The following is a 55,961-nucleotide window of genomic DNA, read 5'->3' as shown; positions in this document are numbered from 1 at the left end:
AACAGCTCGAGATAGGCTTTGACTGCCGCTGACGGTTCGGCCATGCGCGCGTGATAACCGAGTATCGTGCCGCTCTGTTCCAGTTGCCGAATACGCTCGCCCACCGCCGAACGCGACAGGCTTATTTCACGGGCGATCTGGCTCACGCTTATGCGGGCATCGGCACGCAACAGGGCAATGATCTGTTGATCGAATTTATCCACAGGTGTTCTCACGCAAAAAAATCAGAGTGGCGGGCAAATACGTCATTTTGCCGTAAAGTGCCGCCACTTTGCCGGAGCTGCTGCAACGGCTGGCGAATTAATATGGCTATTAGTTAAAGCCGTTACAGGCTGTTTATTTTCAATAAGTTGCCATTACTCAGAGCATACATCATGAGCCGCCTCAACCAAGAACTCAGCCTGCTGCAAGGCATCGGCCTGTTAAGCACTTCATTGCTCGGCACCGGCGTTTTTGTGGTGCCCGCACTGGCCGCCACGGCTGCCGGCCCGGCTTCGTTGTGGGCGTGGATGATCTTGATGGTTCTGGTGTTGCCGGTGGCGTTCACCTTTGCCCAACTTGGCCGGCACTATCCGCATGCCGGTGGTGCGCCGCACCTGATTGGCCGGGGCTTTGGCCCGCGCATGGAACGGGTGAGCGCCTTGTTGTTTCTGGCGGTTCTGCCCGTCGGTTTGCCGGCGGCCCTGAATATTGCCAGCGGTTTCTGGATGGCATTGTTCGACCTCAACAGTTATCAACTGCTGATGGTGCAAATCGCCACGCTGGCGGCCATGTTGATACTCGGTCAGCGGCCAGCCAAAGCTTCGGGAATGATTCAGGGCGCAATTGCCATCGCGATTATTGCAACGGTCGCACTTATCTGGTGGCTGGGCGACTTGCCGCACGACAGCCAGCCGCTATTGCCGACCCAAACTCAATGGCAGTTGCTACCGGCAGCGCTCGGGGTGATGTTCTGGTGTTTCGTCGGTATCGAGGCATTCACCCACATGGGCGAGGAATTCAAGAACCCGCAGCGCGACTTCCCGATTGCCCTGCTCCTCGGTGTGCTGCTCGCCGGCTTCGTGTATTGGGCCTGCTCGGTGGCCGTGCTGAGTTTCGGCACTTATGGCGATGTAAATAGCGACGCCACTTCATTGCCGCGCATGCTGCATATTGTGCTGGGGCCGAAGGCGGCGTGGTTGAGCGCGATGATCGGCTATCTGGCCTGCTTCGCCTCGATCAATATTTACGTGCAAGGCTTTGCCCGTCTGATCTGGAGCCTGGCCGAAGAAAACAAGCTGCCAAGAGCGCTGGCCGAACGTAACGCTCAGGGCATGCCGGCGCGGGCGCTGTTGTTGGTAGTTGTTTGCTGCGCCATCTGTGCAACGCTGGCGTGGAGTTGGTCGCTGTCTATAGATCAGCTGATCCGCTACGCCAATGGCAACTTCATTCTGATTTATCTGCTGAGCATGGCCGCCGGCTGGATACTGCTTAAAGGCGTATGGCGCTGGCTGGCAGGATTCAGTACCTTGCTGTGCGCCTGCGTGCTGGTGTTTCTCGGCCAGGACGCGATCTACGCGCTGGCACTGCTGGGCGTGTTGATGCTTGTCGACATTGCCAACAGCTGGCGCCTGAAGAAAAACAATCCCACCCTGAAAGAGAAGACTTCATGAGCCGCATCGTTCGTGCCGATTTAAGCCTGCCCGCCCATGCAGACGCCTTGATATTCCTGCTCAATGAATATGCCAAGGATGATATGGGCGGCAAGCAGGAACTGGATGAGGCGGTTAAGCAAAATCTTGCCATCACCTTGGCCAAGCGGCCGGGCACTCATGTGGTCATGGCGTTTGTCGAGGATGCGCCAGCGGCGCTGTTGATCAGCTTCGAAGGCTTCTCGACCTTTGCCTGCAAGCCACTGCTGAACATTCATGATGTGGTTGTGCTGCAGCAGTTTCGCGGTCGCGGCCTCTCGAAACAGCTCTTGGCCGAAGCCGAGAAAATTGCTGTTGAACAGGGCTGCTGCAAGTTGACGCTGGAAGTATTGCAAGGCAATCACATTGCCCAGGCCGCCTACACCGCATTCGGTTTCAGCGGGTATGAGCTGAGCCCGGAAACCGGCAAGGCAATGAGCTGGCAGAAAGCTATTTAGGCAAGACGTGAAGGCTGTCGCTGCGCGGACATATCGCAGCAGCAGCCTCGCCCTCAATGTTTGCGCATGGCCTTGTCAGTGGGCGATGCGCTTATCCGTAAACATGTAATCCTTGAGCTCTTTATTGAGCACTTTATCGCGCCGGCGAATCCACTCAAGCACCATGGCGGCATGCTCTTTTTCTTCGTCGCGGTTGTGGATAAGTATCGCCTTCAACTCCTCATCCTTGCAGGCATCGACCCGCTGGTTGTACCAGTCGACCGCTTCCAGTTCTTCCATCAGCGAAACAATCGCCCGGTGCATATCACGGGTTTCATCACTCAGCTCTTCAATTGGCTCGTGATAGCCTTCATTCGACATACAGTGACCTCCGGAGTCGTTGAACCGCACACCTGCGGATTCCATTACAAATACTAGGCGAATTTGAGTGTAGCCAAGCTTGAATGCTTATCTAGCCCGCAAAGTTAGAGTTCCGGCACAGTGCCAAGTTCTGTGCGCTGCCGGCAAATGGCAAATTAGCCATACCGCTTGCCGCCACTAGACTCTATTCTTAAAGACGGACCCGAGAAAAGGATGCCCCATGCGCCGTGTACTAACCGATCTTAAAATCATGCTGCTGGCCAACCTCTGGATCGTGCCGGTACTCGCAGCATTGATTGGCGCCGTGTTTTATTTTGTCGCCCCGCCGCCGTCGATGTACGCCACCATGGCCACAGGCGCCGAAGGCGGTGCGTACCGCGTGTTTGGCGAAAAGCTCAAAGTCGAGTTGGCCAAAGAAGGCTTCGACCTGAAACTACAGCCCACCACCGGCTCGCGCGAAAACCTCGAAAAACTGCTGGAGGATGATCCGCAGGTGCAAATCGGTCTGGTGCAGAGCGGCATGGAGCAGTTGCTCAAGCCGCAGCAGCAGAACAAGTTGCTCAGCCTTGGCGCGGTGTATCACGAGCCACTCTGGCTGTTTTACCGCAATGAAGTCAGCCTCGATAAAATCACCGACCTGCAACATATGCGTGTGGCCCTGGGCAGCGTCAACAGCGGCACAATGGCGGTGGCGTCAGCAATTTTGAGCGCCAACGATATTCTGCCGGACAGCTACCCAAGCGAATGGCAAACCATTGGCGGCAGCAAGGCGGCCAATGCGCTGCTGACCGGCGAGGTAGACGCCGCCTTCTTTGTCGGCCCGGCCGAAAGCCCGAGAATTCAACAAATCGCCTCCAACCCCGATATCACTCTGGCCAACTTTCGCCGCGTGGATGCCTACGAGGCGCGCTTGCCATTTCTGAGCGGGATCAAAGTTGGTGAAGGCCTGCTCAATCTGGCGCAGAATGCCCCGGCTCAGAACACCATGACCTTGTCGCCAATGGCCACGCTGGTGATCAACGAAGACTTCAATCCGGGCCTCGCCGCGTTGTTTCTGCAAGCGGCCACCACGGTGATGAAGAACGGCACCCTGCTCGACAAAGCCGGTGAACTTCCCAGCGCCGACCCACACACGTTCAAGCTCTCCAGCGACGCCGAGCACTTCTACAAGAACGGCCTGCCGCTGCTGCAACGCTACTTGCCGTTTCGCATTGCCTCGCTCGCCGACCGTTACATCATTTTGCTGATTCCGTTGCTGGTGGTGCTGTTTCCGTTGTTCAAAGCTGTCGGCCCGCTGTACCGCTGGCGGATTCGGGCACGTATTTATCGCTGGTACAAATACCTGCGCGAGATCGACCGCCAACTGCACGAAGGCAGCCTGCCCGAGCATCTCGACGCCGAGATCAAACGTCTGGACGCGTTGCAGGACGAGCTGGCGCGGGTGGAAGTGCCGCTGTCTTATTCCAACGAGCTGTATGACCTGCACGTGCACCTGCGCTACGTGATCGAACGCCTGAAAACCCTGCAAAAGCGCCGCGCCAAGAACAGCGAAGCCAGCGCTTAATCAGGTAAACTAGCGACCATTCTCAGCGGCGCACTCATCGCGCCGCTGTTCCCTGTTGTAGATTTTCACGAGAGTTCTCATGCCGATCCGTCACTGTATCGTCCACTTGATCGACAAGAAGCCAGACGGCAGCCCAGCCGTATTGCACGCCCGCGATACTGAACTGGAAGCCTCGCAAGCCATCGAAAACATGCTTGCCGACCTCAACGAGAGCTACAACGCCAAGCAAGGCAAGGCGTGGGGTTTCTTTCATGATGAGTCCGGCGCTTACCCTTTCAGTGGCTGGCTGAAACTCTATATGGACGGCGGCAGCGACTTCACCGCGTTCAGTCGCCAGGCAGTTGAACACCTGCAAAAGTTGATGGAAGAGTCCAACTTGTCGGTCGGTGGCCACGTGTTGTTTGCCCACTACCAGCAAGGCATGACCGATTATCTGGCCATCGCCCTGCTCCATCACAGCGAAGGCGTAGCCGTCAGCGACAGCCTGGATGTGACGCCAGCCAAGCATCTGGACCTCGGCCAATTGCACCTTGCCGCACGGGTCAATATCTCGGAGTGGCGCAACAACTCCAGCTCCAAGCAGTACATCTCATTCATCAAGGGCAAGAACGGCAAGAAGGTGTCGGAATACTTCCGCGACTTTATCGGTTGTCAGGAAGGCGTTGACTCGCCGAGCGAAACCCGTACTCTGCTCAAGGCATTCAGCGACTTCGTCGAAAGCGAAGACCTGCCCGAAGAGCAGGCCCGCAGCAAGACCGACACGCTGGTCGATTACGCCACCAGCCAGGCCAAAATTGGCGAGCCGATGACGCTTGAGGCGTTGTCTGGACTGATCGACGAGGAACGCCCCAAAGCGTTTTACGACCATATCCGCAATAAGGATTACGGCCTCTCCCCAGAGATTCCGGCAGATAAGCGCACCCTCAATCAGTTCCGCCGTTTCACCGGTCGCGCCGAAGGCTTGTCGATCAGCTTTGAAGCGCACCTGCTGGGTTCCAAGGTCGAGTACGACGAGGCGCAGGACATCCTGACCATCCGCAACCTGCCGACCCAGCTCACCGATCAGCTGAAGCGCCGCAAAGACTGATCAGACGGCTAAAACTGCGCACATATAAACCCTGAGTCCGGTTGGCTGGCCTCGGGGTTTTGTATTTCAGAGATTAGCGATGGGCAGCGCCATCGCCTGAATGCCGGCAACCCAACTGAGCGGCAAAGGCTCACCTGAAATCGCCTGTTTAGAAATGCAAAACCCGATTCCAACTGACTGAAATCGGGTTCTTGGGAATGCAGGCAAAAAGCCCGCTATCGCCATGCAACTAACAACGTATCACGCCGGTTTGATCTGAAAACCAAAGCGCGGGAAGTGCACGTTTACCGAACCGGCGCGTGGGTCTTCGCGGCGCAGGATCAGCTCTTCGCTGCCGCTGAACAGCAATTCGCCGGCCACTGGATCCACGCCGTAATCAGTGGCGGCAATAGTGACCTGCTGACCAGCCTTGAAGCCGTTCGGGTCGCTGAAAGACTCTTCCGGCAAGGCCGCTGCGTTGGCTTCACGGGCAACGCCGATGGCTTCTTCGCCGCTCATTTCGCTCATTGCGCCGTGGCCGAAACCGAGTACCCGATCAAGCCACGCCACCACGTCCGGATAGGCATCAACCAGTGGCGAGGTGACGGGCGTGGCGCGCAGGAACCACAGCGCATGCGCCATCGAGAAATCAGCAACGCTAGGCTCGCCAAACAGGTAATCACCCGACTGGGCGGCCAACTGTGCTTGCAGGCGCTGCATGATGGTCGGCCATTGGTGCTTGGCTTGCTCAACACTCAGGCGTTGCGCCGAGCCGCCGGTGAACAGCGCGGTGCGGTCTTTGACAAATGCCTGCAAGAACTCAGGCGGCACCTGGGCAAACCGCACGGCAATCGACTCGGGCTGAAACACCAGACTCACGGCATGCTGAAACACTACGGTGTCTACCCATTGGGCGAAACTTGCGACCGCAAACTCCGCTTCAGCCGGGTGCAGCGTCGGTGTGGCTTTTTCTGCATCCAGACGACGGGCGATCAGCGCGGTATCGCAATAGATGTCGGCGCCGACTTGCAGCACCGGGGTTTTGCGGTAGCCACCGGTCAGGGCCAACAGGTCGTCTTTAGGCATGATTGGCGGGATCATTACCGAACGCCATGAAAGCTGTTTGAAGCCGAGCATCAAACGGGTTTTTTCGGCGAACGGTGAGTTCGGGTAGTGGTGCAAAATCAATTCGTGCATGACCAACTCCGCAAGGCTGAATCCAAACCTTGAGCTTACGCGGCACGCTGCCATCGGCCTAGTCGTTTAGGCTGATGGCGTCTCATCAGTCGTGACTATGGCCAAAGCGTCCTCAACCAGCGCCTCTTTGGCGGCCTTGCTCAAGCGCTTGATTGCCCGCTCGCGCCGCAACGCATCGCCTTTGCTCGGGCAAAGCTCGGTATACACCAAGGCAACGGCCGGGCTTGAGCAAAAGAAACGCGCGCCTTTGCCGCTCTGGTGTTTGATGAAACGCCGCTGCGGGTCATCGCTGATGCCGCAGTAGAGCGCACCATTGGCGGCGCGCACCAAGTACACGAACCAGTCTTTGATGACCGCTGCGGCGGGTTGCTGGATGTCGGTCACTTCTGCCAAATCACTTAGCCCTGCGCGCAGCCTGAAATTGCCCAAGGCCTTTGGCCGCCTGAGCGCGGATGGCCTTCTGCACTGGCGGCAGCCAGCCGATCAGCAGACCTTTGAAACCCAGCGCCTGACGCGCCCAGCCCCAGAGATTGAAGTGATCGTGATGCTCAGCGATCTTGCCCTGCTTGAACACAAAGCGCGCCTCAACGTGATTGACCACGGTGTTGCCGGTTTGGCTGAACAGATAACGGGCGGTCCAGGTGGCGCGGCCTTGCTGATCATCTGCCTGAACATCGGCGAAGGTCACGCTGAAGTTCTGCGCGCGCGACGTCAGCATGCGCCACATATCGGCCGCATTTTCACCGCGCAGATCGGTAAATACCGGGTCGCTGAACTGCACATCGGCGCTGTAACAGCTGGCCATCGTCTCAGCATCCAGCGCTGCAAACGCCCGATAAAAGCGCGTGATCAATTCGGCGTTGGGATGCATGTCGCTGCCAGGCGCGCAAGTCGGTGTCATAGTGTGGAGCGCTCGCAAAAAGAGTCGACGCGGGTAGCGTCCGATATGGCACGAGTTTACGCGAACCCCGCCGATTTGCGGCCACAAAAAAGGGAGTCTTGCGACTCCCTTGTAGTTACAACTGCCAGTGGATCAATGCAGGATCTGGCTGAGGAACAGTTGCGTGCGCTCGTTTTTCGGATTGGTGAAGAAGGTGTCCGGCTCGGCTTCTTCGACAATCTCGCCACGGTCCATGAAGATCACCCGGTTGGCAACGGTGCGCGCAAAACCCATCTCGTGCGTTACGCAGAGCATGGTCATGCCGTCTTCTGCCAGGCCGATCATGGTGTCGAGTACTTCCTTGACCATTTCCGGATCGAGTGCCGAAGTCGGCTCATCGAACAGCATGATTTTCGGCTTCATGCACAGCGCACGGGCAATCGCCACACGCTGCTGCTGACCACCGGAAAGCTGGCCGGGAAACTTGTCGGCCTGCTCCGGAATTCGCACGCGCTCCAGATAATGCATGGCCACTTCCTGCGCTTCACGCTTGGGCATCTTGCGCACCCACATCGGCGCCAGCATGCAGTTCTGCAGCACGGTGAGGTGCGGGAACAGGTTGAAGTGCTGGAACACCATGCCGACTTCACGGCGTACTGCTTCGATCTGCTTGAGGTCGTGAGTCAGCTCGGTGCCGTCCACCACGATGCGGCCCTGCTGGTGTTCTTCCAGTCGGTTGATGCAACGAATAGTCGTCGATTTACCTGAGCCGGAAGGGCCGCACAAAACGATACGCTCACCGGCCTTGACGTCCAGATTGATGTCTTTGAGCACGTGGAACTGGCCGTACCATTTGTGTACGCCCTGCATCAGGATCATGCCTTCTGCAGCCTCAGGCTTTTTAATTGCTTCACTCATGGGTTAGCTCCTAACGCTTATGGCCAGTGTCCAGCTTGCGCTCCAGATGCATGGAGTAGCGGGACATACCAAAACAGAAAATCCAGTAGACCAATGCAGCAAACACGTAACCCTCGGTGGACATACCTAGCCAGGCGGGGTCGGTGGTTGCTTGCTTAATGCTGTTAAGCAGATCGAACAGGCCGATGATAATCACCAGACTGGTGTCTTTGAACAGCGCGATGAATGTATTGACGATTCCCGGAATCACCATTTTCAGTGCTTGCGGCAGAATCACCAGGCCCATTGAGCGCCAGTAACCAAGGCCCATTGCAGCAGCGGCTTCGTACTGACCTTTGGGAATGGCTTGCAGGCCACCGCGCACTACTTCGGCGATATAGGCCGACTGGAACATGATGACGCCGATCAGCGCACGCATCAGTTTGTCGAAGCTCATGCCTTCCGGCAGGAACAGCGGCAACATGACCGATGACATGAACAGCACGGTAATCAGTGGGACGCCACGCCAGAACTCGATGAACGTCACGCAGATAACCCGGATGGCGGGCATTTCAGAACGCCGTCCGAGCGCCAGCATGATGCCCAGCGGCAAGGCACCGGCAATACCGACCGCTGCAATTACCAGCGTCAGCATCAGGCCGCCCCAACGGGTTGTCGGCACCACGCTCAGGCCCAGTGCACCACCGTGCAGCAGCCAGTAGGCCAGCAGCGGATAGATGATCAGGAAAGCGATGCCGTACAAGGCTTTGCGTGGCATTTGCGGCACGAATAATGGCGCTGCGCCGATGATTGCCGCCCAGAGCGTCAGGTCGACACGCCAGCGCAATTCACTCGGGTAGAAGCCATACATGAACTGGCCAAAACGCTGCTGAATAAACACCCAGCAGGCGCCCTGCCCCGTGCAGTCTGCGCGGGTAGTGCCGACCCAGTCGGCATCGAAGAATGCCCAATTGAGCAGCGGCGGAACGATCAGCCAGACCAGATAAATAGCCAACAGGGTCAACAGGGTGTTGAACACGCCCGAGAACAGGTTGCTACGCATCCAGCCGATTACACCCACGCTCATGCGCGGTGGTGGCAGATCCGGTTTAAACGTATGGGTTTGCATGGGCTGCTCCTTACCGCTCGATCAGCGCAATGCGCTTGTTGTACCAGTTCATCAACAACGAGATGCTCAGGCTGATCGCCAGGTACACGCTCATGGTGATGGCAATAACTTCAATCGCCTGTCCGGTCTGGTTAAGCACCGTGCCGGCAAACAGCGAAACCATATCGGGATAACCGATACCGGCTGCCAGCGAGGAGTTTTTGGCGAGGTTGAGGTACTGGCTGGTGAGTGGCGGAATGATCACCCGCAACGACTGCGGAATAACCACCAGACGCAAGGTCTTGCCGGGCGTGAGACCCAGCGAGCGCGCGGCTTCGGTCTGGCCATGGCTGACGGCCTGAATACCCGAACGCACGATCTCGGCGATGAACGCTGCTGTGTAGATACTCAGCGCCAGCGTCAGCGAGATCAGTTCCGGGATCATCACCCAGCCGCCACGGAAGTTGAAGCCCTTGAGTTCCGGGATTTCCCAGGTAAATGGGTTACCGGCCAGCAGAATGGTCAGCCCGGGGATCGCCACCAACAACACCACCGAGGTGATGAATGTCGGAAACGGCTGCCCTGTGGCCTCAAAACGCTTACGCCCCCAACGCGCCATCAGGATCACGCCGATGATGGTAATCACCAACGCCGCCAAAAACGGCACGAAACCATCCGTTGCCGAAGGTGAAGGCAGGTACAGCCCGCGATTGTTGAGGAAGAATGTTCCACCTACGTCAAGGCTCTGGCGCGGGCTTGGCATGGCCAGCATGACCGCGAAATACCAGAAGAAAATCTGCAACAGCGGGGGAATATTACGAAACGTCTCGATGTAGATCGTGGCGAGTTTCTGCACCAGCCAGTTGGGTGACAACCGGGCAACACCGAGAATAAAACCGAGAATGGTTGCCAGCACAATACCGATCCCGGAGACCAGTAAGGTGTTGAGCAAGCCGATGACAAATACCCTTCCGTAGGAATCTCGTTCGGTGTACTCAATCAGGTGTTGAGCAATACCAAAGCCGGCACTGTTATTGAGAAAGCCGAAACCGGAAGTAATACCGCGTTTGTCCAGGTTGGTCTGGGTATTGTCGAACAGATACCAGCCCAGCGCGACGACCGCGATAACCGCCAGAATTTGAAATAGCCACGCGCGTACCTTGGGATCGGTCCAGACCGAGCCACGGGTACGAGAGGCATTTGCATTTGTTTGCATATGAGCCCTCAGTGAATCCTGCGCCGACTCACACCGACGCAGAATCCAGTAGATCAGAACAACGGTGGCACCTCAGGACGAGGTGCCAGCCTGGATGATCAGCGCACCGGCGGTGCGTATTGGAGACCACCTTTGTTCCAAAGGGCATTGAGGCCACGTTCGATTTTCAGCTCGCTGCCTGAACCGACGTTACGCTCAAAACTTTCACCGTAGTTACCCACTTGCTTGACGATTTTAACCGCCCAGTCTTTAGGCAACTTGAGGTCTTTACCGAACTCACCTTCAGCGCCCAGCAAGCGAGCGATGTCAGGGTTCTTGGTCGACTTGGCCATTTCTTCGACGTTCTTCGAAGTGATGCCCAGCTCTTCAGCGTTGACCATGGCGAACAGCGACCAACGTACGATGTCAAACCACTCCTCGTCACCTTGACGAACTACAGGGCCCAGAGGCTCCTTGGAGATGACTTCAGGCAGAACTACGTACTCTTCAGGAGCGGCCAGCTTGATGCGCTGTGCGTAGAGTTGCGATTGGTCGGAGGTCAGAACGTCGCAGCGGCCGGCTTCAACCGACTTGGCGCTTTCATCAGAAGTATCGTAAGTGATTGGGGTGTACTTCAGGCCATTGGCACGGAAGTAGTCCGAAAGGTTCAGCTCAGTGGTTGTACCCGCCTGAATACAAACGGTTGCACCGTCGAGTTCTTTGGCGCTGGAAACACCGAGTTTCTTGTTAACCAGGAAACCCTGACCGTCGTAGTAGTTCACGCCGGCGAAGTTCAGGCCCAGACCCGAATCACGCGAGCTGGTCCAGGTGGTGTTACGCGAAAGCATGTCAACTTCGCCAGACTGCAGCGCGGTGAAGCGCTCTTTGGCGGTCAATGGGCTGTACTTAACTTTGCTGGCATCGCCAAATACAGCGGCTGCCACAGCACGGCACACATCAACGTCCAGGCCCAGGTAGTTACCCTTGGCATCGGCGTAGGAGAAGCCAGGCAACCCGTCGCTGATACCGCACTGCACGAAGCCTTTCTTCTGTACTGCATCAAGGGTAGCGCCCGCATGTGCGAAGCTGCTTACGCCCAAAACGGCTGCAGTTGTCAGAATTGCCAGGGTGGATTTCACCATCTTCATTAAAACCTCCAGTTGCTTTTGTTGTGTTTGGAGTCTCGGCCCTATCACCGTACCCTTATGGGGCAGGAAAATCACGCAGGCAGCAACGTGATCAACCGGGAGTCGGACCTCAGCTTGAGTTTAGTTGCCGATGCCCTCATCAGCCAAAACTTCAAGCTCCGTCCATTGGTCGAATGGACGAGAGACGGATAGCCTTTTGCCCAACATCAAACGATTTATCGCTTGTGCTCGGCGAACCGTTGGAAACCCCATCAATCAGCTTCCCGTCTGTTCCGATCCCAGTAGCATTACAGCCTTGGCACTACCGGGATGCGTTACCAGTCCAGATAGTTATAGCAAGGCCCGTACCAGCGCTGTGCCTGTTGCACAATACGGGTAGGTCAAGCGTAATACTTGCATGCGTGCGACATATTTTTTATAGATTTGACATGCCTCGCAAAACAATATGCACCATTAAAGCACCGCCGCACCAAATTGGAGCCACATATGCACGACCCATTGATACTTCACCCAGCCAACGACGCTGACGCCTGCGTTATTTGGCTGCACGGTTTGGGGGCAGACAAGTACGACTTCTTGCCCGTTGCTGAAGCACTGCAAGGCCAACTGCCCAGCACCCGGTTTGTCTTGCCGCAAGCGCCGACTCAGGCGGTGACCGTGAATGGCGGTTGGGCCATGCCCAGTTGGTACGACATTCTGGCAATGAGCCCTTCGCGGGCGATCAATCACGAGCAACTCGAAGCGTCTGCACAGATGCTAATCGGCCTGATTGAGGCCCAGCGTGACAGCGGAATCAATCCGGCGCGGATCTTTCTGGCGGGCTTTTCCCAGGGCGGTGCGGTGGTTCTGCACACCGCATTTTTACGCTGGGCCGGCCCCTTGGGTGGCGTGTTGGCGTTGTCCACATACGGCCCAACACTGGCGGGCGATCTGAGCATTACGCCGGACAAGAAAAATCTGGCCACCTGCTGCCTGCATGGCGTACAGGACGACGTCGTGCTGCCCGCCATGGGCCGCGCAGCTTACGACTGGCTGACCGAGCGCGGGGTACAAGCGACCTGGCAGGAATACCCGATGAGCCACGAAGTGATCCCGGCGGAGATAGCCGATATCGGCCGCTGGTTGAGCACCCAATTGAGTGCTTAAGTAACCGCTCGTCGTAAAAGTGATACCAAATAGCCACTAATGGATTTCAACGCGCTCTTGCCCCGCAGAGTGCGTTGAAAATTCCCCCACCACCGCGCTAGACGCGTTCTCCCCCGCCGCTACCGACGCTGGCGTTAATTGCTCTGTGATGACCTGTGAAGCAGCGCACACTCGCTAAAATACCGCTCAGCGAGCCGCAGGTTTGCCGTGGTTGTCAGATCAATTCGCTCGGCTAGGATTGCTCAAAGCCAATCAAGGCAGACATCCGGCGGTCGAGGTTACAGGTCGATGCTGGCGATCCCACCCAATCGTATTTGAAACCATGAAAACGGCGAACTGGCAGGCAAGCCTGCAAACCCTCCAGCAGTTGCAGTTGTTCAGCAGTATCGCCAGCCACAGCCTTTCGGCAGTGTTGGATGAGTTTCACGCCTACGATCTCAACAAAGGTGAAGTATTGCTGTCGCCCGCCAAGAGCAATCCCTATTTATACGTGGTGCTGGAGGGCAAGCTTGATGTGCATATCGACTCGGTGGACAACCTGCCGGTGTGCACGCTGAATGTCGGCGACTGTGCGGGCGAGGTCAGCTTTATTGATAGCGCCTGCCCGAGCGCTTATGTGGTCAGTAAAAAAACCAGCCGCGTGCTGCGCCTGCATCGAGACGCGGTGCTGGTTCTTTGCCAACAATCACCGGCGTTGATGCAGAACCTGCTCCAGCAACTCGCCAAACGCCTGCGCGAGGGCAACCGCCGCCTTGTCGACAGTGAACTGCACGCCAACATCGACAGCCTCACGGGCGCCTTTAACCGACGCTGGCTTAACCGCAATTTCCAGCGCGAAATCACCCGCTGCGCCTTCGACAAAAAACCGCTCAGTTTGCTGATGCTGGATGTCGACTATTTCAAGGAATACAACGATCAGCACGGCCACCTGGCCGGCGACTACGCCCTGTGTTTGCTATCACATACGTTGCGCAACCAATTACGCACGCGTGATTGCCTGGTGCGTTATGGCGGCGAGGAATTTGTAATCCTGCTTCCAGAGCTGGAGCTGCAGGATGCCAGCGTGATTGGTGAGCGCTTGCGCGAAAGCCTTGAACGAATTCCGGCCTTTTACTCGCCGGTTGGCATGCTGCCTGGCATTACAGTATCAATCGGGATGACGCTCGGCGCTGCGGACGACACAGTGCAAAGCATGCTGGCGCGGGCAGACAGTGCGCTCTACCGCGCGAAACAAGCGGGGCGTAATTGCATCAGTGCCTGAAACCGCAGCCTCAGCAAGCCATGAAAAGCGCCGTTTTATCGCCCGGCAGCACCCGTTGAGCCAGCACATAACACCCGAAAAGCAAACTTGCAAGCTGGAACACTTCGCCGCGCAAGCTTCTTGCTTTACACTGCTACGGTTCATTACTTAACCAATTGACGAGATGACCGTGCTCAAAGCACTTAAAAAGATGTTCGGCAAAGCCGAGGGCCAGTCCAACAGCCCAGCCAGTCAGCCTGCACAATCTGTAGCGCCCCAGACTGAAGAAAAATCTCAGCGCAGCACGTTCGACTCATCCTCTGCTGCTGCCAATGCGCCTGCACCTGTTGCCCAGGCCAAAACTGCTGCACGCAAAGACGCAGCCAAATCCGCAAAACCACGCCGCCAGCGCGCGCCCAAGCCGGTTGATAACTGGAAGCTTGAAGACTTCGTGGTCGAGCCTGCCGAAGGCAAGACCCGCTTTCATGACTTCAAACTTGCTCCCGAGCTGATGCACGCGATCCATGACCTTGGCTTCCCGTATTGCACACCGATTCAGGCTGAAGTGCTGGGTTTTACCCTCAATGGGCAGGATGCAATCGGTCGCGCGCAAACCGGTACCGGTAAAACCGCCGCCTTCCTGATTTCGATCATCACCCAGTTGCTGCAAACGCCGCCGCCGAAAGACCGCTACATGGGCGAGCCACGCGCACTGATCATCGCGCCGACGCGTGAGTTGGTGGTGCAGATCGCCAAAGACGCCGCCGACCTGACCAAATACGCCAACCTCAATGTCATGAGTTTTGTGGGTGGCATGGACTTCGACAAACAGCTGAAGCTGCTGGAATCGCGTTTCTGCGACATTCTGGTCGCGACCCCGGGCCGCTTGCTCGACTTCAACCAGCGCGGCGAAGTGCATCTCGACATGGTTGAGGTAATGGTGCTCGATGAAGCCGACCGCATGCTCGACATGGGCTTCATTCCGCAGGTCCGCCAGATTATCCGCCAGACCCCGATGAAGTCCGAGCGCCAGACACTGCTGTTCTCTGCGACGTTCACCGATGACGTAATGAACCTCGCCAAACAATGGACGACCAACCCGGCCATCGTTGAAATCGAGCCGGAAAACGTCGCCAGCGACACCGTGGAGCAACACGTTTACGCCGTCGCCGGCAGCGACAAGTACAAGCTGCTGTACAACCTTATCGCCCAGAACGACTGGATTCGCGTGATGGTCTTTGCCAACCGCAAAGACGAAGTGCGCCGTATCGAGGAACGCCTGACCCGCGACGGCATCAGCGCCGCGCAAATGTCCGGCGACGTGCCGCAGCACAAACGCATCAAGGTTCTCGAGGGCTTTCGCGAAGGCAGAATTCGCGTACTGGTTGCAACCGACGTAGCCGGTCGCGGTATCCACGTCGATGCCATCAGCCACGTGATCAACTTCACCCTGCCAGAAGATCCGGACGACTACGTACACCGCATTGGCCGTACGGGCCGCGCAGGCACCAATGGCACCTCGATCAGCTTTGCCGGTGAGGACGACGCCTACGCCCTGCCGCCAATCGAAGAGTTGCTGGGCCGCAAAATCGCCTGCGAAATGCCGCCTGAAGAACTGCTCAAGCCGGTACCGCGCAAGCACTGATTGCGCAGTAACAACCAAGGCGAAACCTCAAGGTTTCGCCTTTTTTTATGCCTGTTAATTGCCCACAGCGCAAACTAGGCCCCAGCTTGCCATCGCTATTCGCTGAGTTCGCTCAGGCGCTAAGGCAATAAACAGTGGCCACCTCTCCGTTACGCAATAAAGCTATAAATTGCCCTGCCGCTGCAACCAAGCGCATCTATGCTTGGAGAACGTAACTGCATCGATTCCTTTCCTGTGAGACTTATTGAATGCTCGACTTTCTCCTTAACGCATTGCGTTCTGCTCCCGAGACGGCAGTTTTCCTGACGATTGCTCTGGGGGTGTTGTTGGGCCGGATTCATATCGGCAGCTTCCACCTCGGCTCGGTCGCCGGCGCTCTGCTGGTGGGTTTGCTGGTGGGCCAGATAGGCCTCGAAGTTCCGCATGTTCTTAAGTCAGTGTTTTTCGTCATGTTCATCTACGCCGTGGGTTTCAAGAGCGGCCCGGAATTCTTTGGCAGCTTGAACAGCGGCACCCTGAAGCTGGTGATTCTCTCGGTGGTGCTCTGCGCAACCGCATTGGCGATGATTTTGCTGATGTTCTACGTGTACAAATTCGATGCTGGCTTTACCGCAGGTCTGGGCGCTGGCGCCCTGACGGACACGGCGATCATGGGTACGGCGAGCAGCGCGATTAACCAGCTCGGGCTTGATCCGGCCGAGGTGGCCAAACTCAACAGCCACATGGCCGTTGCCTACGCGATTACCTACCTGTTCGGCACCATCGGCCTGATTGTGTTTGTCGGCAGTGTGGCGCCCAAACTACTCGGGGTAGACCTCAAGGCCTCTGCTCGCGAACTGGAACTGGAGCTGGGCATCGCCAAGGATGAAGACGCCATCACCATTCCCTACACGCGCATTGTGGTGCGCGCGCATCAGGTGTTGGCGGGCGGCAATGCAGACGGCAAGAGTATTGCCGATATCGAAAAGCTGCACACTGCGCTCAGCGTCGAGCGGGTGGTTCGCGATGGCAAGATCATCGAACGTGACAGCCGCTTCGTGCTTAAAGGCGGCGACATTGTCGGCGTTTACAGCTTGCGCGAAGCGGTAAGTTCGCTCACCGAATGGGTTGGCCCCGAGGTTGATCATGAAGAGTCGATGTCGTTCCCGACACGTTCGGTCGATATCATTCTGACCTCCGCCGAATTCGCCGGTAAAACCCTGCATGAAATTCGCTCGAAGCTGACGGCGGCTGATCGTCTGGGCTGCTTTTTGAATGACATCACGCGTCAGGGTTATCCCCTGCCGCAACTGCCCAACACGCAGATTCGTCGCGGTGATGTGATCTCGATTACCGGCCGCACCAGCAGTGTAGAGGCTCTGGCCAAACGCTTGGGGCGCATCCGCGAGAGCAATTACAAGAGTGACATCGCCGTGCACGCACTGGGCATGGTGATCGGTTCGCTGCTGGGCATGCTGTCTGCGCACGTCGGCATGATTCCGGTCGAGCTGGGCGTTGGCGGCGGCGTGCTGGTCACTGCATTGGCAATTGGCTGGTATAACTCGCGCCACCCTGAAATCGGCGCGCTACCGCCCGCTGCGCAGTGGGCCTTCTCCGAGTTTGGCCTCACCGCTTTCGGCGCTGTAGTTGGCCTGCTGGCTGGCCCGCAAGCCATTACCGCCATGCAGGAACATGGCGTTTCGCTGTTGTTGTCCGGTGTTGTGGTAACGCTGGTTCCGCCGATTGTAGCCCTGTACTTCGGCCGTTACATATTGCGCCTGCACCCAATGATTCTGTTTGGCGCACTGGCTGGCGCGCAAACCGAAGCGGCGTCGATGAACAAGATCATCGACGCATCCGGCAGCAATACGCCGGTAATCGGTTTCACCGTGTGTTACGCCATTTCCAACGTGCTGCTGGCCGTGTGCGGGCCAATCATCATCTTTATCGCGGCAGGCTGAATCGCCCTAACCGCTAAAAACAAAAACGCCCGATGCAGCCAAGCATCGGGCGTTTTTTATTGCATGAGCGTCACACCGGCTAAACGGCTGGTAATTCGACCACGGCTATCTTGCGCACGGCAGGCGTGGGCGGTTCCGAGACTGATATGCCCCAGTCGCCATGCTCATACCAGTCATCCCCGAGCATCTCCGCCGGGTGCATGGTGCGATCAGAGCCGTTGCCACAATCGAGTGACTGACTTGAGCAATAGCGGTCACATCCCCAGCAAATTCGCTCAGGATGCTTGGGATGCAAGGGGAAAGACTTGGCCATGTGCCAATACCTGAAAGGGTCATTGAAATTCAGTTTAATCCGATCCTGGCACTTAACCCTTGATGCAGATCAACCGCAGTTAATCGCCAACACAGACCGAAATTGCGCTGCCGATGCCCTGGATACATAGGCTATATTGATGCGCAGGATTGCCACATTGTTGCGGGCCAGGCTTGGTAATGCTGAGCCGTTCAGGCCACATTTTTTAAGGATTGAAGACTTTGCGGCGCAATACACTGCAGCACCCGACACGGCTGGTACCGCTGACTTTTCTCGCCGCAATCGCGCTGGGCACACTGGTATTGATGCTGCCGGTCTCGCATACCGACAACCTCAGCGTGCCGCTGCTCACGGCCTTGTTCACAGCCGTTTCGGCGGTTTGTGTGACCGGGCTGAGCGTGGTGGATACCGCTGTTTATTGGTCTGGCTTTGGTCAGGCCGTGATCCTGATTCTGTTCCAGATTGGCGGCTTGGGCATCATGACCGGCGCTACATTGCTGGGCATGCTGGTGAGCAACCGCATGCAACTCAGCCAGCGCCTGATCGCGCAAAGTGAAATCCGCTCACTGGGCCTTGGCGATGTAGTCGATGTGCTGAAGATGATCCTGATCGTCACCGTCAGCGTCGAGTTGGTGGTCGCCGTGATACTCACCATAGACCTGCACTTCAGTTACAACGAACCCTGGCTTACCGCGCTGTGGAATGGGGTTTTCCACTCCGTTTCGGCATTCAACAACGCAGGTTTCTCGACCTATTCAGACAGCCTCATGCGCTTCGAGTCCAGCCCCGTTGTGGTGCTGAGCATTACCTCCTCGCTGCTGATTGGCGGCCTGGGTTTTCCGGTATTGCTGGAAATATTCCGTCAGGGCAGCCAAACCAAAACATGGTCGATCCATACGCGCATCACCCTGATCGGCACAGCTATCCTTTTGATCGGCGGCACCGTGGCGATTCTGGCCTATGAATGGAGCAACCCGAACACTCTTGGCCCGCTGAGTTGGTGGGACAAATTTCTCGGCGCGTTCTTCCACTCGGCAACCGCGCGTACTGCAGGCTTCAACACCCTGGACATTGGCGAAATGCACGCCGTGACGCTGGTGGTCAATTATGTGCTGATGTTCATTGGCGGCGGCAGCGCAGGCACGGCGGGCGGGATCAAGGTCACCACTTTCTTCTTGCTGCTGTTCGTGGTCTGGGCCGAGATTCGCGGCAACGCGGACACCACTGCATTCAATCGCCGCATTGCTTATGAAACCCAGCGTCAGGCGCTGGCGATTGTGCTGCTGAGCGCCGCAGTGGTGTCAGTTGCGACGATCATTTTGCTCAGCGTCACATCTTTCCAATTGCAGGACGTGTTGTTTGAAACCATTTCGGCCTTCGCTACGGTCGGTATGACCACCGGCATCACCCCAGACTTGCCGCCCTCTGGCCAGCTGGTGATTATCGTGCTGATGTTCATCGGCCGCGTTGGCACCATCACCGTGGCGGCAGCGCTGGCGTTGCGCTCAAGCACCACACCTTACCGCTACCCGGAGGAACGTCCCCTTGTTGGATAAACTGTTCTCGACCAAACACAGCGACAGCTTTGCCGTCATCGGCCTCGGCCGTTTTGGTTCCGCCGTAGCTGAATCCCTGATTGCCCTCGGCCATGATGTGCTGGGTATCGATCAGGATGAAGAGCACGTGCAGCGTTGGTCCGACCGGCTGACGCATGTGGTGCAAACCGACAGTACTAATATCGACGCTCTGCGCCAACTCGGGCTGGGTGACTTTCAGCATGTGGTGGTCGGGATTGGCAGCGATCTTGAAGCCAGCGTGCTGACGGTTCTGGCGCTGCATGAGCTGGGCGTCAAAGACATCTGGGCCAAGGCCATGAGCAATCGCCACGGGCACATTCTTGAGCGTACTGGCGCCGATCATGTGGTTTACCCGGAAGCGGCAATGGGCTCACGCGTGGCGCATTTGGTGACCGGCAAGATGTTCGAATTCATCGAGTTCGACGACGGTTTTGCCCTGGCCACCACTGGCGCGCCGCCGGAGACGATTGGCAAGACGCTGGCCGAGTCCGACATTCGCGCCAAGTACGACGTGACAGTCATCGGCATCAAGCGCCCACGCAGTGATTTCGTCTACGCCGTGCCTGAAACCGTGGTCAATCAGGGCGATCAACTGGTGATAGCTGGCGCAACGCCGCTGCTTGAGCACTTTGCCGGCCTGACCTGAATCAGACTAGAGCGCCAGGAGCAGCTTGCAGGAAAGAGCTAACGGTTTGAGCCGCCGCGCTGACTTTATGAGTCGATCCAACGCGCGGCATCACACAGGCTCTCACCGGATTGCAGTAGAGCGCAGGCTCAGCACTCAGGTGATTCGGCGTTCAGCTTTGCTTCCAGCGCTCGACGGCGTCCTGATCGCTGCAACGCCCTTCGACCCAGCGCGGGCCTTCGCTGGTGTCTTCTTTCTTCCAGAACGGCGCGCGGGTTTTCAGGTAATCCATGATGAACGCGCAGGCATCAAAAGCGGCCTGACGGTGGGCGCTGGTGGTGCCGACAAAAACAATGGGCTCGCCCGGTTCCAGACGACCAATGCGGTGGATAATTTCGATGTTGATCAGCGGCCAGCGCTGACTGGCTTCATCGGCAATTTTGCCCAGCGACTTTTCAGTCATGCCGGGAAAGTGTTCAAGGAACATCCCTGCCACCTCACGGCCTTCATTGAAGTCACGCACGTAACCAACAAAGCTCACCACCGCACCGATGCCGACGTTGCTGGCGTGCAGGGCATTGAGTTCCACGCCCGGGTCAAATGTCGCCTGCTGAACTCGAATCGCCATGTTCAACCTCCGGTTACGGTCGGGAAGAACGCAACCTCGTCGCCCTCCTCCAGTGGCTCGTCCAGGCTGCACAATTCCTGATTGCGTGCGCACATCAGATTCTGCTCGCCAAGCACGTCCCATACGCCGCCACGGGCCAGCAAGAACAGGCGCAATTGATCAACCGTGGTGAACTCACCGCTGTCTCGCAACTGTTCGCCATCCAAACCGAGGGCCTCACGGTAGCGTGCAAAATACTGCACCCGAATCATGCCGAAGCTCCTTCATCGTCTGCCTTGAAATGGCCGCTCTTGCCGCCAAGTTTCTCCAGCAACCGCACATTCTCGATGGTCATGCCACGATCAACTGCCTTGCACATGTCGTAGATGGTCAGCGCGGCAACACTGGCAGCGGTCAGTGCTTCCATCTCGACGCCGGTCTGCCCGGTGAGCTTGCAGCGCGCCTGAATGCGCACGGTGTCGGCGCCTTCGGCCGTCAGCTCCACCTTGACGCTGGTGAGCATCAACGGGTGGCATAGCGGAATCAGATCAGAGGTTTTCTTGGCCGCCTGAATACCCGCAATCCGGGCGACAGCGAATACATCACCTTTGGGATGGTCGCCTTCAACGATCATCTGCAGGGTTTGCGGGCGCATACGCACACGCGCTTCGGCAACGGCTTCGCGCACGGTTTGCGACTTGTCGCTGACATCAACCATGTTGGCGCGGCCTTGGGAGTCGAGATGGGTTAGCACGGTCTTGCTCCATACGGGTGTAGCCCGATTGTAAACCCGCGAGTCAGGTTTAAGCATCCTCCTCTGCACGCAAACAGCCCGACATTGCGTCGGGCTGATGGTTAATGCAGATGAAACAACGGGGTTCAGCGTTACATATTGCCTTCGGCGTATTCCGCCAACAGCGAACGCGGCACGCCTTGCAAGGTGATGTGCACGCCGTGGGAGAAGTCTTTGAAGCGCTCCGTGAGGTAAGTCAGGCCCGAGCTCGGGGCGGACAGGTATGGGGTATCAATCTGCGCCAGGTTACCCAGGCAGATTACCTTGGAACCCGCACCGGCACGCGTGATGATGGTTTTCATCTGGTGCGGCGTAAGGTTCTGGCATTCGTCGATCAGAATCAGGCTTTGCTGGAAGCTGCGCCCGCGAATGTAGTTGAGTGATTTGAACTGCAGCGGGACTTTTTGCAGGATGTAGTCGACGCTGCCGTGGGTGTTCTCATCGTCCATGTGCAGGGCTTCGAGGTTGTCGGTGATGGCGCCCAGCCAAGGCTCCATTTTCTCGGCCTCGGTGCCAGGCAGAAAGCCGATTTCCTGATCCAGCCCCTGCACGCTACGGGTGGCGATAATGCGCCGGTAGCGCTTGCTGACCATGGTCTGCTCAATTGCCGCCGCCAGCGCCAGGATGGTTTTACCGGAACCGGCTGCACCGGTCAGGTTGACCAGATGAATATCCGGATCAAGCAGCGCGTAAAGCGCCAGCGCCTGATGAATATCACGCGGACGCAGGCCCCATGCTTCCTGATGCATCAGCGGTTCCTGATGCAGGTCAAGAATCAGCATCTCGCCGTCTTCGACACCCTTGATCCAGCCGACGAAGCCTTGCTCATCAACAATGAATTCATTGATATGCACAAACGGCAAACTGTCGGTGAGCTGCACACGGTGCCAGGTACGACCGTGATCCTGACGCGTCTCAACCTTGCTCACGCCATCCCAGAACGAGCCTTCCACGCTGTGATAACCCTTGGGCAGCAGCGAGATGTCGTCAACCAGTTGGTCGGTGTGATAGTCCTCGGATTCAAGGCCGCAGCCGCGAGCCTTGAGGCGCATGTTGATGTCTTTGGTGACCAGCACCACATTGAAGCCGGGCCGACGCGTTTTCAGCTCGACCAGCTGGTTGATGATTTTGTTGTCGTTGAGGTCTTCCGGCAGCCAGGTAACCGGCGTCGCGCTCTTGCTCATGAGAATCGACAGGAAACCGCAGGCGCCACTCTTTTCGCGTTCGATCGGAACGCCGTGTTCTATCTGTTCAGGTGAAGCACTACCGAGAATTTTGTCGATCAAACGAATCGCCTGACGGCACTCGGCCGCCACACCCTGCTTGCCAGTTTTAAGCTTGTCCAACTCCTCCAGAACAGTCATGGGAATTGCAACGTGGTGCTCTTCAAAATTGAGCAGCGCGTTGGGGTCGTGAATCAGCACATTGGTGTCGAGAGCGTAGAGGGTTGGAGCGGTGGGCTTGATGCGTCCGTGGTCATCCATACTCGTTCACCTTCTGGTAGAAGCCAAGCAACGGCGCTGGGTTTGCGCTGCGTTGCACAGGGCCGCCAAACTTCTCAGGGGGCGGCTGAGAAGACTGCAAGCAAGGTGAGGGCCAAAAGTCGCCACCTGTCTGCAGGGTTCGGCGTCCCTTTCTTGATACTCCAAAAAACATGACAGTTAAACGACATTTCACTTTTTTTAAGTTTATTTGTCGACTCGACGAATAGCGCTTGGCGATACGCTGCAGCATGGGTAAAGTCGATAGTCCACCCTCTGCAAAAACAGCTCAAAAATCATCATTTTTACGCTGTTCGTTGCGCCAGTTCACAGCTTCTCAATTTCGCCGATCTTCTCCCGTCACGCTTCACAGCGGTTGACCTCCAACGTCACGTGCACCAACTCCTTGATCCCCGCCAACTGAGCCTTGTAGTCATCGGCTGAAGCCTCGCCATGGGTCACCACGCTGATGATGCAGGCGTACTGCGCACGGCCGACTCGCCACAGGTGCAAATCGCTGATCTGGGTGTCCGGTTGTTGCGCCACTATGGTGCGAATTCGCGCCACAACAGGGCTGTCCATCTCACGATCGAGCAGCACTTTGGCGGTTTCAATCAGCAAGCCCTTGGCCCAGATGGCGATGATCACTGAGCCGATAACGCCCATCAGCGGATCGAGCCAGTTCCAGCCAAACAACAAGCCGCCAGCCAGCGCCGCAATCGCCGCAATGGAGGTCAGCGCGTCGGCCAGCACGTGAATAAATGCGGCATGCCGATTGAGATCACGCCCACGCTCGCCGTGATCGTGATCGTGATCGTGATCGTGATCGTGATGAGCATGACTGTGACCATGGCCGTGGTCATGCACATGGTCCTGATCGCGCAGCATCCAGGCCGACACCAGGTTCACCAAAAGGCCGATCACCGCCACCAGCAAGGCCATATCGAAGGCAATCTGCTGCGGATGCCAGAGCCGCAACAGTGACTCAAATGCCAGCATGGCCACCACTACAACCAGCAACACCGCACTGGCAAACCCCGCGAGGACCTCAACCTTGAACGTGCCGAAGGCGAAGCGCGGGTCGTGGGCGTATTTGCGCGCCAGAAAATAAGCCAGCGCCGTCATGCCCAGCGCCACCATGTGCGACGCCATGTGCCATCCGTCGGCCAACAGCGCCATGGAGTTGTACAGGTAACCCGCGACAATCTCCACCAGCATGGTGATGCCTGTGAGCGCTGCAACACGCCACGCCTGTTGCTCTGCATGGGTTTCCAGCGGGCGGTAGTTATGGTCGGGTTCCCAGCGCGCGTGATCACAGTCGTTCATAGCTACTCGCTTCGATGATTGAGGCCGCAAAAACTCGGCGCTTCGAGACCGATAAGATTAAACCATCGGCGTTATAGGTGGAGCCCAACCCCCGACTCGGCCTAAAATCGCGGCCAAGACAGATTAGGAGCAGATTTTATGTTGTTGGTGATTTCCCCGGCTAAAACCCTCGATTACGAGACGCCTTCGGTAACCAAGCGTTTTACCCTGCCAGAGCACCTCGACCATGCTCAAGACCTGATCACCCAACTGCGCGACTTCTCGCCCCAGCAGATCGCCGAGTTGATGCACCTCTCCGACAAGCTCGCGGGTCTCAATGCCGCACGCTTCGGCAGCTGGACGCCAAATTTCACCACTGAAAACGCTAAGCAAGCCTTGCTCGCGTTCAAGGGTGATGTTTACACCGGCCTCAATGCCGAAGATTTTGCCGAAGCAGATTTCGACTTCGCACAACAGCACCTGCGCATGCTTTCCGGCCTGTATGGCGTGCTGCGTCCGCTCGACCTGATGCAGCCCTATCGCCTGGAAATGGGCACCAAACTGGCCAATCCGCGCGGCAAGGATCTTTACGCATTCTGGGGCGAGCGTATCAGCGGTTGGTTGAATCAAGCGCTGGCCGAGCAAGGCGATGACGTGTTGCTCAATCTGGCTTCCAATGAGTACTTCGGCGCGGTGAAGCGTAAGGCGCTGAATGCCCGCATCATCAATACCGAATTCCGCGATTTGAAAAATGATCAGTACAAGATCATCAGTTTCTACGCCAAAAAAGCCCGTGGCCTGATGGCGCGCTACGTGATCAAGGAGCGGCTTCGCGACCCGCAGGGCCTCAAGGATTTCAATTATCAGGGCTACGCTTATTCGTCAGAGCGTTCAACGCCGGACAATCTGGTGTTCCTGCGCGATCAGGCGCCCGAGTAAACGTCAGACAATGCTACGGCGCCGCAAAAGCGCCGTTAGCCTCACGCCTTGTGTAGTAGGATAAATACACGCTCTCTCACAAGGCGAAAGACCATGCTTTACGGCTCGATTCTGGTGCTCAGCTGGTTAATCCTGCTGATCCGCTACCCCAGCAAAGCGTTGCCCATCACGTTGATAGCCCTGGTCGGTCTGGGCATCGTTGCCGGCGTTGTGGTCTGGCAAGAAAGCCGCGAAAACCGCCACCTGGCCAATCTCGAATTGCGCCTCAGCTATGATCCTCAGCGCTGCCCTGCCGATCGGCCGCTGGCTATAGAACTGACCAACTCAAGCAGCGCCGTGCTCACCGAACTGCAATGGCAAGTGGCGGCTTATCGTCCAGGCGACAGCGTCGATCTGGCTCAGGGCCTGTACGAAGCGCCGCGCTACAGCGGGCCAGGCGACTTGCAGCCCGGCGCCAGCTGGCAACACTGCATGCCACTGCCGAGCTTGCGCAGTGGCTATCGGCCCAGCAGCCTCGAGTTCAGGGCGCAACGTGTTCAAGGCAGTTTCGTGCAGTAAGGCCGCGAACATCTTCGAACAAGCAGGCAATCAAGGTTTATCCAGCCATTTGCAAACGGTACGCTGGGCACAGGGAAGCTGAACTGGCATATTCAACACCTGCCATAACAACGATAAGGATGCCGCATGACCCAGCCAGTAGCCCTGATAACCGGATGTTCCAGTGGTATTGGTCGTGCTTTGGCGGATGCCTATGGCAACGCCGGCTATAGCGTCTGGGCAACGGCTCGCAAAGCGGCGGATCTGGAGGCTCTATGCGCAGCCGGATTCAACGCCGTCGAACTGGATGTGAATGACGCCAACGCCATCGCCCAATTAGCGGCGCGCCTCGAGACGCAGGCGGGCGGCCTCGATGTATTGATCAACAACGCCGGCTACGGCGCCATGGGCCCGCTGCTCGATGGCGGCGCAGAGGCCATGCGCCGGCAGTTTGAAACCAACGTATTCTCGCTGATCGAAATCACCCGCGCGCTGTTCCCGCTGCTGCGCCAACGCAAAGGCCTGGTGATCAATATCGGCAGCGTTTCTGGCGTGTTGGTAACCCCGTTTGCAGGAACCTACTGCGCCTCGAAAGCGGCAGTGCACGCGCTGTCCGACGCCCTGCGTCTTGAGCTTGCGCCCTTCTCGATTAACGTCATGGAAGTGCAGCCGGGGGCGATTGCTTCAAGCTTCGGCGCCAATGCCAGCCGCGAGGCTGAACAACTGATCAGCGAAGGCTCGCCGTGGTGGCCGCTGCGCGAGGGGATTCGCGCCCGCGCCAACGCCTCACAAGACAATCCGACACCGGCCACAGACGTAGCCCGGGATATTCTGGCTGCCAGCCAACGCGCCAATCCGCCACGTTTGCTGCGCCTCGGCAATGGCAGCCGGGCTCTGCCGCTGCTGGCCGCGCTGTTACCCAAGAACCTGCTGGAGCATGCTTTGAAGAAACGCTTCGGTCTCAATAGGCAATTATCATGAAGACTTCTATCGAGCGCGTACCCTCGATGATCCACTACGCCGTGGGCGGTGTGATCGCGGCATTCGGCTTCAACCTGATGGCGCGCCTGTTGCTCAAGCTCGGCGGTTTTCCGGCCACGCTGGTGGCGGCGTTCCTGACCGGTTTGCTGCTGCTCATCGCGTTTCGCTGGATGCATCGCCGGCCGATGAACTGGAAAGAGCGCCTGCGTTTGGTGCTGTGCTACGCGGGGATTTTAGGCGGCCTGTATATCGGCCTGTTCGCCATGATGATGCTCAAGGAGTCACCGGGCCTTGGCGGTCAGGTACTGTTCGTCGCGCATTACCTGATCTACCCGATTGCGCTGATCATCTGCATCTCGCCGCACTGGTCACGTCTGTTTCGCCGCAAGAAGACCACACCGGCTAAATAGCCATCGACTTGGGCGATCAATTCGCTGATCGCCCAACCGACTTAGCGCTACTGCTGTCCGCCAGCGGCTTGCAATGCTGGCGCTACGCGCGGTTTGCGGAACACCAGAATATTACCGAGCATGACCAGCACCAGCCCGCATAGCGCCGGCGCTGTCCATTGGTAGCCCTCGACGAACACCGAAATATTCAACGCGACCACGGGGAACAGCACCGTGCAATACGCGGCGCGTTCAGGGCCCATGCGCCCGACCAATGTCAGGTAAGCGGTAAAGCCGATCACCGAACCGGGAATCGCCAGATACAGCAGTGTGCCGATATAGCGGGTGTTCCACTCGAAAGCGAACGGCGTACCGCTCACCACGCAAATGGCCACCAAAAACAGCGCGCCGTAGAACATGCCCCACGCATTGGTGGTCATCGGCCGCAAGCCAGCTTTCTGCTGCAAACTTGAGAGCATGTTGCCCGCCGAAAAACACAGCGTGCCAATCACTGCCAGGCCAATCCCCAACAGTGTTTCGCGGCTGGCTTCGTGGCCGGATAGTTCGGGCCAGAACAGCAACGCCAACCCGCTCAAACCCAGCGCACCTCCGAGCAGCACGTTACTGGCAATCTTCTGCTTGAAGAACACCCGCGCATTCAGCGCATTCCACAGCGTGGCGGTGGAGAAAATCACGGACACCAGCCCACTGGGAATCCATTGGCTGGCGGTGTAGAAACACATGAAATTAATGCAGAACAAGCACAAACCCTGTGCAGCGCACACCAGATGGGCGCGGCCATGCATTTTTTGCAGGCGTCGGCTTAACAGTAAAATCGCAAACAACACGGCGGCAGCCAAGCCAAAGCGATAGGCGATGGAGGCAGGGATAGCCACCACGCCCAGTTGCAGTTTCAGGGCGATCCAGGTTGTGCCCCAAATCAGCACAGTCATCAGGTACAGCGAAATATTCATTACCCAGCTCCCATTCAATGCGCCAATTCTGCGCTGAGAGCGGTGGCTGCGCTTGCACAAACTTGCGCACTTGTGAGCGGATCACCCGGCCTGGCAATTAGCAAAATCTTGCGCTTTTTAGCCGCTGGGGGCTGGCAGACCCGCATTGGCGGCGTAGCATAGTGGCGATTGGGCACCCCGAATAACCGGCCAGCACACCATTGGCGCCGCCGTTTCGGGCAGCCTCCCAGGAAAGCGTATGCCACCCATAGAACAACTCCACGTATTTCAGAGCATGAACAGCTCGCCCAATGCCCGTCTGCATCACACTGCAGAGTTGGGTGACGGGCTGTCGGCTGCGATCTGGAGTAACCATCACGACACCCGCAGCTATCTTGCGCCGAGCCATCACACGCTGTCGTGCTATCTGGCCGGTGGCACTGGCACTTTCCGCGCCGAGCGGCCGGACCAAAAAGGCGCGCCGGGCAAGCTTTGTGTGATGCCCGCTGAACACCAATCGTCCTGGGTAATCAACGGCGAGATTCAACTGGCGCACCTGTACATCAGCCAGGAGCAATTCGCCCTTGCTGCCGTGCGCACGCTCGACCGCGAACCGCGCGAGCTGCAATTGCGTGAATCCACCTTTGTCGATGATCCGGATCAGGCCGAACGCTTTCGCCAACTGACCCAACTCAACTGGGATGAGCCAGCCGAGCGATTGCTCACCAGCAGCCTCGCCCACAGCATGCTCAGCCATGCATTGCTGTCACAAGTCGGCCGCCGTGAAGGCCTGCAATTACGCGGCGGTCTGGCACCTGCGCACCGCAAGCGTCTGCGCGACTATATCCAGGCCAATCTGGATCAACCGCTGACGCTGGGCCATCTGGCGGGATTGTGCGCGCTTTCCGAGTACCACTTTGCGCGCATGTTCAACTTGAGCTTTGGCTTACCGCCGCATCGTTATGTGCTCAACCAACGCCTGCAACATGCGCAATTCCTGCTGCGCAGCAGCGCTCTGGAGTTTGCTGAAATAGCCCTGGCGTGTGGCTTTTCCAGTGCCAGTCATTTCAGCAATCGCTTTCGTCAGGCATTCAATGCCACGCCGAGCCAATACCGCCAAAGCGTCGCCGGCAACTCGCTGGCGCGTTAATTACCTGCAAATAACAGGCATCGGCACCGATTGCAGCGATTTCGTCTGCTGATCGCCGCAAGCCTTCCCAGCTGTGTCAAAATCGTCTGCTTTCCTCTTGTTTAAGTGTTGGCATGTCGACAGTGAATGCTGACTAGGGTTAACAGCACGATGAGCCAGAATGCGCCGTCCCTGGATACTGCCGGACTGTTGGAGGAGCGTCTTGAAGGCGTCTCCCCTCGCGCGGTGCTGTCGCTTGGCAGCCACGTGCGCGTGCACTTCGATGCGCGCAAGGCCCGTATGCAGGAACAGACCCAGCACCGTGCTGCGCTGGCATTCGACTATCAGGGCCATCTGGCCTTCGGCAAAGCCCCTAAAGACCTGATCGTAAAACGCCCTGGTGAAATCCCGCTGCGCATAATCCGCAACCCGCAAGCGGAAGCGGCGATGCGCCAACACCTGCTCGACTGCGGTTTGAAAATATCGCTGCGCCAGAGCGAAGCGCTGGGCGACCATCCCGGCGAACACTTCGAGCTGGGCAATGAAGGCGCCTGGCTGACATTCACAAAACAGCATCTGCCCGAACTGCGTGAGGCCGGCTGGCTGATCGAAATGGACGACGACTTCTACTTCAACCTCAGCGAGATTGAAGATTGGTACGCCGACATCGAGCAGGCACCCGAACATGACTGGTTCGATCTGGAGTTGGGCATCGAGGTTGAAGGCCAGCGCATCAGCTTGCTGCCAATTCTGCTGCAGGCAATTCGCAAGAATCCCAACCTGCTCAATGGCGAAGCACTGGCCCTGCGCCGCGACGATGAAATGCTGCTGGTGACCCTGCCCCAGAACAAGCAACGCGTGGCGCTGCCCTTTTCACGGCTGAAGCCGCTGCTGGCGACGCTCGGTGAATTGTTCTTTCGCGAACCGGGCGAAACCAGCCAATCCTTGCGCCTGCCGCGAGCCGACGCCGCGCGCCTGATTGCACTCGAACAAGGCCCGGCAATTCACTGGCAAGGCGGCGAGCAACTGCGCGGCTTTGCCCAGCGCTTGCAGGCCTACAGCGACAAAACCGTAAGCCCGCCCGAAGGCTTGCAAGCGCAACTGCGGCCCTATCAGGTACATGGCTTGGCCTGGATGCAGGCGCTTGCCGAATTAGAGGTAGGCGGAGTGTTGGCCGATGACATGGGCCTGGGCAAGACCGTGCAGACGCTGGCGCATATCCTCTGCGAAAAGCAGGCCGGGCGTTTGCAGCAGCCCGCGCTGATCATCATGCCGACCAGCCTGATTCCCAACTGGCAGGACGAAGCTGAGCGCTTCACTCCGCAACTGAAAGTGCTGGCCTTGCATGGCATCAAGCGGCGCAATCAGTTCAAGCACATCGGCGAGTACGACATTATTCTGAGCACCTATGCCCTGCTCCCGCGCGACCTCAAAATGCTCGGCGCGCACAGCTATCATCTGGTGATTCTGGATGAAGCGCAGAACATCAAGAACCCGCGCAGCAAGGCCGCTCAAGCCGCCTCCCAACTGAAAACCGCACGCCGTCTGTGCCTGACCGGCACGCCGCTGGAAAATCACCTTGGCGAGCTTTGGTCGCTGTTCAACTTTCTGATGCCGGGCTGGCTGGGCGACAGCAAAAGCTTCAATCACGACTACCGCACGCCAATTGAAAAGAACGCCAACAGCCAGCGTTTGGCGCATTTGCACGGACGAATCAAACCGTTCGTGCTGCGCCGCAAGAAAGAACAAGTCGCCACCGAGTTGCCCGCCAAAACCGAAATCACCCAGTGGGTCGACCTGACGCCGACTCAGCGCGATCGCTACGAAACCCTGCGTCTGGTGATGGATAAAAAGGTCCGCGATGAAATCGCCCGGCTGGGTCTGGCGCGCAGCCAGATAGTCATTCTCGAAGCGCTGCTGCGCTTGCGTCAGGCCTGTTGCGATCTGCGTTTGCTGGGCGATGAGTCCAGCACGTTGAAAGCCTCGGACTCAGGCAAGCTGACCTCATTGCTGAACATGCTTGAGGAGCTGACGCAGGAAGGTCGCCGCGTGCTGCTGTTCTCGCAATTCACCTCAATGCTCGACCTGATCGCCTCTGAGCTGAAGGAACGCGGCATCAGCTACGGCAAACTGACCGGCGCCACCCAAGACCGACGCTCGCCGGTGCATGACTTTCAGGCTGGTGAGTTCTCGGTGTTTCTGATCAGCCTCAAGGCCGGTGGCGTTGGCCTCAACCTGACGGCCGCCGATACCGTTATCCACTTCGACCCGTGGTGGAATCCGGCAGCCGAAGCACAGGCCAGCGACCGCGCCTACCGGATCGGCCAAGAAAAGCCGGTGTTCGTCTACAAGATGATCAGCCGTGGCACCGTCGAAGAGAAAATCCAGTTGTTGCAGCACACCAAGGCCAATCTGGCCCGTGGCGTACTTGAAGGCGGCAGCCTGGAGCAGTGGCAGATCAGCGAAGAGGATCTGGCGGCATTGTTCGCCCCACTCGACAAATAAGCGCTGTTAGCCGCTGGCAGCACTCGGCGACTGAGTGCTGCCAAACAGCCGATGATTAATGGCTCTCGGCTTTATCCTTGACCACATCACCGGTGGCGTCGATCGGCTTGCTCGACGGGTAGCGGTAAGACGCATAGCGCACTGCAAGCACCGACAAGGCCAGCAGGAATATGCCACCGCAGGCATAAACCAAACCCACGTCCGGCGCCTTGTGATGCGATACATCGCCAATCAGATAACGCGTCAGCGCGGTGATCGCCACATACAGCAGAAAGCGAATTGGCAAGTGATTGGTCTTGAAGTAAATCCCGACCATCGCCCCCAGTTCCAGATAGATAAACAACAGCAGCACGCCATCGACACTGGCGTGGCCTTTTTCGAGCATCTCCATAAAGGCAATGATCGACGCCCACGCCGTGACGCCACCGATGGCAAACAGCCCGATGTAGTGGAACCCTTCGACCAGCAGATTACCGATCGAATTTGCGCCTTTGTGCATTTGCTGCCTGGTGTTATCCACCCATTTCATAGCCACTTCCTTAACGTTTAACCGACCCGCGTGCAGGCCAAAATACAGCTCAGGACACCCGCAACTTCGGGGCGAACCGGTGATTATGGGGCGCGAAAATATTGCTGAATTATTGCGCGCATAATGCCGTGAAAGCATTACATTTACTACGCAGCGCGGCCCCTGACGACACAATAATTAGCCGCGTTGAGCACGACCATCCGGGGAATTCGTGCTTCACTGAAATGCCAGTAATCGGCAGCCACACTCAACATTTCGCTCTGACATCAAGTTTGGCCCGATTAGCACCGATAAGTAATCAACGCTCACGGTTTTGTGCAGCACGGCATGATTGCTGCTGTTCAAAACCGCTGGAATTCTTTAAGCTACAAGTACTGTATATATAAACAGCTAAAGAGTCTGCAAAACACACCGCGCCAGCCGCGGGCTTTTGCAGAACTCCTGAATGTAATTAATCAGCGTGAAGGTAGAGGTGATGAATGGCCGTCGAAGTGGTGTACCGCAGCAGTCGAGATCTGGAGCGTTTATTCATGGATAAAGCAGAAGCTGACCGTCATGACAAAATGCTTGAACTGGCAGAGCTGCTGACAGACGTGCTGCAAAAGGCCGTTCCGACCCTGAATGAACAACAGGGCGAAGAACTGGGCATTTTCATGGCCAAGAATCGCGATATTTTCGCCAAAGCCTTCAAGAACCAACCGGATGCCCTCAACGATCTGGACAAGGAACCGCAAGCCGCCGAGTAAGCTTCACCACGCTGATTATCCCGTGGTTGCAGTCATGCGCCATGGGGTAGCGTGGGCGGTTATGCGGCCATCGCCAGCACCTGCCCAAGTGACTCGACGATAAGGCTGGCACCCGCCAGTACCAGCAAAGCAAACACCAGCCAGCGAACCGTGCGCAGTGACAGGCGCGGCGGGTAGCGCCGCATAAGTACACTTACCAGCAGCACCAGCGGTAGTGCCTCAAGGCTCAGCCAGATCACTTGCATGTGCAACTGCCCTTGGGCAATCACCAAGCCCAGACGCGTTGCCGAGTTGGCCGCAAACACGGTGATCAGCGTGTTGCGGATGACCTCATAAGCCAGTGGCTGGCGATAGAGGTGATACACCAGCGGCGGCCCGCCACTCGAGAACAGCCCGTTAAGCAGCCCGCATAGAGCGCCTGAAACCCAGAAAGCGGGTTGCCCGGAAAGACGTTCACGGGGCTTGCTCTGCACCACCAACAGCAAACTGGCGATGATAATTACGCAGCCCAGCAAGAGCCGCAGCCAGGCCATTTGCGCCTCATCCAGCGCACCCAAGCCCCACATACCCACACTCACACCCAACAAACTGCTCAGCAGAACCGGCATCAGGACGCTGCGATCAAGTGCAGGTTTAGGGCCGCCCAGTGTCGCCAGCGCATTGGCAACGGTTAGAAAACTGATGACCACGGCCACATCGGCGAGTGAAATAATATTGAGGGTGGCAACCATCCCCAGCAGGATCAAGCCGAAGGCAAACCCTGTGAGGTTCTGTGCCAGCGTGGCAAGTAACACACAGCCCAGAAACATCAGGTGCACTTGCACACTCATGGCTTCACGCCCACTTTCAACCTCACCCCATCCAATGAACAGCCAACAGTATCAGAGTCGCCAGGAACACGGTCTCACTGACCAGCAATGTAGCCGGGCGCCAGCCTACCTCAAGCAACGACTTCAGCGATGTCTTCATGCCCAGCGCAGCAATTGCAGTGACCAGGCACCAGCTTGAAACACTCACAGCGAACTCACGGATGGCCGGTGTTGCCACGCCACTGCTGTTGATGGCCACAAATATCACGAAAAAGATGATGAATAACGGCAGCGGTAAAGCCGCTCGCGGGCCATCGCTGCGTTTGCGCAACATCAGCGACAGGCTGAACACAATCGGCACCAGCATGGCCACACGCAGCAGCTTGACCACCGTTGCGGTATCGCCCGTTTCATCCGACATGCTGTAGCCAGCCCCAACGACTTGCGCAACATCGTGAATCGTCGCGCCAAGGAAAACCCCGGCCTGCCGTGCATCGAGTCCGAGCCACTGCGCGATGGGCGGATAAATGATCATGGCAATGGTGCTCAGCGCCGTCACGCTGATCACTGTGAAGATGATGTTGCGCTCGCTGTTTTTGTCCTGCGGCAACACCGCCGAAATCGCCAGCGCAGCGGAAGCCCCGCAAATGCCCACGCTGCCGCCACTCAAAATACCGAAGTCACGCGACTGCCCGAGCATACGGGCCAATACCACGCCAAAGGTCATGGTCAAAAACACCCCACCGACTACCACTGCCAGCAAGGTGCCGCCCAGCGACATGATCTGCTCCAGGGTTATACGCATCCCCAGCAGCGCAACGCCTATGCGCAAGATCGTGCTGGAGGTGAAACGGATTCCGGCAACAGCGCGGCCCTCCTCCGAAAGAAACCCCAGCGCCATGCCCAACAGCAACGCCATCAGCATCACAGGTGCACCGTAATGCTCGGACAGGAACGAGGCACTGACACCGACTACTGCCGAAATAATCAGGCCGGGCATAACCACTTTGCACTTCTGTACCCGCCGTACCAGCCACGAATCGGTATTGCCGGGTTGCGACTCTGCCGGGACCGCAACCGGTGGAATCGTGTGGTGTTGTTTTATTGTCATGGTTGGCACCTACACCTTTGTTTCATCACGTGCCACCGATGCTAGTGAAACCCGGGCCGACTCATTAGGGCCACTGAGCCGCCTTGTTAGGGGCCAATCCGACTGGCCCCATAGCCCCTCGCAGCTGGCGCTAAGTGAATCCGTACAAGCCGCATATTCTGTGCGTTGGCGAGTTTCACACTGGCCCCACTAAAGCACGCGGAGCGGTTCACAGCAGGAGGGAAAAATGGCCCTGAGCAACCTTGAGTTGACGCGCATGAGTGAGTGCCTGCGCAACCATTGGCAACGCGCCAATCCGCGCTTCGCAACCGGCAACGATCCGCGTAGCAGTGACAACATGCTGCTATTGCTGCTTTATGGAAGCCTGCATAAAGCAGCCGGTTATGGTTGGCAAAATGCCGGGCGCACCCTCATCGACAAAACCTACTTGCGAATCCTCACGCAGTGCACGCAACTGGATATGCAGGGCTTAAGCGCCGATGAACTTGCCGCTCGGCTCGATGGTTTTATTCGCCGGGAAATCGCCCCGCGCTGGGCAACACTGAGCCAAAGCGCTGCCGAGAAAGGACCTGAACTGGCGCAGCAGCTAATTGTGAGCGCCAGTGATGCCTTGTTTGATGGCAGCGATGAGTGCCGTGCGACCAGCCAGATTCTCTTCTATCTATGCCCGAGACTGCCGATACTGCCCAATCATCCGCAACCCGTGGCACAGGCCGACCTATTGCGCGAGCTGCCGATATTCGCACGCCCACAAAGTTTTGCCGGTGATGCGCAACAGCAAGTACTTATTCGTCAGTTGATAGAAAGCAGTGACTGGTGGCCGCGGCGGGTATTAAGCGCTTGGCATCTGCATGCACAAACAGCCCCAATGCCCGCCTGAGTTCTGCGATTAAGCGCCGGGTTGCAGCAATCGCGCTCGATCCTCAGCGCTGTACTGAACCGCACCCAACGCAATTCTGCCGTCCAGCGCCTGACGGATCTGCTCGGTTTCCGCCTCGCTGAACGCCCCACACAACTCGATCAATTGCACGTGATGCGTCAGCAGTTCGAGCGCCACCATCACCGCCTGCTCAACATCGGCCACCCCGCACAGGGTCGCCGAGAAAGCGTCCGACTCAAGCTTGCCGTTATGGGTCATGAAATCCATGCCCGGGGCCTTGAAAATGAATGCGTAACGTTGCACTGCCATAGCAACTCTCCGTTGAAGTGTGACTAAACCGCCAGCGCCCGCTCAGGCGTTTGCGCACAGTAATCAATAAAAATGGATGACAGCGCGCATGAGGCAAGTCGCGCCTCCAGAGGATCAGCGCGCGATGTCAGAATAATCGGCACCTTGGCGCCCAGCACCAGGCCTGCGGCCGTGGCGCTCATGAAATAAACCATCTGTTTGAACAGAAAGTTACCCGATTCAAGATTTGGCACCAGCAGAATATCGGCGTTGCCACAGACTTGCCCGGCAATGCCCTTGATCTTCGCGGCCTCGGCCGATATTGCATTATCAAAGCCCAACGGGCCCTCAATCCGCGCGCCGCTGATCGCGCCGATAGCCGCCAATTTGGTCAACTCTGCGGCATCCTGACTCGACGGCATGCTGCTGCTCACCTCTTCAGTTCCGGAGAGGATTGCCATCCGCGGCGACTCATACCCCAGCGCATGCATCAGCTGGATTGCATTGCGGGCGATGTGCACCTTGTCGATGATTGAAGGCTGCACGTTAATCACCGCATCGGTAATCGACAGAGCCTTGTCACTGCCCGGTAAAGTCATGTGGAAAACATGACTGAGACGGCTGGCGGTGCGCAGTCCTGCATCGCGTTTAAGCACCGCACGCAACAAAGTGTCGGTGTGCAGATGACCTTTCATCAACGCACTCGCTTCACCCTTGCCGGCCAGTGCGCAACTGATCGCGGCACTCTCGGCCTCATCCGCCGCGGCTATCAGCCGTATGCCATTAAGATCCCAATCGAGTTGCTCGGCCAATCCACGCATCTGCTGGATATCACCCACCAGAACCGGATCGATCAAGCCCTCATCAAAGGCTTGCTTGGCGCTGCCCAACGTCAGCAGATTGACCGGGTTGACCACCGCGGTTACCACCTGGGGCAAAGCCTTGGCCCGATTGAGCAAAAAAGCCGGGCACTCGCGTGCTGTCGTGCTCAACATCATTCACCTCCCATTTGCTCGTTGGCGATACTGCAACGGCGCCCAAAGGCGCCGCTGCAGGGTGCTTGTACAGGCCGCCAGGGCTTATACGTAATCCTTGTATTTCTCAAGGAAACGCACCGGCTTGGACAACGCATCACGGCGGAACGGGTCACCGAGTTCGCGGGTACACATGATTTCAATAACCGTGGTTTTGCCTGCCTTCTGTGCCTCACAAGCAGCCTTCAACGCCGGCCCGATATCTTCCAGACGATCAACCGTGACACCCTCTGCGCCCATTGAGCGGGCGATGCCGGCAAAGCTCTGGTTCTCCAGATCGCCAGCAACAAAACGACGGTTGTAGAAGTCGACCTGGTTCTTCTTCTCCGCGCCCCACTGACGGTTATGGAAGACGATAGAAGTCACCGGAATGTTCTCGCGAACACAGGTCATGATTTCCATCATCGACATGCCCCACGCGCCGTCACCGGCGTAGGAGATAGCGGTACGATGCGGTGCGGCAACCTTGGCGCCGATAATGGTTGGCAGCGCGTAACCACAGTTACCGAAGCTCATTGCAGCAAAGAACGAACGTGGCTGCTCAAAGCGCAGGTAGCTGTTGGATACCGAGTTGATGTTGCCGATATCGGTCGAGACCATGGCATCCGCCGGCATGGCTTTTTCCAGCTCACGCAGGACCTGACGCGGGTGCAGATAGTTGCCGTCTTCGCCGTTCTGCTCGTTGATCATGTCGAGCGAATATTCATCCTTCTCGTGAACCCAGGCAGTCAGTTCGGCTTCCCAGTTCGCCTTCTCCATGGCGATTTCTTCTGCGCGTGCACCTTTGTTCTCAAGGCACAGCACATCCAGATTCTGCAGGCGGCCCAGCAGGTTTACCGCAGCAGCCTTGGCATCCCCGCAGATCCCTACCGAGATCTTCTTGACCAGACCGAGCATCTTCGGATCGCAATCGATCTGAATCACCTTGGCCTGCTTCGGCCAGTAATCCATGCCGTGCTGCGGCAGCGTACCGAATGGTCCAAGGCGTGTGCCCAGAGCCAGTACCACGTCTGCACGGGACAGCAACTTCATGCCGGCTTTCGAGCCTTGATAACCCAGCGGGCCGCACCACAGTTGATGGCTGGCCGGGAATGAGTCGTTGTGCAGGTAGCTGTTCACCACCGGCGCGCCCAGGTATTCGGCCAGCGCCTTGCACTCTTCAACGGCATCGCCCATGACCACACCGCCACCGGAAATGATCACCGGATTTTTCGCCGATGCGAGCAGCGCAGCCGCTTCTGCGAGGCTGTTTTCACCGCCCGCGCTGCGCTCAATGCGAATTGGCGTTGGGATATCAACGTTAATGTCGCCGTAGAAGAAGTCGCGCGGAATGTTCAGCTGAGTCGGGCCGTTTTCCTGCATGGCGCGGTCAAAGCAACGCGCTGTCAGTTCAGCCATGCGCGCCGGGTTGGCAACGTGGCCTTGGTACTTGGTGATGGTTTCAAAGAACGGCAGCTGTTGAGCTTCCTGAAAGCCGCCAAGCCCCTGACTCATTGAACCGGTTTCCGGAGTGATGACCACAACCGGGCTGTGCGCCCAGTAGGCAGCGGCAATAGCGGTGACAAAGTTGGTGATACCCGGGCCGTTCTGGGCGATGCACACACCGTGGCGGCCACTCACTCGCGAATAACCGTCGGCCATATGGCCGGCGCCTTGCTCGTGCACAACCGGGATAAAACGGATGCCGGCTGGGGCAAAAATATCCATTGCGTCCATGAACGCCGAACCCATGATGCCGAAAATATCGGTTACGCCATTGGCGACCATGGTTTCAACTAAAGCCTCGCTAGGTGTCATGCGTGCCATATCGACTTTCCTCTCAGAACTTAGGTGTACGACGGCCAAGCCGCCGGTTGATCGGGGCTTAGCCGCAGAGCGGCATCGGCGCACAGGGATAGCCGAGAGCCTCGGCAGGTTCAGGGCAGCCACGCTGCCCTGCTTGAATACTCAGGTGCTCCAACACCCAACCCGAAACGGCAGCTGGACCACCAACTGGCACCACGAAGGCACCTTGGGCGGTGTGACTGGACGTAGTCGAACAGACTTTCTGCATGTCGATCTCTCCCGTTGTTTTTGTGATGGAGCACCGGCAACCCAGTAAGAACCTGCGCTGTCGAGCCTATGCAGTTCCAACTGGACTGGACCTAGAGTAGGAGCCTGAGAGACGCAGCCGATAGAACCAGTTGCGGGCCAGTTGTTGCGCCAGTGGCCGTACGACTTTTTAACGCGCGCAGGAAATCACCCCGCAGGCATTAGCCTGCGGTGTAGGCAAGATGGCCCACTGCTGTGGGCCCGGAAGAGGGCTTTAGCTCAGTTGCTCAATCAGCTCGGCGAGGATTTTGATACCTGGTCGGATTCGCTCAGCGGCAATCGAGGAATAGCCAAGCCGGAAATAATTCAGCGGCGGGCGTTCACCATAGAAATGAATATCACCTGGCTCTATTAACACGCCCTGTTTGGCAGCCTGTTTCTGCAGCTCGCGGGCGTCCAATCCATCAGGGCCTTTGACCCAATAGCAGGAGCCACCAAAGCTCGGCTCGCGCGACGAATCCGGCAAATACTCACGTAATGCATCGCCCATTTGCTGATGACGATCCTGATAAGCGCGCATCAGGCTCATGATCAACGCATCGTGATAACCACGCTCAAGGAACAACGCCACCGAGCGTTGATTGTTTGCCGCTGGATGGCGCACCATCAGCCGGCGCAACGCACGCGCCTGACGAATAAGCGGCTCCGGGCCCACCAGATAACCGACGCGCAAGCCTGGAGCGAGGGTTTTTGAAAGGCTGCCGACATACAAAACCCGATCGTTCTTATCCAGACTCTTGAGCGCCGGAATCGGATTGGCCTTGAAGTTGGTTTCGCTTTCGTAATCATCCTCGATGATTAAAAAGTCATGTTCGTTGGCCCGGCGCAACAACTCATAACGCCGGTCCAGCGGCATGGTCACCGTGCTCGGGCATTGATGGCTGGGCGTGGTGTAAACCAGGTCGCAATCATTGAGCTGTTCACTGAGTACCAAACCCTGCGCATCCACAGCCAGTGGCTGCAGCCGCGACGGGTTGAGCATGGCGATATTGCGAATATCCATGTAGCCGGGGTCTTCGACGCCCATCAGGCTATCGGGGCGCAACAATAAACGCGCCAGCATATACAACGCGTGCTGCGCGCCGACGGTGACCAGAATTTGCTCGGGCGAGGCCCAAACGCCACGACGCGGCAGCAAGCGCGTGCGAATTTGCTCCATCAGCAGCGGATCATCGTCATCGAAACGGTCCGATGCCCAATCACGAATGGCCGGAATACTAACGGCATCGCGACAACACTCCCGCCAGTTGGCAGTCGGGAACAGTACCGGGTCAAACTGCCCGTAGATGAATGGATACTGGTACTTCTGCCAGTCGCGCGGCTTGCTCATGTTGCGCTGTTCGGTCGGCTTTACCACCAGCCGCGTGGACCAGTCTGGCGCACCATCAAATGTCGACTCGACCGGCACCCTCGCCGGCTCGACTTTGCGCGCCAGAATATCCGGGTTGACGTAATAACCGCTGCGTTCACGGGCGACCAGATAACCGTCATCAAGCAAATGCTCGTACGCCAGCACCACGGTATTGCGGGCGATATTCAACTGCTTGGCGAGTTTACGGCTGGAAGGCAGGGGGCTATCGAGCGGAATATTGCCGTTAAGAATGACCTGGGCAATTTGTTCACGTAACTGCTGCTGCAAGCCGGTCGGCTTGTCTGCGGACAAATGAAATAGATGAAACATATCGCGGCCTCAGCTGTAAGAACTGCACATGCTGGAACCCACATCGTCAGCCCAGCAACTCCACTTTGCCCATGCACCTCGGTGCGATGACTGCGCCGCAGACTAGCACCAACCGCCACTCAAGACTATTGGTCAGCCACCTCGGCATCAGCCGCATTTATGGACAAAACGCCAAAGCCGGGAGACCCGTTCACACAGGTCATCCCGGCTGATTAAACGCCTTTACTGAAGTTAAGCGCCGCCGCCCACTCGGGCCAGCGCGTTGTCCACGGCGGTGATGATCTGATCCAGTTCAGCCTGGCTCGCAATCAGCGCCGGGCTGAAGCACAGGGTGTTATTGAACTGTTCAAAGCTGCGATTGGTACGCCCGATAATGACGCCCTGGCGCATGCAATCTGCGGCGACGGCAATGGCCACGCTCTCTGCCACCGGCTCTTTGGTTTGCCGGTCCTTGACCAGTTCCAAGCCACAGAACAGCCCCTTGCCACGCACATCACCAATCAGCGGGTGCTTGTCTTGCAGCTCACGCAAACGGGCCATGAAGTACTCACCCATTTGCGTGACATTCTCGAGCAAACCCTCCTCTTCGATGATCTGCATGTTGGCCAGCGCCGCTGCCGGGCCGGCAGTGCAGCCGCCGAAAGTGCTGATATCACGGAAGTAGCCCATGCGGTCGTCAGCTTCGCCCTTGAACGACTCGAAAACCTCTTCGGTGGTCACGGTGCAAGAGATCGCTGCATAGCCACTGGCAACCCCTTTGGCCATGGTGACGATATCCGGCTTGATGCCGTAGTGCTGATAACCGAACCACTTGCCGGTGCGTCCGAGGCCACACACCACTTCATCAATGTGCAGAAGAATGTCGTATTTCTTGCAAATGGCCTGAATGGTTTCCCAGTAGCCAGCCGGCGGAGTAATCACCCCGCCACCCGCCGTAATGGGCTCAAGTACCACCGCGCCAACTGTGTCCGGGCCCTCGGCCAAGATCACTTTTTCCATTTCCAGTGCCGCGCGAACGCCGTAATCCGAGACATCACCGAACTGTGAGCGGTATTCGCAGCAATGCGGGAACTCGACGAACCCTGGAGTGAACGGGCCGTACTGGCTCTTGCGCTCAAACTGACCGGTCGAGCTCAACGCGGTGATGGTGGTCCCGTGATAATCACGCTCACGGAAGAGAATCTTGTGCTTCTTGCCGCCGTACTTCTTATGGGCAATCTGGCGAACAATTTTGTAGGCCTTCTCGTTGGCCTCAGAGCCTGAGTTCGAGTAATACACGCGGCTCATGCCGGGCATTTTCTCGATCAGTTTTTTGGCGAACAAGGCACCCGGAATGTTACCGGCCGAGCCTGCAAAGTAATTGAGCTTAACCAGTTGATCGCGCACCGCATCGGCAATCTTTTCACGGCCATAGCCAACGTTGACAGTCCACACGCCGCCCGACACTGCATCCAGGTATTCATTGCCATTGATGTCCCACACGCGCATGCCTTTGCCTTCAACAATGATCATCGGATCATTCTGTTCAAGCGGCTTGTGTTGGGTAATGTGGTGCCATACGTGACTGCGGTCACTGGCCAGCACTTCAGCTGCATCAATTTCATTCGTCATGGTGTTCATGCCAACCTCCAGCGTGGGACTTTGTAATTGTCGGCGGCCGGGGTGGAGATTCATGCGGCCGCGGTTATCCAGCGTCAGGCTGCGTTCTGTAAATGCAGGCTCAGCCTCTGGTGATGAAACTAGGAGCATGGCGCCAGCGCACATAGAACCAGTTTTTACCCAACTGAGGTGCCAGCGCCGCACAGGGGCGTTTCGCCGAGCCGTACTGGACCAATATGGCTGGCACCATTGGCCCTTCTGAGGCGCACAGAATCAATCAACCATGCAGACAAAGCGAACCACCACGGTGCGATACACGCATGATTGAAATCATCCTTAACGGCACCGCGCAGCAAGTGCCCGAAAACCTGAGCCTGCTCGAACTGCTGGAGTTGAACGGTCTGGTTGAACGACGTCTGGCTGTTGAACACAACCTGCAGGTTATTGCGCGCAGTGAGCTGGCCACACGGCGCCTGCAAAGCGGCGATCGCCTCGAAATAGTCCACGCCATCGGCGGCGGCTGATTCGGGCTTTGCGATAGCCGCAAGTAAGGATTTAATTCTGTTGATCAGGAGTGTTTATGACCCACGCAGCCGCAATAGCGGACCCGCTGATAATTGCCGGCCAGGCCTTTCAGTCGCGCTTACTGGTTGGTACTGGCCACTATGCAGACTTGGCTGAGACACAAGCCGCCGTGAATGCCAGCGGCGCGCAGATCGTCACCTTTGCTGTGCGCCGCAGCAACCTTGGCCAGAATGCTCAGGAACCGAATCTGCTCGATGCCATTGCGCCCGAAAAATTCACGCTCCTGCCCAACACCGCAGGCTGCTACACCGCCAAGGATGCCGTACGCACCTGCTTGCTGGCCCGCGAACTGCTTGATGGCCATGACTTGGTCAAACTCGAAGTTCTCGGTGATGAGCAAACACTCTACCCCGATATCGGCGAAACCCTGATTGCTGCGCGCCAACTGGTTGAGCTGGGTTTCAAGGTGATGGTTTACACCAGTGATGACCCGTTGGTAGCGCGGCGCCTGGAAGAACTGGGCTGCGTGGCAGTGATGCCATTGGGTGCGCCAATCGGCTCGGGACTGGGTATTCGCAACCCCTACAACATTCGCCTGATTGTCGAAAACGCCCATGTGCCGGTAATCGTTGACGCCGGCGTAGGCACGGCATCCGACGCGGCAATTGCCATGGAACTGGGCTGCGATGGCGTCCTGATGAATACCGCAATTGCCCGCGCACGCGAACCGATTCGCATGGCCTCGGCCATGCGTCAGGCCGTTAGCGCCGGACGAGAAGCGTATCAGGCCGGACGCATGCCGCGTCGTTTGAGCGCTGATGCATCGTCCCCGCTAAGCGGCTTGTTTATCTGAAGCCTGGGCACCGGCGCCCCCGCTGTTTCAGGCGCCGGTTGTTTGCGAGACAAACATCAAGGCCAGTTGCGCTGCTGCCGCCTGCATGTCTTCAATTCCATCAATCAAGTCATTCAGGCTCTTGCGCGCAGTCGGCGCATGACACGCCAGTGCGGCCACACAACGCCCCTGCGCATCGCGAATAGGCACAGCCACGGCGACCATCCCCGTCACAAATTCCTCACTGTCGATACCCACGCCCCGGCTGCGAATACGCTCAAGCTCGGCTTGCAGCAAACCCGTGTCGGTGATGGTGCGCGAGGTCTGCGCCAGCAATGGAATGCAGGTCAATAGTTGCTCACGATCTGCAACCGGCATTTCAGCCAGAAACAGCTTGCCGCTCGCCGTACAGTGCAGCGGAACATGCGTGCCAGGCTCGACATGCAGGCGCAGCGGTTCTGTGGTCTCGACCCGATCGATATAGATCACTTGCGAGCCATCCAGCGCAGTCAGATTGCAGGTTTCCCCCAGTTTGCGAACCAGCGATTCAAGAATCAGCCGATGGCGCTGCATAACCACACCATTGCGCAACAGGTGCAAACCAAGCTGCCCCGAACGCGGGCCGAGCAAATAGGACTTTTCGTCCTCTTCGCGCAGCAAGAACCCCAGCCGCTCCATCGCCTGCACCATCCTTAGCAATGTGGCCTTGGGCGTATCCAGACGATGACTCAGTTGCGCCAGCGACAAGGGTGAGTCGGACTGAGCGATGGCGTCGAGCAGCAACAAAGCCCGCAAGCTGCGATCTGGCGTAGCAGCGTCCAGCGCCTCATCTGCTTTTGATACGTTTCGTTCCATTTGCCATACCGCCTGTTAGTTGTGGCATGAAAATAACTCCATGATTATAAACAAAATATCTTACAGGCCAGTAAATACAAGGCCGTGGACTCAATCACAAGTCATTTCTGGCCCAACAACAATGAACCGTTTTGTTCTAATTTGATCTCGAAGTTCGGTTTCGCACTAATAAAAACAAAGAGGATTTCGAATGTCGCTCATCTATGACTTCGTCGTAGTGGGTGCTGGATCTGCTGGCTGTGTGCTGGCTAACCGGCTCAGCGAGAACGGGCGCTACAGCGTCTGCTTGCTCGAAGCCGGCCCACCGGATCGGTATCCGTGGATCCACATCCCTATCGGCTATGCCAAAACCATGTTCCACCCTGTCTATAACTGGGGGTTCTACACCGACCCCGATCCTGGCATGAACAACCGCCGCATCTATTGGCCGCGAGGCAAGGTGTGGGGTGGATGCAGCTCCATTAACGGGCTCATCTACATTCGCGGTCAACAGGCCGACTACGATGCCTGGGCCGACGCGGGCAACGAAGGCTGGGCCTGGAAGGATGTACTGCCGTATTTTCGTCGCAGCGAAAATAACGACCTCGGCCCCGGCCCTACCCGCGGCACAGACGGGCCACTCAGCGCCTCCAGCATCAAGGCCCGCCACCCACTCACAGAAGGTTTCATCAACGCAGCCGTTGAGCTGGGCGTTCCGCGCAGCAGGGATTTCAACAGTGGCGATCAGGAAGGTGTTGGCTACTACCAGCTGACCACCCGCAATGGCTTGCGTTGCAGCACCGCTGTCGCCTACCTGAAACCTGCACAAAAACGCAGCAACCTGACCATCATCTCGCAGGCTAAAGCCCAGCGCGTGCTGTTTGAAGGGACACGGGCCAATGCGGTGGTGTATGAGCAAAACGGCCAGCAATTCACGGTAAAAGCCAAACGCGAGGTCGTCCTCAGCGCCGGCGCCCTGCAATCGCCACAACTGCTGCAACTCTCCGGCGTTGGCCCGAGCGAGCTTTTACAGAAGTTCTCGATCCCGCTGGTAAAAGACCTCCCTGGCGTGGGTGAGAATCTGCAGGACCATCTGCAAATTCGCATGATGTACGAATGCACCCGCCCGATTACCACCAACGACGAACTGCGTTCGCCGTGGCGCAAACTGCGCATGGGCCTGCAATGGCTGTTTACCCGCAGCGGTCCGCTGGCAATCGGCATTAACCAGGGTGGCTTGTTTACCAAGGTTATTGAGCAAAGCAAGACGCCGGATATTCAGTACCATTTCGGCACGCTCAGCGCCGATTCGGCTGGCGGCAAAGTGCATCCGTTCTCAGGCTTCACCATGTCGGTGTGCCAGTTGCGGCCGGAGAGTCGCGGGTACGTGCGCATTGTCTCGGCCGATCCCAATCAGCCGCCGTCGATGCAGCCCAACTACCTGTCGACCGAGCTTGATCGCCAGATCGTAATTGCTGGGGTTCGTTACACCCGCAAACTGGCGGCCACCGGCCCGCTCAAGGACTTGATCAAACGCGAGCACCTGCCCGGCATTGAAGCGCAGAGTGACGAGCAAATCCTCGAGTTCTGCCGGCAATACGGCGCGACCATCTTCCACCCGTCCGGCACCTGCAAAATGGGTTCAGACCCATTGGCGGTGGTCGACTCACGTTTACGTGTTCACGGCCTCCAGGGCTTGCGCGTGGTCGACTGCTCGATCATGCCGACGCTGGTTTCCGGCAACACCAACGTGCCGGTGGTGATGATTGCCGAGAAGGCCTCGACGATGATTCTCGAAGATGCGCTCAAGCCGTCGCTGGCCACGGTCAACGTCAACCCGACAAAAACCTCAGAGTTGTGTGCCCACGCCTCTTGAGTCACTGCAGCAATAGAGCCGCCGTGGCGCGCGAGCTGTGCGCAAGCGGCTTGATTGCCGAGCCAAACACAAAGGAATACTGACATGTCCACGCCAAATCCCGTGCGCAAAGTCGTAATCGCAAGTGTCATAGGCGCCACTATCGAGTGGTACGATTTTTTCCTTTACGGCGTCGTCGCCGGCATCGTTTTCAACCAGCTCTACTTCCCCAGTGATGATCCACTGATTTCAACCATGCTGGCTTACGGCACCTTCGCTGTCGGCTTTTTGAGCCGGCCGATTGGCGGGGTTATCTTCGGCCACTTTGGCGACAAGATCGGTCGAAAAAGTATGTTGGTCATGACCATGATGATCATGGGCGTGGCGACCTTCTTGATTGGCCTGGTGCCCAGTTATGACAGTATCGGCATCTGGGCGCCTTTGCTCCTGCTGCTGCTGCGTGTTTTCCAGGGCATTGGCTTGGGCGGTGAGTGGGGAGGCGCGGTGCTAATGGCCTTCGAATATGCGCCGAAGCATAAGCGCGGATTCTATGCCAGCCTGCCGCAAATCGGCCTTGCCATCGGCCTTTGTCTGGCCTCGGGCGTTGTCGGTGCGCTGTCGTACTTCCTCACCGAGACACAGTTTCTCGAGTGGGGCTGGCGGATCGCCTTCCTGCTCAGCGCCGGTCTGGTATTTGTCGGCACCTGGATTCGCCTGAACGTCATGGAAAGCCCGGAGTTCGCCAAAGTCAAAGCCGACAACGCCGAAGCCGCCATTCCATTTGTCGACATGATGAAGCGCTACCCGAAGAACGTTCTCGCCGGTATGGGAGCGCGGTATATCGACGGGGTGTTCTTCAACGTATTCGGCGTGTTCTCCCTCAGTTACCTGACCCAGACCCTCAATTTACCGCGCTCCGAAGCACTTATCGGGGTCATGGTTGCGGCGGTGGTGATGTGCTTTACGATCCCCATGTTTGGCGCATTGAGTGACCGCATCGGCCGCACCCGCGTGTACTTCTGGGGTTCACTGATTACCGCACTGGCGGCATTCCCGGCCTTCTGGTTGATGATGACCAGCGAGGGCAATATGTTCCTCATCTGGATGGCGATCGTAATCCCGTTCGGGATTTTCTATGCCGCCGTTTATGGCCCGGAAGCCGCTCTGTTCTGCGAGTTATTTGACGCCAAAGTGCGCTACACCGGCATCTCGTTCGTCTATCAATTCTCAGGGATATTCGCCAGCGGCCTGACCCCGATGATTGCCACCGCGCTGATGCGCAGCAGTGACGGGCAACCGTGGACGACGTGCCTGTATGTGTTGTTCGCCGGCGCGGTGAGTGCCTACTCGGCCTGGTGGATTGGTAATCGCAAGAAATCAACAACAGCAGCGCCGCGAATGTCCACGGCGCCGGTCACCAACAGCTAAGCCACACTCCTGAAAGTTGGCTGATAAAAGCCCCGCTGCGTTAATCCGCTGCGGGGCTTTTGCTTGCCAGAACAACGCTGGCCCCATCGCAGGTCCAATGCTGGCTCTTGGCCAATCGAGCTTGCCGACTAAACTGTGCACACCTCTCCGCAGGAGAGCGGCACCCCCTTCCGAACTGCGCCTTGCACCTGACATGCAGATCGAGAATCGCTGAAAACAATAACAATCCGCCCCAATTTGCTCAGCTGAGGACTCTTCAGCCGGGTTGATTGCCGTGCGCTTGCAATGGAGCCGAATTATCGATCACTGATTTCTGAGGTAACTGCCATGACCGACTACCCAACCCTGAAAGAGATGGGCATTAGCGCTGTAGAATCAATCAAACGCTTCAGTTTGCGCCAGGAGCGTGACCGCGATGTACTGAAGATCTACTTTGAGCGTCCGGCCAGCTCATTGCGAGCACACAGCCAGAAGTTCACCTTCGCTCATCCGCGCACAGCCATCCCGGGCCAGAGTCGGCACAGCCAGGCTTACGCAGAGCTGAGCAACAGCAGCCCGGTATTATGCAGCGCACTGGCAGAACTCAAACAACTGACCACAGCTGAAGTCCCGCAACTCTCGCCCAAGGCCGAGGTATTGCAGGATCTCCAGCATCTGGAACGCGTGATGGAAGGCAAACTGGCCGAGATTCGCCAGAAAATCGAATGCCTGGCCTGAGTGTCAGGCCTGTGCGGGCGCAGCGGGTTGAGCCATCTGCGCCATTTTGCTAGCGAACAGCTGGGCCATCGCCTCGGAGTCACCACCGGCTTCATCCAGCGCCTCAACTACAGCCTGCAAGGTAGGCAAGGTCTTGGCCAGCAAGGCCTCGACATATTGCTCCGGTGTTACCTGTGTATGCGCCTCATAGCGCTGAAACAAATCTCTCAGCTGGCTGTTGAGGGCAAGGGTCAGAGTCGTGTTCGACATGCGGGAAGCCTCTTTATTGTTTCTGTCTGGCCCCATCCTTAGCGCGCACGCGCGCCTGCCATAGAGCCAGTTGCACTGCAGTTTTGGCTCCAGCCCCAGCAAAGCTCCACTGTTTAAGCCCGTTCCTGGCCCATCGTTGAATGCCAACTGGCCCCTGCCCCTGATCAATAGCGCCCATAGAATCGGTTGAACTCATTCCGTTTCAGAGGCACTGCGCATGACTGATCTGACCCTTGAATCTGCCAGCCGGCTGGTCTCTGCCCGTGAACTGTTCGGTATCGACAGCAACATGCGCGTACCAGTCCTGCTCAAGCACGATCATCAGGTGCCGGAAATCGACAGCGCCTACCGGTTTAATCCGGAAGTCACGCAAGCGGTGTTGGCAGGTTTTACCCGCAACCGTCGGGTGATGCTTCAGGGCTTGCACGGCACGGGCAAATCAACCCATATCGAGCAGATAGCGGCGCGGCTCAACTGGCCTTGCGTGCGGGTTAATCTGGACGGCCACATAAGCCGCCTGGACTTGATCGGCAAGGATGGGATTGTGTTGCGGGACGGCAAACAGGTCACCGAATTTCAGGAAGGCATTCTGCCGTGGGCGCTGCGCCGGCCAGTGGCTCTGATATTCGATGAATACGATGCCGGGCGCCCGGACGTGATGTTCGTTATTCAGCGCATTCTTGAGCGTGACGGCAAACTCAACTTGCTCGACCAGAATCAGCTGATCACCCCACACCCGCAGTTTCGCCTGTTCGCCACATCTAACACGGTCGGTTTGGGCAACCTCAATGGCTTATACAGCGGCACACAAGTGCTCAATCAGGCGCAGCTCGACCGCTGGAATATCGTCGCCTGCCTGAACTACCTGCCCCCGGCTGAGGAGCAGGCAATTGTAGCCGCGCGGGTTCCGCAACTGCTTGCCCTCTACCCTGCACAACTGCTTGAGTCGATGGTGGCGGTGGCCGGCCTGACCCGTGAGGGCTTTGCCTGTGGCGACCTATCAACACTGATGTCGCCACGCGGTGTGATTGCATGGGCCGAAAACACTGAGATATTCGGTGATCCGGCGCTGGCATTTCGCCTGTCATTTCTCAACAAGTGCGACGAAGCCGAGCGCAGCATTGTCGCGGAATACTACCAGCGCTGCTTCGATGATGAACTGCAAGAATCGGCGTTGCCGCACTTGGCGCTGGCGTGAGCAGTGACATGCAACAACCACGACGCGAGAAGCGCCAACAGCAACTCGAAGAGCTGTGCGCTGCGTCTCTGAGGGCGTTCTCCGGAGAGCGTCGCGTGCGCTATCGCGGCGCCCGACTGGAAGTCGACGGCCAGCGCGTTGCGGTGCGCGCACCGCATCTGCACCCAGATCCACAACAGGATAACTTTGCGGCCTACCGCGCCGTCGCCGACAGCCTGGCGCTGAAACTCAAGCACAGCGACCGCGCGCTTTTGCACACGCAATTACCTGCGCATCCGATTGCCCGGCTGGTATTCGAACTGCTTGAGCAACTGCGCGTTGAATCACTGGTGAGTGACTGCCATCCGGGCATGAAACGTAATCTTATGCAGCGCTACGGCAACTGGAGCCAGCAGTTTCTGGACTCAGGGCAAGCCGAAGGGCACGTCGGCCTGATGCTCTTCACTGTGGCGCAAATGAGTTGGTTCCTGCTCTGCGGCGGGCGCGCCAGCGAACAAACTGAAATGCTCATTGAAGCGCCGCGCCTGAGCCTGCTCGGCCACTTCGGCGCGCACTTCGGACTGCTAAGGCGAACGCGTAATGAACAACTACGCTTCGGCGAACATGCGCTTTGGATTGCCGATAAAGTAGTCGAACTGCTGGATCAGCTTGATGCAGAACTGCTCAATAACGATGAACGCAAAGTCTCGGAAATTGCTGAAAAATCACACCTGGCTTTTGCCTTGCTGCTCGACAGTGAGAGCGATGCAACGGGCGATGAACACGCCACGACGGCTGGCGCAGGCAGGACACGCAACGGCCACGACGCGTTCACCTACCCGGTTTTCAGCCACGACTATGATCGCGAGTTGAACGCCGCGAATCTGGTGCGCAGCGACCTGTTAAAGCAGCTTCGCCAACGCCTCGACCAGCGCGCGGCCGAACAAGGCCTGAATCTGCCGAGACTGGCCAGACGCCTGCGTAACCTGCTGGCCGAACCGCAACGCGATGGTTGGGCGTTTGCTCAGGCGGACGGTCAAATAGACGCTGGCAGACTCAGCCGCCTGATCATAAGCCCCGAGCAGCGCGAGATATTTCGCCATGAACGCGAGCGGCCGCACAGCGATTGCTGCGTGACCCTGCTGGTCGACAACTCAGGCTCAATGCGTAATCACATTGAGTCGATTGCGTTACTGGTCGACACCTTGAGTCGCGCCCTTGAATTAGCCGGCGCCAAGAGTGAGATCCTTGGCTTCACCACTGGCCAGTGGAATGGCGGACGACCGCTTAAACGTTGGCGCGCGGCAGGCCAACCGGCCAATCCTGGCCGTTTAAATGAGCTTGAGCACCGCGTATACAAAGACGCCAGCACCTCTTGGCGCAAAGCGCGGCCAAGCATTGCGGCGCTGCTGAAATCGGATCTGTTCCGCGAGAGCGTCGACAGTGAAGCCTTGCTCTGGGCGCATCAGCGGTTGCGCCGCTGTGATGCCAAACGGCGCATCCTGATCATGATCAGCGACGGCTGCCCAATGGACAGCGCCACCCATCAAACCAATGATCAGGACATTCTCGACCTGCACCTGAAACAGGTCGCACGGCAGATCGAGCAGCAGTCCGGCGTGGAATTATATGCGTTGGGCGTGGGCCTGGATCTTAGCAACTACTACCAGAACAGCCTCGAACTGGACTTGTCACAGAGCTTCGACAACCGGGTTTTCGACGAGATTTTACAGCTCTTGCACACACGCCAGTAGGCGTGCACCATCGCTGCCAACTGGCCCCTTCAGCGCCCCTTTTACGCTCATAAAAATGAGTCATTTTTTGGTGCAAACAGCTGATTTAGAGCGATTTATTGCCCCTAAACCGCGCACTTCAAACTGGCCCCAGACAGGCGCTTGATGTGGCCCTAAACAGACCTCAAACACAGGCGGATTATTGGTCCCGGTCAAACGTAAAGACGGGAAAATAATGCGGCATCGCAGACATTAGCAGCACTGCAATGCAACACACGTCTCTTCGGTTTTGCTCGAGTTTGGTCCCAGGATTTTGGAAACCGCTCGGCCTGCACTTTCGTAATCCAAAACAACTAGAACGGAGTACGCAGTTATGACAACCAGCAAACAGTTCACCCGACCGCTCGCCCTCGCCATGTGCCTACTGGCATCTGCGCTTGGCAGCAGCATGACCCACGCGAAGACCTTCCGTGTTGCAGTGGGCGACGGTGCCGGCGGCACCCAACACGAACTCGGCCTGAAGTTTGCTGAGGAGCTGAAAGCCCGTACCAACGGCAAGGATGAAGCCAAGCTATTTCTCAATGGCCAACTTGGCAGCGAAGAAGACACCGTCAGTAACGCCGCAATGGGCACCCTCGACTTCTCGATTCTGGCGATCAACAACGTCACACCGTTCTCGCCGTCCGTTGGCATTCTGACCATGCCCTACATGATCCAGAGCCTGGATGATGCCGTGGCCATGACGCAGAGCGACATCGGCAAGCAGTTGATCGACAACACCGTGCGCGATGCCGGTGTGCGAATCATCGGCTGGGCTTACTCGGGTTTCCGGGTACTGACCAACTCGAAAAAGCCGGTGAACACCGTCGCCGACCTCAAGGGTTTGCAGATTCGCGTACCGAAAAACGAAATCATGATCGACACCTATCGCGCCTGGGGAATTAACCCAACGCCAATGGCCTGGTCGGAGACGTTTACCGGCTTGCAACTGAAAGTGGTCGATGGTCAGGACAACCCGTACCTGACTGTGAACGCGATGAAGTTCGACGAAGTGCAGAAGTACGTCACCAACCTGCGCTACCTGTTCTCCATTGAGCCGCTGATTGTCAGCGAGTCGATGTTTGAAGAGCAGACTCCGGAAATGCAGCAGATCATTCTGGATGCAGGCAAAGCTGCCACCTTGCACAGTGAAAAGTGGCTGGTTGCACAAGAAGACAAGATCAAGCAAGAGCTGACCGCCAAAGGCATGGTAATCACCGACCCGGCCAATGGTGAGAAAGAATGGATCGATCTGGCAGTCAGCAAGGTGTGGCCTAAGTACTACGAGCAAATCGGCGGTAAAGATCAGGTCAATGTCGTGCTCAAGGCTCTGGGTCGCGACACCATCTAAACCGTCAGGTGCCGGCAACCCCGGCACCTGTACCCCCTTTCCCTGGTCACGGTCTGCGGCGAACTTGCTGTTCGCTGCGGGCTAATTGCTCACGCAGCACAACGCCCGCTTCTACCCTGAAGCCGAGCGTTCAGGAAGGCGATCATGAAACCTGCCAGCCGCTTCTTCAAAATTATCGACAACCTCGAGAATTACATTTGCCGGGTCCTGTTGGCCCTGTTTGTAATTATCCTGTTTGCGCAAATTCTCAGCCGTAACCTGTTCAATCACTCCCTTTCATGGACCGAGGAATTGGTTACCTACATGTTTGTCTGGTTCGCATTCTTCGGCGCCAGTTACGCGGCCAAATTAGCCGCACACAACCGCGTTACGTTCCAGTTCAAGTTGATGCCACGCAAGGTTGCTGTAGCGCTGGAAGCGCTGTCGGATTTGATCTGGGTCTGCTTCAACTGCTATTTCGTCTACCTCAGCGTGATGTTCTTCATGAAGGCCAATGTCTTCTGGAAATCGCAGACGCTGGGCATCCCGATGAAGTACCTGTATCTGGTTCTGCCAATTGCGTTCACCTTGATGACCTTGCGCGTCCTTCAGGTCAACTATTACAAGCTGGTCAAGGGCATCGATATTCGCGACCCGGAAGCCCAGGAACTGGAAAAGATCATTCAGGACTCCCAAGCCAAAAACACCCGCGAAGTAAACCAGTTTCAGGAGCGGGTCCATGGTTGATACCACGATCGTCTATATCCTTTTCGGCTCGTTCATTCTGCTATTGCTGATAGGCACGCCCATCAGCATTTCATTGGCAGTATCGGCCTTGGCCTCGTTTCTTTATCTGGGTGAGAACCCGATCAAGTTCGTCCAGATTGCCTTCACCTCTGTGGGCTCATTTCCACTGATGGCACTGCCGGCATTTATTCTCGCCGGGGCGCTCATGGAGGCAGCCGGTATTTCCAGGCGGCTTGTAACGCTGGCCGAAAGCTTTGCCGGGCCGATTACCGGTGGCATGTCTGCCGCAGCCGTACTGGCTTGCCTGTTCTTCGGTGCAATATCGGGCTCAGGCCCCGCGACCACGGCTGCCGTCGGCATGCTGATGATTCCGGCGATGGTCAAGCGCGGCTACGCCAAAGGGTACGCGTCGGCCGTTACGGCCTCATCCGGCGGGCTTGGCATCATCATTCCGCCGTCGATTCCGATGGTGATCTTCGGGATCTCGGCCATGGGCATGCTGCCACCGCCGGCTGCGGTGGAGAAGTACGGCGCCTTTGACACCGTGTCGATTCCCAAACTGTTTATTGCAGGTGTGGTGCCCGGTTTGATGCTGGCGGGCGGCTTGCTGATCATGAATTACTTTCGCTGCAAAAAACTCGGCTACACCGGCAGCAATGATGGCTGGTCAGGCAGCAAGATACGCAAGGCCATGCGCGATGGTTTCTGGTCGATGCTGGCGCCATTCGTGATTCTCGGCGGCATTTACACCGGGCTGTTTACGCCGACCGAATCTGCCATCGTGGCAATTTTCTACACCTTGTTTGTCGGCCTGTTCATCCACAAGGAACTGCGTTTACCGGAGATTTTCAAATCGCTGGAAACCACCACCTGGATCACTGGCAGGGTGCTGGTGATTCTGTTTACCGCCACAGTGTTCGGCCGCTTGTTGGTAGAAAATCAGATTCCGGCGGTGGTGGCCGACTCAATGCTGAGCCTGACGGACAACATCTACCTGATCTGGATACTGATCATCGGGTTCCTGCTGTTTGTCGGCATGTTCATGGAAACGCTGGCTGCGATCATGATTCTGACACCGGTGATTCTGCCAATCACCTACACGCTGGGGATCGATCCGGTGCACTTTGGCATCGTCCTGATCTGCTGCCTGAGCATCGGCTTCATGACGCCGCCCATGGGCGAGAACCTGTTCATTGCCTCGGGTATTTCGGGAACGGCCATTGAAGACATCTCGAAACGGGCATTGCCATTCGTGGCCATCCTGACCATCGCGACCTTCATTATCGCCTGCGTTCCCGCAATAACCCTGACCTTGCCCAGACTGCTTGGCTACTGACAACCACATGGTGCTGGCGACCCGCGATACAGGTCGCTGAACACAGCGCCATTCAGTAGCCAGGCGATACCATGCAATTGCCAACGGGCTCACTACGGTGAGCCCGTTTTCGATTCAGGGCTGCTCCAGTGCATCGACCAATGCCTTAAGAAATCGCGCGGCCTCGCCTCCCGTAACAGCGCGGTGATCGAAGGTCAGCGACAACGGCAAAATCGGGTGCACCACGACCTTGCCGGCAACCGCAACGGGTTCATCACGGATGCCTCCGGCGCCGATGATGGTCACTTGCGGCGGGACAATGATCGGGTTGGCGTAACGGCCAAACAGCGTGCCAAAGTTCGACAGCGTGATGGTCGCGCCCATCATTTCCTGCGGCGGAATCGAGCGCGCCTTAACATCCGCGCGCAATCGCGCCATGCCCTCTTTCAGGTCCTCGGCGCTACGCGCGCCAACATCACGCAGCACCGGCACAAACAGGCCATCGGGGCTATCAACCGCAATGCCAAGATCCAGGCTCTGATGCTGCTTGATCGACAGTGACTGACCGTCAAACCAGCTATTGAGTACCGGCTCGACTGTACAGGCCTGAGCGATTGCCTGAGCCAGCCGCACCATCGGGTCACGCGCTTGCTTCCAGCGATGCAAGTCGGCATCGCCGACGATCACCACCGGCACCACTTGCGCATGCGAGCGCGCCATATTGATGGCCATGCTGCGGCGCACTCCGCGCAGTTTCTCCCCGC

Annotated in this window: 56 protein-coding genes (2 of these 56 running past the window's edge); 28 read left to right on the top strand and 28 right to left on the bottom strand. The window is 57.5% G+C overall.

The features are described from left to right. Window positions 1-203 carry the 5' portion of an Lrp/AsnC family transcriptional regulator gene (locus tag PMYSY11_RS04705; protein ID WP_069901177.1) on the bottom strand. Its footprint begins 214 nt before the window's first position, so only the first 203 of its 417 coding nucleotides appear in the window; its start codon is at window positions 201-203; the stop codon falls past the left edge of the window. A gap of 171 nt (window positions 204-374) precedes the next feature. Here PMYSY11_RS04705 and yjeH point away from each other — a divergent pair, with 171 nt between their 5' ends. Then, the gene (yjeH, locus tag PMYSY11_RS04700; protein WP_150548444.1) at window positions 375-1,652 is read left to right on the top strand and encodes an L-methionine/branched-chain amino acid transporter; all 1,278 of its coding nucleotides are present in this window, start codon (window positions 375-377) and stop codon (window positions 1,650-1,652) included. Next, entirely contained in the window at window positions 1,649-2,128 is a 480-nt protein-coding gene (locus tag PMYSY11_RS04695) for a GNAT family N-acetyltransferase (RefSeq protein WP_069901173.1), read from the top strand. The genes yjeH and PMYSY11_RS04695 overlap by 4 nt, the downstream gene beginning before the upstream one ends. Window positions 2,129-2,203: 75 nt before the next feature. Here the strand turns inward: PMYSY11_RS04695 and PMYSY11_RS04690 are convergent, their stop codons facing one another. Continuing rightward, window positions 2,204-2,488, bottom strand: coding sequence for an encapsulin-associated ferritin-like protein (locus tag PMYSY11_RS04690; protein WP_069901171.1), 285 nt, complete (start codon window positions 2,486-2,488; stop codon window positions 2,204-2,206). A 220-nt stretch (window positions 2,489-2,708) separates the two neighbouring features. Here PMYSY11_RS04690 and PMYSY11_RS04685 point away from each other — a divergent pair, with 220 nt between their 5' ends. Both PMYSY11_RS04685 and yejK read left to right on the top strand, forming a co-directional pair. Beyond that, window positions 2,709-4,052, top strand: a complete 1,344-nt coding sequence (locus tag PMYSY11_RS04685) for a TAXI family TRAP transporter solute-binding subunit (protein ID WP_150548443.1) — start codon at window positions 2,709-2,711, stop codon at window positions 4,050-4,052. Window positions 4,053-4,131: 79 nt separating this feature from the next. Beyond that, entirely contained in the window at window positions 4,132-5,139 is a 1,008-nt protein-coding gene (gene yejK / locus PMYSY11_RS04680) for a nucleoid-associated protein YejK (protein ID WP_069901167.1), read from the top strand. A 240-nt stretch (window positions 5,140-5,379) separates the two neighbouring features. On the opposite strand, the gene PMYSY11_RS04675 is transcribed toward yejK, so the two are convergent. The 7 genes from PMYSY11_RS04675 to PMYSY11_RS04645 form a co-directional block, all read right to left on the bottom strand. Next, window positions 5,380-6,315, bottom strand: a complete 936-nt coding sequence (locus tag PMYSY11_RS04675) for a glutathione S-transferase family protein (protein WP_150548442.1) — start codon at window positions 6,313-6,315, stop codon at window positions 5,380-5,382. Between the two features lie 66 nt (window positions 6,316-6,381). After that, window positions 6,382-6,708, bottom strand: a complete 327-nt coding sequence (locus tag PMYSY11_RS04670; RefSeq protein WP_172970662.1) for a GIY-YIG nuclease family protein — start codon at window positions 6,706-6,708, stop codon at window positions 6,382-6,384. A gap of 1 nt (window position 6,709) precedes the next feature. Next, a complete protein-coding gene (locus PMYSY11_RS04665) occupies window positions 6,710-7,186 on the bottom strand; it encodes a nuclear transport factor 2 family protein (RefSeq protein WP_150548441.1) in 477 nt (158 codons plus the stop codon). A gap of 162 nt (window positions 7,187-7,348) precedes the next feature. Further along, on the bottom strand, window positions 7,349-8,113 hold the full coding sequence (locus PMYSY11_RS04660) for an amino acid ABC transporter ATP-binding protein (RefSeq protein ID WP_069901159.1): 765 nt from the start codon (window positions 8,111-8,113) through the stop codon (window positions 7,349-7,351). 10 nt (window positions 8,114-8,123) lie between these two features. Continuing rightward, window positions 8,124-9,221, bottom strand: coding sequence for an amino acid ABC transporter permease (locus PMYSY11_RS04655; protein WP_069901157.1), 1,098 nt, complete (start codon window positions 9,219-9,221; stop codon window positions 8,124-8,126). 10 nt (window positions 9,222-9,231) lie between these two features. Beyond that, a complete protein-coding gene (locus PMYSY11_RS04650; RefSeq protein WP_150548440.1) occupies window positions 9,232-10,416 on the bottom strand; it encodes an amino acid ABC transporter permease in 1,185 nt (394 codons plus the stop codon). A 98-nt stretch (window positions 10,417-10,514) separates the two neighbouring features. Next, the gene (locus PMYSY11_RS04645) at window positions 10,515-11,543 is read right to left on the bottom strand and encodes an amino acid ABC transporter substrate-binding protein (protein WP_069901153.1); all 1,029 of its coding nucleotides are present in this window, start codon (window positions 11,541-11,543) and stop codon (window positions 10,515-10,517) included. 486 nt (window positions 11,544-12,029) lie between these two features. Here PMYSY11_RS04645 and PMYSY11_RS04640 point away from each other — a divergent pair, with 486 nt between their 5' ends. The 4 genes from PMYSY11_RS04640 (at window position 12,030) to aspT (ending at window position 17,514) form a co-directional block, all read left to right on the top strand. Then, complete coding sequence (locus tag PMYSY11_RS04640; RefSeq protein ID WP_150548439.1) at window positions 12,030-12,689, top strand: alpha/beta hydrolase; 660 nt, start codon at window positions 12,030-12,032, stop codon at window positions 12,687-12,689. A 322-nt stretch (window positions 12,690-13,011) separates the two neighbouring features. Further along, complete coding sequence (locus PMYSY11_RS04635) at window positions 13,012-13,950, top strand: GGDEF domain-containing protein (RefSeq protein ID WP_069901149.1); 939 nt, start codon at window positions 13,012-13,014, stop codon at window positions 13,948-13,950. A 169-nt stretch (window positions 13,951-14,119) separates the two neighbouring features. After that, window positions 14,120-15,574 (top strand): ATP-dependent RNA helicase RhlB, encoded by a 1,455-nt coding sequence (rhlB, locus tag PMYSY11_RS04630; RefSeq protein WP_150548438.1) that lies wholly within the window; start codon window positions 14,120-14,122, stop codon window positions 15,572-15,574. A gap of 248 nt (window positions 15,575-15,822) precedes the next feature. Further along, window positions 15,823-17,514 (top strand): aspartate-alanine antiporter, encoded by a 1,692-nt coding sequence (aspT, locus tag PMYSY11_RS04625; RefSeq protein ID WP_069901148.1) that lies wholly within the window; start codon window positions 15,823-15,825, stop codon window positions 17,512-17,514. Window positions 17,515-17,593: 79 nt separating this feature from the next. On the opposite strand, the gene PMYSY11_RS04620 is transcribed toward aspT, so the two are convergent. Then, window positions 17,594-17,827, bottom strand: coding sequence for a DUF3079 domain-containing protein (locus tag PMYSY11_RS04620; RefSeq protein ID WP_075723392.1), 234 nt, complete (start codon window positions 17,825-17,827; stop codon window positions 17,594-17,596). 221 nt (window positions 17,828-18,048) lie between these two features. Here PMYSY11_RS04620 and PMYSY11_RS04615 point away from each other — a divergent pair, with 221 nt between their 5' ends. Both PMYSY11_RS04615 and PMYSY11_RS04610 read left to right on the top strand, forming a co-directional pair. Continuing rightward, window positions 18,049-19,383, top strand: coding sequence for a TrkH family potassium uptake protein (locus PMYSY11_RS04615; RefSeq protein ID WP_090514220.1), 1,335 nt, complete (start codon window positions 18,049-18,051; stop codon window positions 19,381-19,383). After that, window positions 19,373-20,050 carry a potassium channel family protein gene (locus PMYSY11_RS04610; RefSeq protein ID WP_069901146.1) on the top strand — a complete coding sequence of 226 codons (678 nt, stop codon included), beginning with the start codon at window positions 19,373-19,375 and terminating at the stop codon, window positions 20,048-20,050. Before PMYSY11_RS04615 ends, PMYSY11_RS04610 begins: the two co-directional genes overlap by 11 nt. Window positions 20,051-20,201: 151 nt before the next feature. Here the strand turns inward: PMYSY11_RS04610 and moaE are convergent, their stop codons facing one another. From moaE to dmeF, 5 genes are all read right to left on the bottom strand, one after another. Continuing rightward, complete coding sequence (gene moaE / locus PMYSY11_RS04605) at window positions 20,202-20,657, bottom strand: molybdopterin synthase catalytic subunit MoaE (protein ID WP_150548437.1); 456 nt, start codon at window positions 20,655-20,657, stop codon at window positions 20,202-20,204. A 2-nt stretch (window positions 20,658-20,659) separates the two neighbouring features. Further along, complete coding sequence (locus tag PMYSY11_RS04600; RefSeq protein ID WP_069901143.1) at window positions 20,660-20,908, bottom strand: MoaD/ThiS family protein; 249 nt, start codon at window positions 20,906-20,908, stop codon at window positions 20,660-20,662. Then, the gene (gene moaC, locus PMYSY11_RS04595) at window positions 20,905-21,390 is read right to left on the bottom strand and encodes a cyclic pyranopterin monophosphate synthase MoaC (RefSeq protein WP_150548436.1); all 486 of its coding nucleotides are present in this window, start codon (window positions 21,388-21,390) and stop codon (window positions 20,905-20,907) included. The genes PMYSY11_RS04600 and moaC overlap by 4 nt, the downstream gene beginning before the upstream one ends. A 131-nt stretch (window positions 21,391-21,521) precedes the next feature. Continuing rightward, window positions 21,522-22,913, bottom strand: a complete 1,392-nt coding sequence (locus tag PMYSY11_RS04590; protein WP_069901139.1) for a PhoH family protein — start codon at window positions 22,911-22,913, stop codon at window positions 21,522-21,524. Between the two features lie 357 nt (window positions 22,914-23,270). Further along, complete coding sequence (gene dmeF, locus PMYSY11_RS04585) at window positions 23,271-24,236, bottom strand: CDF family Co(II)/Ni(II) efflux transporter DmeF (RefSeq protein WP_150548435.1); 966 nt, start codon at window positions 24,234-24,236, stop codon at window positions 23,271-23,273. 138 nt (window positions 24,237-24,374) lie between these two features. Here dmeF and yaaA point away from each other — a divergent pair, with 138 nt between their 5' ends. From yaaA to PMYSY11_RS04565, 4 genes are all read left to right on the top strand, one after another. Then, a complete protein-coding gene (yaaA, locus tag PMYSY11_RS04580) occupies window positions 24,375-25,154 on the top strand; it encodes a peroxide stress protein YaaA (RefSeq protein WP_150548434.1) in 780 nt (259 codons plus the stop codon). 93 nt (window positions 25,155-25,247) lie between these two features. Further along, complete coding sequence (locus tag PMYSY11_RS04575; protein ID WP_150548433.1) at window positions 25,248-25,712, top strand: multidrug transporter; 465 nt, start codon at window positions 25,248-25,250, stop codon at window positions 25,710-25,712. A gap of 126 nt (window positions 25,713-25,838) precedes the next feature. Then, window positions 25,839-26,672: an SDR family oxidoreductase gene (locus PMYSY11_RS04570; protein WP_150548432.1), complete on the top strand. Its 834-nt coding sequence runs from the start codon at window positions 25,839-25,841 to the stop codon at window positions 26,670-26,672. Then, entirely contained in the window at window positions 26,669-27,082 is a 414-nt protein-coding gene (locus PMYSY11_RS04565) for a hypothetical protein (RefSeq protein ID WP_069901129.1), read from the top strand. Before PMYSY11_RS04570 ends, PMYSY11_RS04565 begins: the two co-directional genes overlap by 4 nt. A gap of 47 nt (window positions 27,083-27,129) precedes the next feature. Here PMYSY11_RS04565 and PMYSY11_RS04560 read toward each other — a convergent pair whose 3' ends face one another. Then, entirely contained in the window at window positions 27,130-28,035 is a 906-nt protein-coding gene (locus PMYSY11_RS04560) for a DMT family transporter (protein ID WP_150548431.1), read from the bottom strand. Between the two features lie 238 nt (window positions 28,036-28,273). Here PMYSY11_RS04560 and PMYSY11_RS04555 point away from each other — a divergent pair, with 238 nt between their 5' ends. Next, entirely contained in the window at window positions 28,274-29,164 is an 891-nt protein-coding gene (locus tag PMYSY11_RS04555) for a helix-turn-helix domain-containing protein (RefSeq protein ID WP_150548430.1), read from the top strand. 150 nt (window positions 29,165-29,314) lie between these two features. After that, complete coding sequence (locus PMYSY11_RS04550; protein ID WP_239655534.1) at window positions 29,315-31,648, top strand: DEAD/DEAH box helicase; 2,334 nt, start codon at window positions 29,315-29,317, stop codon at window positions 31,646-31,648. Window positions 31,649-31,703: 55 nt separating this feature from the next. Here PMYSY11_RS04550 and PMYSY11_RS04545 read toward each other — a convergent pair whose 3' ends face one another. Next, a complete protein-coding gene (locus PMYSY11_RS04545; protein WP_069901123.1) occupies window positions 31,704-32,177 on the bottom strand; it encodes a phosphate-starvation-inducible protein PsiE in 474 nt (157 codons plus the stop codon). 479 nt (window positions 32,178-32,656) lie between these two features. On the opposite strand from PMYSY11_RS04545, the gene PMYSY11_RS04540 reads away from it, so the two are divergent. Beyond that, a complete protein-coding gene (locus PMYSY11_RS04540; protein WP_069901121.1) occupies window positions 32,657-32,923 on the top strand; it encodes a YebG family protein in 267 nt (88 codons plus the stop codon). 59 nt (window positions 32,924-32,982) lie between these two features. Here PMYSY11_RS04540 and PMYSY11_RS04535 read toward each other — a convergent pair whose 3' ends face one another. Further along, window positions 32,983-33,753: a sulfite exporter TauE/SafE family protein gene (locus tag PMYSY11_RS04535; RefSeq protein ID WP_150548428.1), complete on the bottom strand. Its 771-nt coding sequence runs from the start codon at window positions 33,751-33,753 to the stop codon at window positions 32,983-32,985. 22 nt (window positions 33,754-33,775) lie between these two features. Then, entirely contained in the window at window positions 33,776-34,732 is a 957-nt protein-coding gene (locus PMYSY11_RS04530; protein WP_069901117.1) for a YeiH family protein, read from the bottom strand. 337 nt (window positions 34,733-35,069) lie between these two features. Here PMYSY11_RS04530 and PMYSY11_RS04525 point away from each other — a divergent pair, with 337 nt between their 5' ends. Further along, a complete protein-coding gene (locus PMYSY11_RS04525; protein ID WP_150548427.1) occupies window positions 35,070-35,723 on the top strand; it encodes a hypothetical protein in 654 nt (217 codons plus the stop codon). Window positions 35,724-35,732: 9 nt separating this feature from the next. Here PMYSY11_RS04525 and PMYSY11_RS04520 read toward each other — a convergent pair whose 3' ends face one another. The 6 genes from PMYSY11_RS04520 to PMYSY11_RS04495 all read right to left on the bottom strand — a co-directional run bounded on the left by PMYSY11_RS04520 (window position 35,733) and on the right by PMYSY11_RS04495 (window position 42,437). Further along, window positions 35,733-36,032 (bottom strand): DUF6506 family protein, encoded by a 300-nt coding sequence (locus PMYSY11_RS04520; protein ID WP_150548426.1) that lies wholly within the window; start codon window positions 36,030-36,032, stop codon window positions 35,733-35,735. Between the two features lie 23 nt (window positions 36,033-36,055). After that, entirely contained in the window at window positions 36,056-37,006 is a 951-nt protein-coding gene (locus PMYSY11_RS04515) for a bifunctional enoyl-CoA hydratase/phosphate acetyltransferase (RefSeq protein WP_150548425.1), read from the bottom strand. A gap of 84 nt (window positions 37,007-37,090) precedes the next feature. After that, on the bottom strand, window positions 37,091-38,851 hold the full coding sequence (gene xsc / locus PMYSY11_RS04510) for a sulfoacetaldehyde acetyltransferase (RefSeq protein WP_069901109.1): 1,761 nt from the start codon (window positions 38,849-38,851) through the stop codon (window positions 37,091-37,093). A gap of 58 nt (window positions 38,852-38,909) precedes the next feature. Next, window positions 38,910-39,098 carry a hypothetical protein gene (locus tag PMYSY11_RS04505; protein ID WP_150548424.1) on the bottom strand — a complete coding sequence of 63 codons (189 nt, stop codon included), beginning with the start codon at window positions 39,096-39,098 and terminating at the stop codon, window positions 38,910-38,912. A gap of 252 nt (window positions 39,099-39,350) precedes the next feature. Next, on the bottom strand, window positions 39,351-40,817 hold the full coding sequence (gene pdxR, locus PMYSY11_RS04500; RefSeq protein WP_069901105.1) for a MocR-like pyridoxine biosynthesis transcription factor PdxR: 1,467 nt from the start codon (window positions 40,815-40,817) through the stop codon (window positions 39,351-39,353). 231 nt (window positions 40,818-41,048) lie between these two features. Next, the gene (locus PMYSY11_RS04495) at window positions 41,049-42,437 is read right to left on the bottom strand and encodes an aminotransferase family protein (protein ID WP_150548423.1); all 1,389 of its coding nucleotides are present in this window, start codon (window positions 42,435-42,437) and stop codon (window positions 41,049-41,051) included. Window positions 42,438-42,739: 302 nt separating this feature from the next. Here PMYSY11_RS04495 and thiS point away from each other — a divergent pair, with 302 nt between their 5' ends. Both thiS and PMYSY11_RS04485 read left to right on the top strand, forming a co-directional pair. Then, window positions 42,740-42,940, top strand: a complete 201-nt coding sequence (gene thiS / locus PMYSY11_RS04490; protein WP_069901280.1) for a sulfur carrier protein ThiS — start codon at window positions 42,740-42,742, stop codon at window positions 42,938-42,940. A gap of 56 nt (window positions 42,941-42,996) precedes the next feature. Further along, window positions 42,997-43,794: a thiazole synthase gene (locus PMYSY11_RS04485; protein WP_069901101.1), complete on the top strand. Its 798-nt coding sequence runs from the start codon at window positions 42,997-42,999 to the stop codon at window positions 43,792-43,794. Window positions 43,795-43,821: 27 nt separating this feature from the next. Here the strand turns inward: PMYSY11_RS04485 and PMYSY11_RS04480 are convergent, their stop codons facing one another. Next, window positions 43,822-44,628, bottom strand: a complete 807-nt coding sequence (locus PMYSY11_RS04480) for an IclR family transcriptional regulator (protein WP_150548422.1) — start codon at window positions 44,626-44,628, stop codon at window positions 43,822-43,824. Between the two features lie 190 nt (window positions 44,629-44,818). Between PMYSY11_RS04480 and PMYSY11_RS04475 the strand changes: the two genes are divergently transcribed. The 3 genes from PMYSY11_RS04475 to PMYSY11_RS04465 all read left to right on the top strand — a co-directional run bounded on the left by PMYSY11_RS04475 (window position 44,819) and on the right by PMYSY11_RS04465 (window position 48,607). After that, window positions 44,819-46,483, top strand: a complete 1,665-nt coding sequence (locus PMYSY11_RS04475; protein WP_150548421.1) for a GMC family oxidoreductase — start codon at window positions 44,819-44,821, stop codon at window positions 46,481-46,483. A gap of 84 nt (window positions 46,484-46,567) precedes the next feature. Then, window positions 46,568-47,890 (top strand): MFS transporter, encoded by a 1,323-nt coding sequence (locus tag PMYSY11_RS04470; RefSeq protein WP_069901095.1) that lies wholly within the window; start codon window positions 46,568-46,570, stop codon window positions 47,888-47,890. A 327-nt stretch (window positions 47,891-48,217) separates the two neighbouring features. Further along, entirely contained in the window at window positions 48,218-48,607 is a 390-nt protein-coding gene (locus PMYSY11_RS04465; protein ID WP_069901279.1) for a DUF3461 family protein, read from the top strand. Between the two features lie 3 nt (window positions 48,608-48,610). Here the strand turns inward: PMYSY11_RS04465 and PMYSY11_RS04460 are convergent, their stop codons facing one another. Then, on the bottom strand, window positions 48,611-48,856 hold the full coding sequence (locus PMYSY11_RS04460) for a hypothetical protein (protein ID WP_150548420.1): 246 nt from the start codon (window positions 48,854-48,856) through the stop codon (window positions 48,611-48,613). 217 nt (window positions 48,857-49,073) lie between these two features. Here PMYSY11_RS04460 and PMYSY11_RS04455 point away from each other — a divergent pair, with 217 nt between their 5' ends. The 5 genes from PMYSY11_RS04455 to PMYSY11_RS04435 all read left to right on the top strand — a co-directional run bounded on the left by PMYSY11_RS04455 (window position 49,074) and on the right by PMYSY11_RS04435 (window position 55,218). Then, window positions 49,074-50,054, top strand: coding sequence for an AAA family ATPase (locus PMYSY11_RS04455; RefSeq protein WP_090514159.1), 981 nt, complete (start codon window positions 49,074-49,076; stop codon window positions 50,052-50,054). 8 nt (window positions 50,055-50,062) lie between these two features. Continuing rightward, window positions 50,063-51,787 (top strand): cobaltochelatase CobT-related protein, encoded by a 1,725-nt coding sequence (locus PMYSY11_RS04450; protein WP_150548419.1) that lies wholly within the window; start codon window positions 50,063-50,065, stop codon window positions 51,785-51,787. 352 nt (window positions 51,788-52,139) lie between these two features. After that, entirely contained in the window at window positions 52,140-53,156 is a 1,017-nt protein-coding gene (locus tag PMYSY11_RS04445; protein WP_090514165.1) for a TRAP transporter substrate-binding protein, read from the top strand. Between the two features lie 144 nt (window positions 53,157-53,300). Then, window positions 53,301-53,882, top strand: coding sequence for a TRAP transporter small permease (locus PMYSY11_RS04440; RefSeq protein WP_150548418.1), 582 nt, complete (start codon window positions 53,301-53,303; stop codon window positions 53,880-53,882). Beyond that, window positions 53,875-55,218, top strand: a complete 1,344-nt coding sequence (locus tag PMYSY11_RS04435; RefSeq protein WP_069901085.1) for a TRAP transporter large permease — start codon at window positions 53,875-53,877, stop codon at window positions 55,216-55,218. Before PMYSY11_RS04440 ends, PMYSY11_RS04435 begins: the two co-directional genes overlap by 8 nt. Before the next feature lie 114 nt (window positions 55,219-55,332). Here the strand turns inward: PMYSY11_RS04435 and PMYSY11_RS04430 are convergent, their stop codons facing one another. Beyond that, a protein-coding gene (locus tag PMYSY11_RS04430) for a dihydrolipoamide acetyltransferase family protein (RefSeq protein ID WP_150548417.1) crosses the window boundary here: on the bottom strand, window positions 55,333-55,961 show its 3' portion. 475 nt of this gene lie beyond the right edge of the window; only the last 629 of its 1,104 coding nucleotides appear in the window; the start codon falls outside the window, past its right edge; the stop codon is at window positions 55,333-55,335.

It is taken from the genome of Pseudomonas marincola (assembly GCF_900682675.2).
Classification (GTDB): Bacteria; Pseudomonadota; Gammaproteobacteria; order Pseudomonadales; family Pseudomonadaceae; genus Aquipseudomonas; species Aquipseudomonas marincola.
Note: the sequence above shows the minus strand (reverse complement) of the source record. Positions and strands in the feature narration are given on the sequence as shown.

Excerpts from the sequence above, each read along its gene's own strand:
- yjeH (WP_150548444.1), top strand. The coding sequence starts at position 375 with ATGAGCCGCCTCAACCAAGAACTCAGCCTGCTGCAAGGCATCGGCCTG.
- PMYSY11_RS04695 (WP_069901173.1), top strand. The coding sequence starts at position 1,649 with ATGAGCCGCATCGTTCGTGCCGATTTAAGCCTGCCCGCCCATGCAGAC.
- PMYSY11_RS04690 (WP_069901171.1), bottom strand. The coding sequence starts at position 2,488 with ATGTCGAATGAAGGCTATCACGAGCCAATTGAAGAGCTGAGTGATGAA.
- PMYSY11_RS04685 (WP_150548443.1), top strand. The coding sequence starts at position 2,709 with ATGCGCCGTGTACTAACCGATCTTAAAATCATGCTGCTGGCCAACCTC.
- yejK (WP_069901167.1), top strand. The coding sequence starts at position 4,132 with ATGCCGATCCGTCACTGTATCGTCCACTTGATCGACAAGAAGCCAGAC.
- PMYSY11_RS04675 (WP_150548442.1), bottom strand. The coding sequence starts at position 6,315 with ATGCACGAATTGATTTTGCACCACTACCCGAACTCACCGTTCGCCGAA.
- PMYSY11_RS04665 (WP_150548441.1), bottom strand. The coding sequence starts at position 7,186 with ATGCATCCCAACGCCGAATTGATCACGCGCTTTTATCGGGCGTTTGCA.
- PMYSY11_RS04660 (WP_069901159.1), bottom strand. The coding sequence starts at position 8,113 with ATGAGTGAAGCAATTAAAAAGCCTGAGGCTGCAGAAGGCATGATCCTG.
- PMYSY11_RS04655 (WP_069901157.1), bottom strand. The coding sequence starts at position 9,221 with ATGCAAACCCATACGTTTAAACCGGATCTGCCACCACCGCGCATGAGC.
- PMYSY11_RS04650 (WP_150548440.1), bottom strand. The coding sequence starts at position 10,416 with ATGCAAACAAATGCAAATGCCTCTCGTACCCGTGGCTCGGTCTGGACC.
- PMYSY11_RS04645 (WP_069901153.1), bottom strand. The coding sequence starts at position 11,543 with ATGAAGATGGTGAAATCCACCCTGGCAATTCTGACAACTGCAGCCGTT.
- PMYSY11_RS04640 (WP_150548439.1), top strand. The coding sequence starts at position 12,030 with ATGCACGACCCATTGATACTTCACCCAGCCAACGACGCTGACGCCTGC.
- PMYSY11_RS04635 (WP_069901149.1), top strand. The coding sequence starts at position 13,012 with ATGAAAACGGCGAACTGGCAGGCAAGCCTGCAAACCCTCCAGCAGTTG.
- aspT (WP_069901148.1), top strand. The coding sequence starts at position 15,823 with ATGCTCGACTTTCTCCTTAACGCATTGCGTTCTGCTCCCGAGACGGCA.
- PMYSY11_RS04620 (WP_075723392.1), bottom strand. The coding sequence starts at position 17,827 with ATGGCCAAGTCTTTCCCCTTGCATCCCAAGCATCCTGAGCGAATTTGC.
- moaE (WP_150548437.1), bottom strand. The coding sequence starts at position 20,657 with ATGGCGATTCGAGTTCAGCAGGCGACATTTGACCCGGGCGTGGAACTC.
- PMYSY11_RS04600 (WP_069901143.1), bottom strand. The coding sequence starts at position 20,908 with ATGATTCGGGTGCAGTATTTTGCACGCTACCGTGAGGCCCTCGGTTTG.
- PMYSY11_RS04590 (WP_069901139.1), bottom strand. The coding sequence starts at position 22,913 with ATGGATGACCACGGACGCATCAAGCCCACCGCTCCAACCCTCTACGCT.
- dmeF (WP_150548435.1), bottom strand. The coding sequence starts at position 24,236 with ATGAACGACTGTGATCACGCGCGCTGGGAACCCGACCATAACTACCGC.
- yaaA (WP_150548434.1), top strand. The coding sequence starts at position 24,375 with ATGTTGTTGGTGATTTCCCCGGCTAAAACCCTCGATTACGAGACGCCT.
- PMYSY11_RS04575 (WP_150548433.1), top strand. The coding sequence starts at position 25,248 with ATGCTTTACGGCTCGATTCTGGTGCTCAGCTGGTTAATCCTGCTGATC.
- PMYSY11_RS04570 (WP_150548432.1), top strand. The coding sequence starts at position 25,839 with ATGACCCAGCCAGTAGCCCTGATAACCGGATGTTCCAGTGGTATTGGT.
- PMYSY11_RS04565 (WP_069901129.1), top strand. The coding sequence starts at position 26,669 with ATGAAGACTTCTATCGAGCGCGTACCCTCGATGATCCACTACGCCGTG.
- PMYSY11_RS04560 (WP_150548431.1), bottom strand. The coding sequence starts at position 28,035 with ATGAATATTTCGCTGTACCTGATGACTGTGCTGATTTGGGGCACAACC.
- PMYSY11_RS04555 (WP_150548430.1), top strand. The coding sequence starts at position 28,274 with ATGCCACCCATAGAACAACTCCACGTATTTCAGAGCATGAACAGCTCG.
- PMYSY11_RS04550 (WP_239655534.1), top strand. The coding sequence starts at position 29,315 with ATGAGCCAGAATGCGCCGTCCCTGGATACTGCCGGACTGTTGGAGGAG.
- PMYSY11_RS04545 (WP_069901123.1), bottom strand. The coding sequence starts at position 32,177 with ATGAAATGGGTGGATAACACCAGGCAGCAAATGCACAAAGGCGCAAAT.
- PMYSY11_RS04540 (WP_069901121.1), top strand. The coding sequence starts at position 32,657 with ATGGCCGTCGAAGTGGTGTACCGCAGCAGTCGAGATCTGGAGCGTTTA.
- PMYSY11_RS04535 (WP_150548428.1), bottom strand. The coding sequence starts at position 33,753 with ATGAGTGTGCAAGTGCACCTGATGTTTCTGGGCTGTGTGTTACTTGCC.
- PMYSY11_RS04530 (WP_069901117.1), bottom strand. The coding sequence starts at position 34,732 with ATGCCCGGCCTGATTATTTCGGCAGTAGTCGGTGTCAGTGCCTCGTTC.
- PMYSY11_RS04525 (WP_150548427.1), top strand. The coding sequence starts at position 35,070 with ATGGCCCTGAGCAACCTTGAGTTGACGCGCATGAGTGAGTGCCTGCGC.
- PMYSY11_RS04520 (WP_150548426.1), bottom strand. The coding sequence starts at position 36,032 with ATGGCAGTGCAACGTTACGCATTCATTTTCAAGGCCCCGGGCATGGAT.
- PMYSY11_RS04515 (WP_150548425.1), bottom strand. The coding sequence starts at position 37,006 with ATGTTGAGCACGACAGCACGCGAGTGCCCGGCTTTTTTGCTCAATCGG.
- xsc (WP_069901109.1), bottom strand. The coding sequence starts at position 38,851 with ATGGCACGCATGACACCTAGCGAGGCTTTAGTTGAAACCATGGTCGCC.
- PMYSY11_RS04505 (WP_150548424.1), bottom strand. The coding sequence starts at position 39,098 with ATGCAGAAAGTCTGTTCGACTACGTCCAGTCACACCGCCCAAGGTGCC.
- pdxR (WP_069901105.1), bottom strand. The coding sequence starts at position 40,817 with ATGTTTCATCTATTTCATTTGTCCGCAGACAAGCCGACCGGCTTGCAG.
- PMYSY11_RS04495 (WP_150548423.1), bottom strand. The coding sequence starts at position 42,437 with ATGAACACCATGACGAATGAAATTGATGCAGCTGAAGTGCTGGCCAGT.
- PMYSY11_RS04485 (WP_069901101.1), top strand. The coding sequence starts at position 42,997 with ATGACCCACGCAGCCGCAATAGCGGACCCGCTGATAATTGCCGGCCAG.
- PMYSY11_RS04480 (WP_150548422.1), bottom strand. The coding sequence starts at position 44,628 with ATGGAACGAAACGTATCAAAAGCAGATGAGGCGCTGGACGCTGCTACG.
- PMYSY11_RS04475 (WP_150548421.1), top strand. The coding sequence starts at position 44,819 with ATGTCGCTCATCTATGACTTCGTCGTAGTGGGTGCTGGATCTGCTGGC.
- PMYSY11_RS04470 (WP_069901095.1), top strand. The coding sequence starts at position 46,568 with ATGTCCACGCCAAATCCCGTGCGCAAAGTCGTAATCGCAAGTGTCATA.
- PMYSY11_RS04465 (WP_069901279.1), top strand. The coding sequence starts at position 48,218 with ATGACCGACTACCCAACCCTGAAAGAGATGGGCATTAGCGCTGTAGAA.
- PMYSY11_RS04460 (WP_150548420.1), bottom strand. The coding sequence starts at position 48,856 with ATGTCGAACACGACTCTGACCCTTGCCCTCAACAGCCAGCTGAGAGAT.
- PMYSY11_RS04455 (WP_090514159.1), top strand. The coding sequence starts at position 49,074 with ATGACTGATCTGACCCTTGAATCTGCCAGCCGGCTGGTCTCTGCCCGT.
- PMYSY11_RS04450 (WP_150548419.1), top strand. The coding sequence starts at position 50,063 with ATGCAACAACCACGACGCGAGAAGCGCCAACAGCAACTCGAAGAGCTG.
- PMYSY11_RS04445 (WP_090514165.1), top strand. The coding sequence starts at position 52,140 with ATGACAACCAGCAAACAGTTCACCCGACCGCTCGCCCTCGCCATGTGC.
- PMYSY11_RS04440 (WP_150548418.1), top strand. The coding sequence starts at position 53,301 with ATGAAACCTGCCAGCCGCTTCTTCAAAATTATCGACAACCTCGAGAAT.
- PMYSY11_RS04435 (WP_069901085.1), top strand. The coding sequence starts at position 53,875 with ATGGTTGATACCACGATCGTCTATATCCTTTTCGGCTCGTTCATTCTG.